Annotated in this window: 49 protein-coding genes and 1 pseudogene (1 of these 50 running past the window's edge); 18 read left to right on the plus strand and 32 right to left on the minus strand. The window is 71.5% G+C overall.

Annotated features, from left to right (window positions below):
* Nucleotides 1–68 precede the first annotated feature (68 nt).
* Nucleotides 69–1,727, minus strand: coding sequence for a bifunctional 3'-5' exonuclease/DNA polymerase (locus tag KUA19_RS19150; protein WP_308167517.1), 1,659 nt, complete (start codon nt 1,725–1,727; stop codon nt 69–71).
* A 113-nt stretch (nt 1,728–1,840) separates the two neighbouring features.
* Between KUA19_RS19150 and KUA19_RS19155 the strand changes: the two genes are divergently transcribed.
* A complete protein-coding gene (locus KUA19_RS19155; RefSeq protein WP_217397396.1) occupies nt 1,841–2,503 on the plus strand; it encodes a class I SAM-dependent DNA methyltransferase in 663 nt (220 codons plus the stop codon).
* Between the two features lie 4 nt (nt 2,504–2,507).
* On the opposite strand, the gene KUA19_RS19160 is transcribed toward KUA19_RS19155, so the two are convergent.
* The 4 genes from KUA19_RS19160 to KUA19_RS19175 all read right to left on the minus strand — a co-directional run bounded on the left by KUA19_RS19160 (nt 2,508) and on the right by KUA19_RS19175 (nt 6,941).
* Nucleotides 2,508–3,365, minus strand: a complete 858-nt coding sequence (locus KUA19_RS19160) for a carbohydrate ABC transporter permease (RefSeq protein ID WP_217397934.1) — start codon at nt 3,363–3,365, stop codon at nt 2,508–2,510.
* Nucleotides 3,366–3,385: 20 nt separating this feature from the next.
* Nucleotides 3,386–4,291 (minus strand): carbohydrate ABC transporter permease, encoded by a 906-nt coding sequence (locus tag KUA19_RS19165; RefSeq protein WP_217397398.1) that lies wholly within the window; start codon nt 4,289–4,291, stop codon nt 3,386–3,388.
* Nucleotides 4,292–4,325: 34 nt separating this feature from the next.
* Complete coding sequence (ngcE, locus tag KUA19_RS19170) at nt 4,326–5,762, minus strand: N-acetylglucosamine/diacetylchitobiose ABC transporter substrate-binding protein (protein WP_217397400.1); 1,437 nt, start codon at nt 5,760–5,762, stop codon at nt 4,326–4,328.
* 210 nt (nt 5,763–5,972) lie between these two features.
* Nucleotides 5,973–6,941, minus strand: a complete 969-nt coding sequence (locus tag KUA19_RS19175; protein ID WP_217397401.1) for a MurR/RpiR family transcriptional regulator — start codon at nt 6,939–6,941, stop codon at nt 5,973–5,975.
* Between the two features lie 374 nt (nt 6,942–7,315).
* On the opposite strand from KUA19_RS19175, the gene KUA19_RS19180 reads away from it, so the two are divergent.
* The 3 genes from KUA19_RS19180 (at nt 7,316) to KUA19_RS19190 (ending at nt 10,571) form a co-directional block, all read left to right on the plus strand.
* On the plus strand, nt 7,316–7,633 hold the full coding sequence (locus KUA19_RS19180; protein WP_217397402.1) for a DUF6300 family protein: 318 nt from the start codon (nt 7,316–7,318) through the stop codon (nt 7,631–7,633).
* Nucleotides 7,634–7,687: 54 nt separating this feature from the next.
* Nucleotides 7,688–8,902: a GNAT family N-acetyltransferase gene (locus tag KUA19_RS19185; protein ID WP_217397403.1), complete on the plus strand. Its 1,215-nt coding sequence runs from the start codon at nt 7,688–7,690 to the stop codon at nt 8,900–8,902.
* Between the two features lie 154 nt (nt 8,903–9,056).
* Entirely contained in the window at nt 9,057–10,571 is a 1,515-nt protein-coding gene (locus tag KUA19_RS19190; protein ID WP_217397404.1) for an ATP-dependent DNA ligase, read from the plus strand.
* On the opposite strand, the gene KUA19_RS19195 is transcribed toward KUA19_RS19190, so the two are convergent.
* The 8 genes and pseudogenes from KUA19_RS19195 to KUA19_RS19230 all read right to left on the minus strand — a co-directional run bounded on the left by KUA19_RS19195 (nt 10,568) and on the right by KUA19_RS19230 (nt 19,031).
* Nucleotides 10,568–11,017: an SRPBCC family protein gene (locus KUA19_RS19195; protein WP_217397405.1), complete on the minus strand. Its 450-nt coding sequence runs from the start codon at nt 11,015–11,017 to the stop codon at nt 10,568–10,570. The genes KUA19_RS19190 and KUA19_RS19195 overlap by 4 nt on opposite strands.
* Nucleotides 11,018–11,108: 91 nt before the next feature.
* A complete protein-coding gene (locus KUA19_RS19200; RefSeq protein WP_217397406.1) occupies nt 11,109–11,306 on the minus strand; it encodes a PspC domain-containing protein in 198 nt (65 codons plus the stop codon).
* Between the two features lie 204 nt (nt 11,307–11,510).
* Complete coding sequence (locus KUA19_RS19205; RefSeq protein ID WP_217397407.1) at nt 11,511–13,010, minus strand: CoA-acylating methylmalonate-semialdehyde dehydrogenase; 1,500 nt, start codon at nt 13,008–13,010, stop codon at nt 11,511–11,513.
* 11 nt (nt 13,011–13,021) lie between these two features.
* Complete coding sequence (locus KUA19_RS19210; RefSeq protein WP_217397409.1) at nt 13,022–14,314, minus strand: aspartate aminotransferase family protein; 1,293 nt, start codon at nt 14,312–14,314, stop codon at nt 13,022–13,024.
* Between the two features lie 177 nt (nt 14,315–14,491).
* A complete protein-coding gene (locus KUA19_RS19215; protein WP_308167519.1) occupies nt 14,492–16,210 on the minus strand; it encodes a PucR family transcriptional regulator in 1,719 nt (572 codons plus the stop codon).
* A 292-nt stretch (nt 16,211–16,502) separates the two neighbouring features.
* A pseudogene (locus KUA19_RS19220) lies at nt 16,503–17,297 on the minus strand (TrmH family RNA methyltransferase); the annotation flags it as partial.
* A gap of 304 nt (nt 17,298–17,601) precedes the next feature.
* The gene (locus tag KUA19_RS19225; RefSeq protein ID WP_217397412.1) at nt 17,602–18,609 is read right to left on the minus strand and encodes an SPFH domain-containing protein; all 1,008 of its coding nucleotides are present in this window, start codon (nt 18,607–18,609) and stop codon (nt 17,602–17,604) included.
* A complete protein-coding gene (locus KUA19_RS19230) occupies nt 18,609–19,031 on the minus strand; it encodes an NfeD family protein (protein ID WP_217397935.1) in 423 nt (140 codons plus the stop codon). The genes KUA19_RS19225 and KUA19_RS19230 overlap by 1 nt, the downstream gene beginning before the upstream one ends.
* Nucleotides 19,032–19,208: 177 nt before the next feature.
* Here KUA19_RS19230 and KUA19_RS19235 point away from each other — a divergent pair, with 177 nt between their 5' ends.
* A complete protein-coding gene (locus KUA19_RS19235) occupies nt 19,209–20,525 on the plus strand; it encodes a serine hydrolase domain-containing protein (protein WP_217397414.1) in 1,317 nt (438 codons plus the stop codon).
* A 129-nt stretch (nt 20,526–20,654) separates the two neighbouring features.
* Here the strand turns inward: KUA19_RS19235 and KUA19_RS19240 are convergent, their stop codons facing one another.
* Nucleotides 20,655–21,473, minus strand: a complete 819-nt coding sequence (locus KUA19_RS19240) for a DUF3097 domain-containing protein (RefSeq protein WP_217397416.1) — start codon at nt 21,471–21,473, stop codon at nt 20,655–20,657.
* Between the two features lie 90 nt (nt 21,474–21,563).
* Here KUA19_RS19240 and KUA19_RS19245 point away from each other — a divergent pair, with 90 nt between their 5' ends.
* Nucleotides 21,564–22,349 carry an Rv1486c family protein gene (locus tag KUA19_RS19245; RefSeq protein ID WP_217397418.1) on the plus strand — a complete coding sequence of 262 codons (786 nt, stop codon included), beginning with the start codon at nt 21,564–21,566 and terminating at the stop codon, nt 22,347–22,349.
* A gap of 106 nt (nt 22,350–22,455) precedes the next feature.
* On the opposite strand, the gene KUA19_RS19250 is transcribed toward KUA19_RS19245, so the two are convergent.
* From KUA19_RS19250 to KUA19_RS19280, 7 genes are all read right to left on the minus strand, one after another.
* The gene (locus tag KUA19_RS19250; RefSeq protein WP_217397420.1) at nt 22,456–23,235 is read right to left on the minus strand and encodes an HAD-IIA family hydrolase; all 780 of its coding nucleotides are present in this window, start codon (nt 23,233–23,235) and stop codon (nt 22,456–22,458) included.
* Nucleotides 23,232–24,272: a ferrochelatase gene (locus KUA19_RS19255; RefSeq protein WP_217397423.1), complete on the minus strand. Its 1,041-nt coding sequence runs from the start codon at nt 24,270–24,272 to the stop codon at nt 23,232–23,234. Before KUA19_RS19255 ends, KUA19_RS19250 begins: the two co-directional genes overlap by 4 nt.
* Nucleotides 24,273–24,478: 206 nt before the next feature.
* Nucleotides 24,479–25,240 (minus strand): enoyl-ACP reductase FabI, encoded by a 762-nt coding sequence (fabI, locus tag KUA19_RS19260; protein WP_217397424.1) that lies wholly within the window; start codon nt 25,238–25,240, stop codon nt 24,479–24,481.
* Between the two features lie 99 nt (nt 25,241–25,339).
* Entirely contained in the window at nt 25,340–26,053 is a 714-nt protein-coding gene (gene fabG / locus KUA19_RS19265; RefSeq protein ID WP_217397426.1) for a 3-oxoacyl-ACP reductase FabG, read from the minus strand.
* 674 nt (nt 26,054–26,727) lie between these two features.
* Nucleotides 26,728–27,687, minus strand: coding sequence for a VWA domain-containing protein (locus tag KUA19_RS19270; RefSeq protein WP_217397428.1), 960 nt, complete (start codon nt 27,685–27,687; stop codon nt 26,728–26,730).
* Nucleotides 27,684–28,628: a DUF58 domain-containing protein gene (locus KUA19_RS19275; RefSeq protein WP_217397430.1), complete on the minus strand. Its 945-nt coding sequence runs from the start codon at nt 28,626–28,628 to the stop codon at nt 27,684–27,686. The genes KUA19_RS19270 and KUA19_RS19275 overlap by 4 nt, the downstream gene beginning before the upstream one ends.
* Nucleotides 28,625–29,677 carry an AAA family ATPase gene (locus KUA19_RS19280; RefSeq protein WP_372451811.1) on the minus strand — a complete coding sequence of 351 codons (1,053 nt, stop codon included), beginning with the start codon at nt 29,675–29,677 and terminating at the stop codon, nt 28,625–28,627. The genes KUA19_RS19275 and KUA19_RS19280 overlap by 4 nt, the downstream gene beginning before the upstream one ends.
* Nucleotides 29,678–30,483: 806 nt before the next feature.
* Here KUA19_RS19280 and KUA19_RS19285 point away from each other — a divergent pair.
* The 6 genes from KUA19_RS19285 to KUA19_RS19310 all read left to right on the plus strand — a co-directional run bounded on the left by KUA19_RS19285 (nt 30,484) and on the right by KUA19_RS19310 (nt 34,308).
* Entirely contained in the window at nt 30,484–30,690 is a 207-nt protein-coding gene (locus tag KUA19_RS19285) for an acetone carboxylase (protein ID WP_217397434.1), read from the plus strand.
* A gap of 130 nt (nt 30,691–30,820) precedes the next feature.
* On the plus strand, nt 30,821–31,366 hold the full coding sequence (locus KUA19_RS19290; RefSeq protein WP_372451812.1) for a PH domain-containing protein: 546 nt from the start codon (nt 30,821–30,823) through the stop codon (nt 31,364–31,366).
* Nucleotides 31,363–32,841 (plus strand): PH domain-containing protein, encoded by a 1,479-nt coding sequence (locus KUA19_RS19295; RefSeq protein WP_308167520.1) that lies wholly within the window; start codon nt 31,363–31,365, stop codon nt 32,839–32,841. The genes KUA19_RS19290 and KUA19_RS19295 overlap by 4 nt, the downstream gene beginning before the upstream one ends.
* Entirely contained in the window at nt 32,838–33,002 is a 165-nt protein-coding gene (locus KUA19_RS19300; protein ID WP_217398017.1) for a hypothetical protein, read from the plus strand. The genes KUA19_RS19295 and KUA19_RS19300 overlap by 4 nt, the downstream gene beginning before the upstream one ends.
* Before the next feature lie 68 nt (nt 33,003–33,070).
* The gene (locus tag KUA19_RS19305; RefSeq protein ID WP_217397436.1) at nt 33,071–33,460 is read left to right on the plus strand and encodes a thioesterase family protein; all 390 of its coding nucleotides are present in this window, start codon (nt 33,071–33,073) and stop codon (nt 33,458–33,460) included.
* Nucleotides 33,457–34,308, plus strand: a complete 852-nt coding sequence (locus KUA19_RS19310; protein ID WP_217397438.1) for an MBL fold metallo-hydrolase — start codon at nt 33,457–33,459, stop codon at nt 34,306–34,308. Before KUA19_RS19305 ends, KUA19_RS19310 begins: the two co-directional genes overlap by 4 nt.
* Before the next feature lies 1 nt (nt 34,309).
* Here KUA19_RS19310 and KUA19_RS19315 read toward each other — a convergent pair whose 3' ends face one another.
* The 4 genes from KUA19_RS19315 to asnB are packed head-to-tail and all read right to left on the minus strand — an operon-like array spanning nt 34,310 to nt 37,890.
* Complete coding sequence (locus KUA19_RS19315; protein WP_217397440.1) at nt 34,310–34,897, minus strand: carboxymuconolactone decarboxylase family protein; 588 nt, start codon at nt 34,895–34,897, stop codon at nt 34,310–34,312.
* Nucleotides 34,884–35,294, minus strand: coding sequence for a hypothetical protein (locus KUA19_RS19320; protein WP_217397442.1), 411 nt, complete (start codon nt 35,292–35,294; stop codon nt 34,884–34,886). The genes KUA19_RS19315 and KUA19_RS19320 overlap by 14 nt, the downstream gene beginning before the upstream one ends.
* A gap of 9 nt (nt 35,295–35,303) precedes the next feature.
* Nucleotides 35,304–35,804 carry a hypothetical protein gene (locus KUA19_RS19325; RefSeq protein ID WP_217397444.1) on the minus strand — a complete coding sequence of 167 codons (501 nt, stop codon included), beginning with the start codon at nt 35,802–35,804 and terminating at the stop codon, nt 35,304–35,306.
* 55 nt (nt 35,805–35,859) lie between these two features.
* Entirely contained in the window at nt 35,860–37,890 is a 2,031-nt protein-coding gene (asnB, locus tag KUA19_RS19330) for an asparagine synthase (glutamine-hydrolyzing) (RefSeq protein ID WP_217397446.1), read from the minus strand.
* Between the two features lie 61 nt (nt 37,891–37,951).
* On the opposite strand from asnB, the gene KUA19_RS19335 reads away from it, so the two are divergent.
* Nucleotides 37,952–39,400 carry an aminopeptidase P family protein gene (locus KUA19_RS19335; protein WP_217397448.1) on the plus strand — a complete coding sequence of 483 codons (1,449 nt, stop codon included), beginning with the start codon at nt 37,952–37,954 and terminating at the stop codon, nt 39,398–39,400.
* Between the two features lie 123 nt (nt 39,401–39,523).
* Here KUA19_RS19335 and pulA read toward each other — a convergent pair whose 3' ends face one another.
* From pulA to KUA19_RS19350, 3 genes are all read right to left on the minus strand, one after another.
* Nucleotides 39,524–45,280, minus strand: a complete 5,757-nt coding sequence (pulA, locus tag KUA19_RS19340) for a pullulanase-type alpha-1,6-glucosidase (RefSeq protein WP_217397450.1) — start codon at nt 45,278–45,280, stop codon at nt 39,524–39,526.
* Between the two features lie 619 nt (nt 45,281–45,899).
* Nucleotides 45,900–46,904 (minus strand): pirin family protein, encoded by a 1,005-nt coding sequence (locus KUA19_RS19345; RefSeq protein WP_217397452.1) that lies wholly within the window; start codon nt 46,902–46,904, stop codon nt 45,900–45,902.
* A 103-nt stretch (nt 46,905–47,007) separates the two neighbouring features.
* Nucleotides 47,008–47,373, minus strand: a complete 366-nt coding sequence (locus KUA19_RS19350; protein ID WP_217397454.1) for a VOC family protein — start codon at nt 47,371–47,373, stop codon at nt 47,008–47,010.
* A gap of 214 nt (nt 47,374–47,587) precedes the next feature.
* Between KUA19_RS19350 and acnA the strand changes: the two genes are divergently transcribed.
* Together acnA and KUA19_RS19360 are read left to right on the plus strand one after the other, a co-directional pair.
* Nucleotides 47,588–50,338, plus strand: coding sequence for an aconitate hydratase AcnA (gene acnA / locus KUA19_RS19355; RefSeq protein WP_217397456.1), 2,751 nt, complete (start codon nt 47,588–47,590; stop codon nt 50,336–50,338).
* A gap of 72 nt (nt 50,339–50,410) precedes the next feature.
* The gene (locus KUA19_RS19360) at nt 50,411–51,370 is read left to right on the plus strand and encodes a pirin family protein (protein ID WP_254549766.1); all 960 of its coding nucleotides are present in this window, start codon (nt 50,411–50,413) and stop codon (nt 51,368–51,370) included.
* Nucleotide 51,371: 1 nt separating this feature from the next.
* Here KUA19_RS19360 and KUA19_RS19365 read toward each other — a convergent pair whose 3' ends face one another.
* The 4 genes from KUA19_RS19365 to KUA19_RS19380 form a co-directional block, all read right to left on the minus strand.
* A complete protein-coding gene (locus KUA19_RS19365) occupies nt 51,372–51,959 on the minus strand; it encodes a hypothetical protein (RefSeq protein WP_217397458.1) in 588 nt (195 codons plus the stop codon).
* Nucleotides 51,960–52,047: 88 nt separating this feature from the next.
* Entirely contained in the window at nt 52,048–52,974 is a 927-nt protein-coding gene (locus tag KUA19_RS19370) for a serine protein kinase RIO (protein WP_217397460.1), read from the minus strand.
* A gap of 187 nt (nt 52,975–53,161) precedes the next feature.
* Entirely contained in the window at nt 53,162–53,830 is a 669-nt protein-coding gene (locus tag KUA19_RS19375) for an HAD family hydrolase (protein ID WP_217397462.1), read from the minus strand.
* An 82-nt stretch (nt 53,831–53,912) separates the two neighbouring features.
* Complete coding sequence (locus KUA19_RS19380; RefSeq protein WP_217397464.1) at nt 53,913–55,226, minus strand: DUF2637 domain-containing protein; 1,314 nt, start codon at nt 55,224–55,226, stop codon at nt 53,913–53,915.
* 196 nt (nt 55,227–55,422) lie between these two features.
* On the opposite strand from KUA19_RS19380, the gene KUA19_RS19385 reads away from it, so the two are divergent.
* The 3 genes from KUA19_RS19385 to KUA19_RS19395 form a co-directional block, all read left to right on the plus strand.
* Nucleotides 55,423–55,995 (plus strand): TetR/AcrR family transcriptional regulator, encoded by a 573-nt coding sequence (locus KUA19_RS19385; protein WP_217397466.1) that lies wholly within the window; start codon nt 55,423–55,425, stop codon nt 55,993–55,995.
* A gap of 495 nt (nt 55,996–56,490) precedes the next feature.
* Complete coding sequence (gene ddaH / locus KUA19_RS19390) at nt 56,491–57,255, plus strand: dimethylargininase (protein ID WP_217397468.1); 765 nt, start codon at nt 56,491–56,493, stop codon at nt 57,253–57,255.
* Nucleotides 57,256–57,301: 46 nt separating this feature from the next.
* Nucleotides 57,302–57,671, plus strand: the 5' portion of a protein-coding gene (locus tag KUA19_RS19395) for a TIGR04222 domain-containing membrane protein (protein WP_217397470.1). Its footprint extends 551 nt past the window's final position; 370 of the gene's 921 nt are visible here — the first part of the coding sequence; the start codon lies at nt 57,302–57,304; its stop codon lies beyond the right edge, outside the window.

Genomic DNA, 57,671 nt, shown 5'->3' on the forward strand with positions numbered 1-57,671 from the left:
CACGGGCGCGGGGCGCGGGGCCCGGCGCGGGCGCGGGCGCGGGGCGCGGGGCCCGGCGCGGGCGCGGGTTACTTGGCCTCGGCGTAGGAGGTCGTCACCGCGATGGTCAGCGGGAAGCGCACCGGGGACTGCCCGAAAAGCATCTCCGCCGTCGCCGTGGCCGCGTCCTCCAACGCCGACACGACCTGCTCCGCCTCGGCCACCGGGCAGTGCACGATCACCTCGTCGTGCTGGAAGAACACCAGCTCGGCGGCGCTGTCCCACAGCCGGGTCCGCAGGGTCGCGAGCAGCGTCGCCGCCCATTCGGCGGCCGTGGCCTGGATGACGAAGTTGCGGGTGAACCGCCCCCGCGACCGCCCCGACGCCCCCTCGTCGGCCCACGACGACTCCAGCGCCGACGGCGGGCAGGTCCGGCCGAGCCACGACCGCACCAGCCCACCGGTCTCCCCCGCCCGCGCGGCGGCCTCGACGTACGCCCAGGCGCGGGGGTAGCTGCCGCGCAGCACCGCGATGGCGGGGGCGGCGGCGCCGCCGGTCTGGCCGTACATGGCGCCGAGCAGCGCGAGTTTGGCGGCGGCACGGTCGCCCTTGAACGAGTCGGCGGCCAGGGCGGCGTAGAGGTCGCCGGTGCCCGCGGCGCGGGCGAGCCGGGTGTCGGCGGAGACAGCGGCCAGGATCCGTGGTTCGAGCTGGCCCGCGTCGGCGACGACCAGGCGCCAGCCCGGTGCGGCGCGCACCGCGCCGCGGACGGCCTTGGGGATCTGCAGCGCCCCGCCGCCCCGGGTGGCCCAGCGGCCGGAGACGACACCGGCGGGCACGTACGCGGGCCGGAAGCGGCCCTGCTGCACCCATTGTTCGCGCCAGCTCCAGCCGTGCGCGGTCCAGATCCGGTACAGCTCCTTGTACTCCAGCAGCACCGGGATGACCGGGTGGTCGACCTGTTTGAGCACCCAGGAACGGGTGTTGGGCACGTCGTGCCCGGCCCGGCGCAGCGCCTTGCGCACCTCGGCGGGCGAGTCGGGGTGCAGTCCGGGCGCGTCCAGCAGCTCGGCGATGCGGGCTGACAGTTCGGCCAGGCGCCGGGGCGGGGTGAGTCCGGTGCGCGAGCGGACGGCTGAGGGCTCGCCGAGCAGGCTGGTAAGAATTTCGTCGTGCGCGGCGGCGTCCCAGGGCAGCCCGGTGTGGCCCATCTCGGCGGCGATGAGCGCGCTGGCGGACTCGGCCGCGATCAGCAGGCGCATGCGCGCCGGGTGCTCGCCTGCGGCCAGGCGGGTGCGCTGGTCCCGGTAGACCGCGGCGAGCAGGTCGAGCTGGGGGATGTCGGCGACGATCGGGGCGGGGCCGTCGCCGAACAGGGTGCCCTGCCGGTCGCCGGGCGGCTGGGCCTGGCGGGCGGCCTGGTCGGCGGGGACGGGGGTGCCGGTGAGCCGGGCGTACGCGGCGGCGGCGGAGCGGGGTTCGCCGTAGCGGCCGTCGTACGCCAGGAGCAGGGCTTCGGCGAGTTCGAGGTCGTGGCAGCGGTGCACCCGTACGCCCGCCTCCAGCAGGCGTGGGTAGACCTGGTCGACGGCCGCCCAGAGCCAGCGCGGCCGGGTCGCGTCGCGGGCGGCCATCGCCGCGGCGAGGTCGGCGACGTGCTCGTCGGGCCCGCTGGGGTGCCCGGTCTCGTCCAGCGGCCGCAGCACGCCGCCGCCGGAGGAGTCCGCCACCACCGCGATCACCGACACCCGCCCATTCTGCGGCCACCCTCCGACACCGGCACCGACACCGGCGCAAACTCTCTTGACCAACGTGGGCAAGGCCCGGCGGCGCGGGCCGCCGCCCGCCGACAATGGGGGGTATGACCGAATCGCGCGCCGTGTTCGATCGGATCGGGGCGACCTACAGCGAGGCGTTCGCAGACAAGCCGGGCCAGCTCGCGGCCGGGCAGTGGCTGCTCGACCGGCTGGCCGGGCGGCACTATCCGCTGGTGCTGGACGTGGGCTGCGGCACCGGCTCGCCGACCGCCCGCCAGCTGGTCGACGCGGGCTGCCACGTCGTCGGCATCGACACCTCGCCGGTGATGCTGGAGCTGGCGCGGCACACCGTGCCAGAGGCGATTTTCGTGGAGCGGGACCTGTTCGACCTGGACGGCCTGCACCCGACCCAGCAGCGCTTCGACGGCGTGGTCGCCTTCTTCTCGCTGCTGATGCTGCCTCGGGTCGACGTCGAGCGGGCGCTGGACGACGTCAGGCATGTGCTGGCCACCGACGGGGCGTTCGCGCTGGGGATGGTCGAGGGCGACAGCGACCACCTGGAACGCGACTTCCTGGGGGCGAAGGTGCCGCTGACGGCGTACTCGCGCGACGCGCTGCGCGAGCTGCTGCAGCGGCACGGGTTCCGGGTGGAGGACCTGCGGGTGGAGGACTGGCAGCCGAACGCCGAGGCGACGTCGCGCCTCGGCGGTCAGCTGGGCGGTGTGCAGGCGCAGACCCATCTCTACGCCTGCTGCACCGTCGTCTGAGTCCCTACTTCACCGCACCGGCGGTGAGGCCGCTCTGGATCTGCCGCTGGAAGATCGTGTACACGATGATCATCGGGATGATCGCGATGCTCAGCGCCGCGAACAGCGCCGGCCAGTCGGCCTGGTAGCCCGCCGACGTCGAGATGGCGGCGATGCCCTGGGTGAGCAGCCACTTCTTCTCGCCCTCCTCGCCGCCCGGCAGCAGCGACACCGGCAGCACGTACTGGTTCCACTGGCCGATGATGTTGAAGATCGTGATGCTCACCAGACCCGGCTTGGCCATCGGCATCATGACCCGGAAGAACAGCCGGGTGTGCGAGGCACCGTCGATCATCGCGGCCTCGGCCACGGCGTTCGGCAGCGTCTTGAAGAACGCGGTCAGGAAGAACACCGTGAACGGCAGGGAGTACGCGATGTAGACCAGGATCAGGCCGAAGTGGGTACCCAGCAGGCCCAGCTGATCCACCACGAGGTAGAGCGGGGTGAGGGTGAGGAACACCGGGAACGCCAGCCCCGCGATGAACAGGAAATAGATGACCCGGTTGCCGACGAACTCATACCGGGCCAGCACGTACGCCGCCATCGCGCCGAACAGCATCGTGCCGGCGGTGGAGAAGACCACCACGATGACACTGTTCAGGAAGTAGCGACCGATGTGCGCCTCGTTCCACGCCCGCGCGAACGAGTCCCAATCCCAGTTGCTCGGAAACGCGAACGGGTTGCCGACGAAGATCTCGGTGTTGCTCTTGAACGCCGCGAGGAACGTGAAGATCAGCGGGTAGATGATCAGGATCGCCCACACGACCAGCGCGACGTGCGAGAGCTTGTTGAGGATGCCGAAGCTGCGCTGCTTCTCGGTAATGGTTGCCACGCCTGCCCCGCTCAGTGCTCGATCGCGTCGCGCTTGCCGCCCCGCAGGGACAGCACGGCGAAGATGATGGTGAAGACCGCCAGCGCCACACCCAGCGCCGACGCGTAGCCGTACTGGGACTTGAGGATGCCGGCCTGGTAGATCTGGACCGGCAGCACCGAGGTGGCGCCGTCCGGACCGCCCTGGTCGATGGTGAGCACCATGACCAGCGCGAACGCGTCCATGGCGAGGATGCCGAGATAGACCCAGGCGACCTTGACCGTCTCCTTGAGCATCGGGATGGTGACCCGGAAGAAGATGGTGACCCGGCTCGCGCCGTCCATCACCGCCGCCTCGTAGATCTCACCCGGGATGCTGGACATGCCCGCGGCGAACAGTACGACGTAGAAGCCGACCGCCTGCCACACCAGCACGCCGAGGATCGCCCACATGCCGTAGTCGGCCATCCAGTACACGTCCGTCACCCCGAAGAGGTGCAGGAACCGGTTCAGGATGCCGGAGCCGTCCGGCGCGTACACCCGACCGAAGATGACACCGACGATGACCACGGCCAGGACCTGGGGGAGGAAGAACACCACGCGGTAGAACTTCGACCCCCAGACCCCGGTCATGACGCCACCCCGGGTGCCCCCGCCCATGTTCAGCAGGAACGCGAAGAACAGGGCGAGGGCGATCGTGATCACCGGCAGGGTGACCAGCAGGAAGATGTGGTGCTTCGCCGCCAGCCATACCTTGTCGTCCGCCAGCAGCTTGCTGAAGTTGTCCAGCCCGACGAAGTCGCGCTTGGGGGACAGACCGCTCCAGTTCATGGTGGACACCTGGGCCGCCCCGAAGATCGGCCACAGCACGAACACGCTGTACAGCAGTACTGGAGCGAGCAGGAACCCAATGACGAACGGGTACTTACCTTGCCGCATGATCGTATGACTCCCGGTCTAACGGAGGCTCAGGTCAGCGCGAGAACTTCGGGATCGAAGAGTCGGCCTTGATCTTGTCAGCCGCGGCCTGGATGCGGGTGACGAACTTGTCCGCGTCGCCGCCCTGGAACATCAGCTCGTTGGTCGCGGAGCGGGCCTCGAGGTCGAGGTCCTTGTACCAGGCGTCGAAGCGGAAGTTGAAGTTGTTCGCACCGGCCGCGGTCAGCACCGCGTTGGCCGACGACAGACCGGGCGAGAGGGTCAGACCCTCAGCCGCGCCCTGCACGACGGTCAGCGACTTGGTCAGCTCGGTGAAGCCCTTCGCGCCCGCCTTCGACAGCATGTGACGCAGGTACTCCTTGCCCGCCTGCGGGTGCTTGCCCTTGCTGGCGGCGAAGTACATCTCACCCGCGGCGGCGTACAGGCCGGTGGCCGGCAGCTTGTCCGCGGCGGTGACCGACGGCAGCGCCGCGACCTGGTACTTGAAGTCGGCCGGGGTGTCCTTGGCCTGCTCGTTCTCCAGCCACGAACCCGACGGGTAGAAGCCGACCTTGTACTGGTCCTGCAGCAGCTGGACCTCGGTGTGCTTCAGGCCCAGGTGCGCCTTGTCGCCGTACTTGGCGGAGAACTCGCCCCACGCCTTGGCGGCCTGCTTGACGGCGTCGTTGGTCCACGCGCCGGGCTCGAGGTTGTCGATCGCCTTGAGCACGTCCGGGCCGCCGATCTTGGCGGCGCTGGTCAGGATGACCGTGTACATGTAGTAGGCCGCGTTGGCACCCGCGTACGAGAACGGGGTGATGCCCTTGGCCTTCATCTTGTCGGCCAGCGCGGTGAACTCGGCCCAGGTGGTCGGGGCGGTCCAGCCGTTGTCCTGGAACAGCTTGCCGGAGTACCACAGACCGAACACGGTGTAGGCGTAGTTCAGCACGTACGGCTTGCCGTTGTAGGTGCCCGCCTCGACCGTGCCGGGGACCAGGGTGTCCTTGACGGTCTTGCCCGCGATGTCCACCGACGGGGCGGCGAACAGGTCGGACAGGTCGGCCACCTGGCCGGCGCCGACGAGCGCGCCCATGTCCATCAGCTTCGAACCGGCGTTGTTGACCATGTCCGGCGGGGTGTTGCTGGCGAAACGCGGCTGCAGTGTGGTCGAGACCTCCTGCGTCGAAGAGAACGTGATCTTCGAGTTCGGCCACTTCGCCGTGTACGACGGCATGTGCACGTCGGTGGCGTACTTGGTGCCCAGACCGCCGTCGAAGATCACGATCTCGACCGGCTTGTCGGTGGCGATACCCAGCGGGTTCTCCGCGGACACCGTACCCGAGTACTGGGTGGGGGCCTCCGGCTCGTCGCTGCTGCCGACGCAGGCCGAGAGCAGGCCGGCGGCCGGGAGGGCGAGCAGACCAGCGGCGGCCGTCCGGCGCAGCAGCGTACGCCGGGTGAGGTCCGACGGGCTGTCGGTGTGGTTGGACATCATTGTCTCCTCAGAATCGGATCGCGGTCTGCGACACGAAGGTGTGGTGAGGCGGAGAGGCGGTGACGGGGGCGAGGCCTCCGCCGGCCGTTGCGGACCCGACCGCACTGGGAGGCAGTGCGGCACCACACCGGGCGGCACTGCCCGATGTGGTGTCGGCCCAGTGCTCGATCGAGTCGAGCACAGTCTTCGAGGTCAAGGCCTGGGCGATCACGAGTCGCCCTCCCGGCCCTGGCCGTTGCTGAACCGGTGCGCGTCGACGGCACGCGCGGTGCGCTGAAACGCCGTGTGCGACCGGTCGTGGGTGCGCTGGGCGACCGCGATGTACAGCAGGTCCAGCACCACCAGCTGCGGGTGCCGGGCCGACAGCGCGTCGGGCCGGAACGAGGTGGCCTGGCTGGCGGTCAGCAGCACGATGTCGGCGAGCTCGGCCAGCGGCGAGCGCGGGAATCCGGTCAGCGCGATGGTGGTCGCGCCGTGCGAGCCCGCCTCGGCCAGCATCTCGACCGTCTCGCGGGTCTGGCCGGTGTGCGAGATGCCCAGCGCGACGTCACCGGAGCGCAGCAGGGCGGCGCTGGCCAGGCCGTTGTGCACGTCGGGCCAGGTCCACGCGGCGATGCCGATGCGGTGCAGCGAGAACTGCATCTCGGCGCCGACCAGGGCCGAGCCGGAGGCGCCGTAGATGTCGACGCGGTTGGCGGCGGCGATGGCCTCCGCGGCGCGCTCCACCTCGCGGAGGTCGAGCATGGCGGCGGTGTCGCGCATGGCCTGGGTGTCGGCGGCCATGATCTGCCCGAGCACCCGCTCCAGCGGGTCGCCGGGCTCGATGGCCCGGCCGATGTCCTCGGCCCAGCCTGCCGAGCGGGCGGCCCGGCCGGTCTCCCCGGCGATGGCCAGCCGCAGGTCCGCATAGCCCTCGAAGCCCAGCGCGCGGCAGAAGCGGGTGATGGTGGCCGGCGAGGTGCTGGAGCGCTCGGCGAGTTCCACGATGGTGGCGCGGGCGGCGCCGGCCGGGTCGGTGAGGACCTGGTCGGCCACGCGCTGCAGGGCGCCGGTGAACTCGGGCAGCTGCGCGCGCACGCGCACCAGGACGCTGTCGGGGCGGTCGAGGCTGAGCCAGGACGGCGCAGGCTCCAGCGTCGCGGCGTCGGCCGCGGCCGGTTCCCGGCGGTCACCCATTGACTCGCTCCTACAGCTCAGGATCTGAACAGTTAGCCGAAAGGTAGTTAACTGTTAGTGGTAAAAGTTCTTACTGATGACCCCTGGTTGTCAAGTCTGCGGGCGAATTTTTTAAGTTCGTTACCGCACCGGAACATTGCCGAAGGTGCCACGGTGACTCAGCCCACCGCCACTGAGCAGGCAAAATGGCCGCGTAGACCACACCCGGGGAGGCCGTCAGATGACGGGAATGCATTTAACTCCTGAAAAGGACAATCGCCGCGAGGGAGGCGCCGCCGCATCCCGGCCCGATTGGTCCGTATAACCTCGTCGAGTGCGCCGCCGGGCAGGCCGGGCGCGCCCCAGCCGCCGCGACGACGAGGGAGAACGCTGCGATGAACGCGGTCGAGGTCCGCGCCGCCGGAGACGCCCGCTGCGGCAGCTGCACCGAGCGGCTGTACCTCACGGCCAGCATCCCGGTGCCCCAGTCGCGCCGTAGCCGCGTCGTGCAGCTGTGCCCAGGGTGCGACGCCGGGCGACCCGAGGCGCAGGGGCTGCTGGCGTACTTCGCGGAGCACCAGCAGGTGCGACCCGAGGACATGCAGCGGGTCTCCGATCTGGTGGGGCGCTGGCTGGAGGCGGCGACCAGGCCCGATCCGCAGGAGAACTCGCTGGCCGCCGACGTCGCGGCGTGGTGGTCCGGCCGCGGCTGAACGCATTCGGGTAAACGTGTTGCCGACCGGCGACCCGGCCGATAGGAACCACCTATGGTGACTTTCCGCAACGCCGCGCCGCAGGACTGGGCCGCGATCCTGCATACCGTCCGACGGACCTTCCTCAACGAGGACGACCAGGGCACCCCGGTCGACGAGGCGCTGTTCGAGCCCGCGCGCGCCGTCGTGGCGATCGACGGTGCGGACATCGTCGCCCATGCGGGCACTTACACCCGCGACCTCAGCGTGCCCGGTGGCACTGTCGCGGCCGGCTTCGTCACCGCGGTCGTCGTCGCGGGCACGCACCGGCGCCGTGGCATCGCCTCGACGATGCTGACCCGCCAATTGGAGGAGATCCGCGACCGCGGTGAGGCGCTGGCGGTGCTGTGGGCCAGCGAGGCGAGCATCTACCGCCGCTTCGGCTACGGCCAGGCCAGCCATCGCATCGGCTTCACCATCGACCGTCGCGAGGTGCGCGTGGTCGGCGCGGACAAGCACGCGCTGTCCCTGCGCGTCGACACCCCCGGGCAGCTGCGGGCCGAACTCGGTGCCGTGTACGAGCGCGTCCGGCCCGCCCGGCCGGGCTACGCCACACGGGACGACCGCTGGTGGACCTGGCGGCTGCACGACGACCCGGGCCACCGCGCCGGTGCCGGGCCGCTGCTGGCGCTGGTGTGCCGCGACGGTGACGCCGTGCTCGGGTACGCCCTCTACCGCACCCGCAGCGAGTGGGAGAACGTCGGCCCCAAGGGCGAGGTCAACATCCTGGAGGTCGTCACCGACTCGCCGGCCGCGTACGCGGCGATGTGGGACCACCTGCTCAACGTCGACCTGACCCGGCAGGTCTCCTACTGGCTCGCCGCCGTCGACGAGCCGCTGCTGCACATCGTCACCGACACCCGGCGCCTCGGCGGCCGGTACGGCGACGGCCTGTGGGCCCGGCTGCTGGACATCCCGGCCGCCCTGTCGTCCCGCCGCTACGCCGCCCCCGTTGATGTCGTCCTCGAGGTCGAGGACCCGGTCCTGCCCGGCACCGGCGGCCGGTTCCGCCTGGCCGGATCACTCGACGGCGCCACCTGCGTACGCACCGACGACGCCCCCGACCTGCGCCTGGACGTCGCCACCCTGAGCACCGTCTACCTCGGCGGCAACAGCCTCGGCTCCCTGGCCGCCGCGGGCCGGGTGACGGAACTGACCTCCGGCGCCCTGGCCGCCGCCGACCCCGCGTTCGGCTGGCTCCGCGCCCCGGCCGCCATCGAGATCTTCTGACCAGGGCCCAAGACCACTCAAGTTGCCGGGCAATCGGGGGTATTCCGAGCCCGAAAACCCCGATTGCCCGGCAACTTGAATGACCTTGACGCGCGGTGCGCGGGACGGGGCGGACGGGCGGGTGGTGTCGGGGGGCGCTGGGAGGATGGGGGGCATGCGATTCGCTGAGCTGGCCGCCACGTCCGCCGCTGTCACCGCCGTGTCGGGGCGCAAGGCGAAGATCGAGCTGTTGGCCGGGGCATTGCGGACGTTGGCGGCGGGCGGGGATCCGGTCGAGCTGGCGGCGGGGGCGGCGTACCTGAGCGGGGAGCTGCGGCAGCGGCAGATCGGGGTGGGGTACGCGGCGCTGCGCGAGCTGCCCGCACCCGCCTCGACCGCCACGCTCAGCGTGCGTGCGGTCGACCGGGCGCTGGCCGCGATGGGCGACATCAGCGGGCAGGGCTCGCAGACGCGGCGGCGCGACGCGGTCGCCGCACTGTACGGCGCGGCCACCGCCGACGAGCAGCGGCTGCTGACCGGCCTGATCGGCGGCGAGCTGCGCCAGGGCGCGCAGGCCGGGCTGCTGGCCGACGCGGTGGCGCGGGCGGCCGACGTGCCGGTGGCCTCGGTGCGGCGCGCGCTGCTGCTCACCGGGGATCTGAAAGCGGTGGCGGTCACCGCGCTGACCGGTGGCGAGGCGGCGCTCGGTGAGCTGCGGCTGGCGGTCGGACGGGGGCTGGCGCCGATGCTGGCCCAGTCGGCCCCGGATCCCGCGCAGGCCCTGGTCGCGACCGGGGTGCCCGCCGCGGTCGACGCCAAGCTCGACGGGGTGCGGGTGCAGGCCCACCGCGACGGTGACGACGTGGTGCTGTTCAGCCGCAGCCTGGACGACCTGACCGGGCGGATGCCGGAGATCGTGGCGGCGGTGCGGGCGCTGCCGGTGCGCTCGGCGGTGCTCGACGGCGAGGTGATCGCGGTGGACGACACCGGGCGGCCGCGGCCTTTCCAGGAGACGTCGGGGCGGGCCGCGCAGCGGGCTTCGGGGCTGCTGACGCCGTACTTCTTCGACCTGCTGCACCTGGACGGCACGGACCTGATCGACGAGCCGGGGACCGTGCGGTGGGCGGCGCTGGACGAGCTGCTGCCCGACGCGATGCGGGTGGACCGGGTGCTGGTGGACGGGCCGGAGGTGGCGCAGGAGGCGTTCGCGGCGGCGCTGGCGGCCGGGCACGAGGGCGTGGTGGTGAAGGCCGCGGGTGCGCCGTACGAGGTGGGGCGGCGCGGGGCGGGGTGGGTGAAGGTGAAGCCCCGGCACACGCTGGACCTGGTGATCCTGGGGGCCGAGTGGGGCCACGGGCGGCGGCGCGGCTGGCTGTCCAACCTGCACCTGGGCGCCCGCGACCCCGACGGCGGCTTCGTGATGCTGGGCAAGACGTTCAAGGGCCTGACGGACTCGATGCTGGCCTGGCAGACCGAGCGCCTGCTGGGTCTGGCCGTCAGCCGCGACGACTTCATGGTGACGGTGCGCCCCGAACTGGTGGTCGAGATCGCGTTCGACGGGGTGCAGCGCAGCACCCGCTACCCCGGCGGGGTGGCGCTGCGCTTCGCGCGGGTGCTGGGCTACCGCGAGGACAAGTCCGCCGCCGAGGCGGACACCATCGACGCGGTGCGGGCCCTGGGCACGCCCTAGTCCTCGGTATGGCTGTCCAGCAGCCGCTTGAGGTTGGCGTGACTGAGCGGGGCACCCTTGGCCGCCGCCTTGCGCACCAGCGGCAGCAGGGCGACGCCGAGGCCGCTGCCGCGAAACGTCAGGGTGAGGGTGAGCCGGGTGCGCGCCCCGCCGTCCAGCGAGGTGACGGTGACCGTGGCGTCGGGCCGGATCGGACCGTCGACGCCCCGGGCGGCCCAGCTCACGCCCGGGACAAGATCGGTGATCTCCTGGGTGGTCGCCCGGTCGGCGGAGCCGATGCGGCGCACGGTGGTGAAGCGGGAACCCAGGCCGATGGGGCCGGGCACGGCCGGGGTGACGCTGACGACGTCGAGCTGCCAGCGCGGGAACCGCAGCGGGTCGGTGACGTAGGCGTACACCTCGGCGGGCGGGCGGTCGATCTCCAGGACGGCACTGCTGTCGCTCACGGCTGCTCCTCGGCGGTCGGGGGTGCGGGTCGCACCGGTACCGGTGCGACCCGCCGCGAGCGGCGTCTGTGACGGGCTCAGCGTGACCGGCTCAGTACGCGTCCTCCGGGATCATGATCCACAGGACGAGGTAGATGATGAACTGCGGGCCCGGGAGCAGGCACGACAGCACGAACAGGAAGCGGACGAGCCAGGCGGGCAGGCCGAAGCGCACCCCGAGACCGGCGCAGACACCGGCGATCCAGCGGCCGTGGCGCGGGCGGGTCAGTCGGTGCGGCTGGCTGGCCATGCGATCAACTCCTCGGTACGGGCGGCGAACTGGTCCGCCGCGGCTGTCTTCGACGGTAGGAGCGGCGCGCACGCCCTCCCTCGATCGCGGGGACGATTCGCGCCCGCGGCCGCCCTACGGGCATCCCCGATGGCGCGGCTGTGCTAACGCGAGGAGGACCCGGTGAGAATTTTCACCGGATCCTCCGAAAGTACTATCGCTGCGTCAGTGCTGGGTCGGGAAGCCCAGGTTGACGCCGCCGTGGCGCGGGTCGAGCCAGCGGCTGGTGACCACCTTGCCCCGGGTGAAGAAGTGCACGCCCTCGGCGCCGTGGGCGTGGGTGTCGCCGAACAGCGACGCCTTCCAGCCGCCGAAGGAGAAGTACGCCATCGGCACCGGGATGGGCACGTTCACGCCGATCATCCCGACCTCGACCTCGTGCTGGAAGCGCCGGGCGGCCCCGCCGTCGTTGGTGAAGATCGCCGTGCCGTTGCCGTACGGGTTGCCGTTGACCAGCGCCAGCGCCTCGTCGTAGGACTCGGCCCGGACCACGCTGAGCACCGGCCCGAAGATCTCGTCCGTGTAGATCGACATCTGCGGGGTGACCCGGTCGAACAGCGTCGGCCCGAGCCAGAAGCCGTCCCGCTCGCCGTCGGCGTCCACGGCCCGCCCGTCGACCACGAGCTTGGCCCCGGCCCGCTCCCCCGCGTCCACGTACGACGACACCTTGTCCCGGTGCACCTTGGTGACCAGCGGGCCCATGTCGCAGTCGCGACGGCCGTCACCGGTGCGGATCTTCGCGACCCGTTCAGTGATCTTGTCGACCAGCTCGTCGCCGACCGGGTCCACCGCCACCACGACCGAGATCGCCATGCAGCGCTCGCCCGCCGAGCCGAAGCCCGCACTCACGGCCGCGTCAGCGGCCAGCTCGAGGTCAGCATCGGGCAGCACCACCATGTGGTTCTTCGCCCCACCCAGCGCCTGCACCCGCTTGCCGTGCGCGGTGCCGGTCTCGTAGACGTACCGGGCGATCGGGGTGGAGCCGACGAACGACACCGCCTTGACCAGCGGATGCGTCAGCAGGCCGTCGACGGCCTCCTTGTCGCCGTGCACCACGTTGAACACGCCGTCGGGCAGGCCCGCCTCGGCGAACCACTGCGCCAGCAGCACCGCCGCGCTGGGGTCCTTCTCGCTGGGCTTGAGCACCACCGCGTTGCCGCAGGCGATCGCGATCGGCACGAACCACAGCGGCACCATCGCCGGGAAGTTGAACGGCGAGATCACCGCCACCACGCCCAGCGGCTGCCGGATCGAGTACGAGTCCACCTCGGTCGACACGTTCTCGCTGAAGAAGCCGCGCTGGGAGCTGGGGATGCCGCAGGCGAACTCGACCACCTCCAGGCCGCGCTGCACCTCCCCGGCCGCGTCGGACAGCACCTTGCCGTGCTCGGCGGTGATCGCCGCGGCCAGCTCCGCCCGCCGCTCGTGGATCAGCTGCCGCACGGCGAACATGACCGCGGTGCGCTTGGCCAGCGACGCGTCCCGCCAGGCCCGCGCGGCCCGGTCGGCGGCGCGCACCACGGCGTCCACGTCGGCGGACGAGGCGAAGTCGACCAGGGCGCTGACGCGGCCGGTGGCCGGGTCGAAGACCTCGCCCTGCCGGGTCGCGCCGTGCTCCCACGGCTTGCCGTCGACGAAATGGGTGATGTATCCGAGCTCGCTCATGTCGTACCCCCTCAGGCCTGGCGCTGCGCGGCGGCGATGGCGCCGGTCAGGATGTCCAGGCCCTCCTTGGCCTCGGCCTCGGTCAGTGTCAGCGGCGGGCCCATCCGGATCACGTTGCCGTAGAGGCCGCCCTTGCCGACCAGCAGCCCGTTGGCCTTGGTCTCCTCCAGCACCCGCAGGGCCAGCTCCGGCGCCGGGTCCAGGGTGCCGGGCCGGACGAACTCCAGCGCCAGCATCAGGCCCTTGCCGCGCACCTCGGCCACGATCGGGCTGTGCAGCCCGCGCAGGCCCGAGTGCAGCAGGTCGCCCAGCCGGGCGGCGTTGGCCTGCAGATCGTGGTCGAGCACGTAGTCCAGCACGGCCGACCCGGCCGAGGCGCTGATCGGGTTGCCGCCGAAGGTGTTGAACGAGATGGCGCCCAGGCAGTCCATCACCTCGGCGCGGGCGACCACGCCGCCCAGCGTGAAGCCGTTGCCGACGCCCTTGGCGAAGGTCAGCATGTCCGGCACGGCGTCGTGCGCCTGGTAGCCCCAGAAGTGCTCGCCGGTGCGGCCCCAGCCGGTCTGCACCTCGTCGGAGACCCAGAGGATGCCGTACTCGTCGAGGACCTCCTTGACGGCGGCGAAGTAGCCGTCGGGCGGGGCGACGAAGCCGCCGACGCCCTGGATCGGCTCGGCGATCAGGCAGGCCACGTCCCCGGCGGTGGTGGTGGCCAGCACCTCGCGCAGGTCGGCCACGGCGAGGCGGATGTACTCGGCGTCGGACAGGCCCGCGAACACCCCGCGCAGCCGGTCGCCGGAGTGCAGGTAGCTGACGTTCACCGGCGACAGCGACGTCGCCGACCAGCTGCGCTGCCCGGTCACGGCCAGCGCGGCGAAGCTGCGGCCGTGGTAGCTGTTGCGCATGGCCAGGATCTGGTTGCTGCGCCGGAACTGGGTCGCCAGCAGCAGCGCCGTGTCGTTGGCCTCGGTGCCGGAGTTGGCCAGGAACACCTTCGGGTTCGGGATGCCCGACACCTTGGCGATCTTCTCGGCCAGCTCGACCTGCTTGCGGATCAGGTACAGCGTCGAGGAGTGCGCGATCCCCTTGTCGAGCTGCCGCCGCACCGCGTCGGAGATCTCCGGGATGTCGTAGCCGATCATCGTGGTGAGCACGCCGCCGAAGAAATCAAGGTACGTGCGTCCCTCGCCGTCCGTGACCCGGCAGCCGGTGCCGGAGACCAGCTCGATCGGTTCGGCGTAGAGCGGGTTGATCCAGTTCGGGAGCACCGCGCGGTGCCGCGCGAGCAGGTCTTCGGTGGTCATCTGGAGACACGTCCTTCAACGATGATTCGCGGCTGTGTGTCAGGTCACCATGACGCTCTCAGTACGCCGGTGGCCGGGCAAGCTACATCCTGCCAGGTGCCGCCGTGTCGACCTGACAGGTCGTCAACCCGCCGGCCACCGTACCCACCAGTTGACCTACGAATCGAAGGTGCGGGGTCAGTCCCGCAAGGCATCCCTCGCCAGCAGCGCCACATGCAGTGACAGGCACGACTGCACCGAATCCAGGTCTACTCCGAGAATCCGCTCGATGCGAGCCAGCCGCTCATAGAACGCCGGGCGGGACAGGTGCGCCGCGCTCGCCGCGATCGACTTGTTGCGACCGCACTCCAGGAACACCCGCAGCGTCGGCAGCAGCACGTCCTTCGGGTGCGCGTCGTCGTGCGCCAGCAGCGCCCCGAGCTGGCGCTCCACGAACGTCTGCAGCCGCGGCTCGTCGCGCAGCAGGTGCAGCAGCCCGGCCAGGCCGAGATTGGGCAGCCGGTGCACCAACGCCCCGCCCAGGTCGTGCCGGGCCGCCTCGGCCACCTGCCGCGCCTCCACCAGCGACCGCCGCGCGTCACGCGGGCTGTCCACGCCGGTGCCCGCCGCGACCAGCACCTCCGGCCGCCCCCGGTGCAGCGCCGTCGCGAACGTCTCCAGCGCCTGCTGCTCCTCGCCCCGGATCGCCAGCAGCGCGCCGACCGCGCGGTCGTCGATGGTGCTGGTCAGAGCGGTCAGCTTCGCGTCGCGTACCGCCTGGGAGACGGCGTCGGCCAGGTCGCGCAGCTGCGTCTGCGCCGCCTCGGTGCCCGCCGGGAACTGCTCCCCCCGCTGGCGCACCACCACCCCGACCAGGCGGCGCCGCTCCAGGGTCACCCCCAGCGCGCCCGCGCGCAGCGCCACCTCCGACACCGGCAGGCTGTGGTCCAGCAGCGCCGACAGCAGGGTCGCGTGCAGCTGCCGCTCCAGCCCCTCGGCGTCGCGCCGGATCAGGCGACCCAGCGCCAGCGTCGAGGCGGCGCGCTCCAGCAGGATCACCAGGCGCGTCGGCGGCTGGAGCGCAGCGGTCGGGGCTTCGCCGGGTATGGCGTCAGGGGCGCCGGCGTCGTCGCGTACCCCCGCGTCGTCCACGGCCCGGTCCCCCTCGCTGCCGGAGGCGGGCCAGCGCAGCATGAGCCGCCCCCAGTCCTGCCCCCGCGCGCCCACGGTCGTCACCAGCCACCCGGTGTCCGGGTCGTAGCCGGTGCGGCCCGCACCCGCCTGCTGCGGGCGGACCCGGCGCGAATGCTGCTCCCAGCTCTCCAGCAGCAGCTCCGCCCGGTCCCCGGCCGCGTCGTAGGCCAGCACCTGCCGGGCGAGGTTCTCCAGCACCACCGGGCAGCCCGCCAACTGCGCCGCCTGGTGCACCACCTCGGCGGGCTCGGCGCCCTCCACGCTCAGCTCGGTGAACCGCTGATGGATCTCCTCGGTGGCGCGCAGCTCGGCCAGCTGCGCGTCCACGATCAGCGCGTGCACCGCTTCGGTGATCCGCACGAACGGGGTCGGGCGGCGCAGCTCGATCAGCGGCAGGCCCGCCTTCTGCGCGGCCGCCGCCATCACCCGGGGCACGCTGGCCGTGTAGCGCCGCCCCAGCTCCACCACCAGGCCGGAGACGCCCACCTCGGCCAGGTCGTTGACGAAGGCGCGCACCCCGGCGTCGTCGGCGGGCAGGCCGATGCCGGTGGTCAGCACGAGTTCACCGCCGCGCAGCAGGGTCGCGATGTCGGGCACCTCGGCCGAGTGCACCCAGCGCACCGGGCGGTCCAGCCCCGCCTCCCCCGCCACCAGGCGCGGGGCACCCACCCGGACCGGATCCAGCGCGATCACCTCGCGCACGGTCGGGAAGACAGCGGTCACGTCAGCCCCGGTCCTCGCCGCCGAGCAGCAGCTCCCGCTCGCGCCCTGGCCCTGGCTCAGAGTCGGCCCGCCACCTCGTCGCGAGCAGGCGCTCGGCATCGGCCGCCGCGATCCGCCCCGCCCGGTCCTCGTCCGGCACGCTCCAGGCCGCCCGTGCGGCGGCGGCCCGCGCGTCCTCGACGGTCTCCTCCGCCGAGACCCCGTGCCGACCGACCATCTCCTCGGCGCCAGCCTCATGACGGCCCTCGTAGGTATCAGCCGACATCGCGTGCGCTCCAGCCGCACCGGGATCGAGGTCGTCCTCGCGGCTCAGCTCCCAGCAGGCCACCGCCGTCGCGGCCGCGACGTTGAGCGAGTCCACGCCCCGGCGCATGGGCAGCTTCACCCGCAGGTCGCTGGCGGCCAGCGCCTGGCGGGACAGGCCGGGGCCCTCCGCGCCCATCAGCAGGGCGGGACGCAGGCGCTGGTCGGCGGTCAGCCGCTGCATCGCCACCGCGTCAGCGGCCGGAGTCATCGCCAGGACGGTGTAGCCCGCGTCGCGGACCTGCGACAACGCCTCCGGCCACGGCTCCAGCTTCGCGTACGGGATCGCGAAGACCTCGCCCATGCTGACCCGGACACTGCGGCGGTAGAGCGGGTCGGCGCAGGTCGGCGAGAGCAGGACGGCGTCGACGCCGAGCGCGGCCACGCCCCTGAAAATCGCGCCGAGATTGGTGTGGTTGTTGATGTCCTCGAGGATCACCACGCGGCGGGCCTGTGCCAGCACCTCCGAGGCCGGTGGCAGCGGGCGGCGGTGGAAGCTCGCCAGCACGCCCCGGTGCACGTGGAAGCCGGTCACCTGCTCCAGCACGTCGGGGTCGGCGCCGTACAGCGGGGCGCCGACGAGGTCGGCGATCTGGTCGGCGCGCTTGGCCTCGACCAGGAACGAACGCGGCTGGTATCCGGCGCGCAGCGCCCGCCGCAGGACCAGCTCACCCTCGGCGATGAACAGCCCGTGCGGCGGCTCCCACCTGGTCCGCAGCTCGACGTCGGTCAGCGCACGGTAGTCGGCGATGCGCTCGTCGCCCGGATCGGTGATCAGCTCCACGTCCTGATTCTGCCGGACCACCCCACCCACCCGTCACCGGACGCGTCCGCCGGTCGACTCTCAAGATCATCGGAGTTGCCGGGCAATCGTGCGTATCTTGGGCTCGAATTCCCCCGATTGCCCGGCAACTCGAACGATCAACGTCCACGTTGTGGGATCGGGGCGGAAAAGAGTGCGGGCCGGGGCGCTTCGCGACCCCGGCCCCAAAGGTAGAAAACGGCCGACAGAGAGTGGGGGGGGGGGGGCGAACCGGGTGGGGGCCGGGGCCGCGGCCCCCCCCGCCCCGCACTGGTCGACCCGGCCGTCACTCCTTGGGGAGGCGGCTGGTCTCCATCTCGATCTCCTTGACCGCCTGGGCGGCCTGCTGGGCCACCCGCTGCGCCTCGGCCTCGACCTCGGCGCCCGAGTCACGCGCCGCGGCGGCCGCGGCCGGGTCGGGCACGAGCCCGCCGAACGTGGACGCGATGCCGTCCAGCGCCCGGGTCAGCTCGGCCGGGACGATCCACAGCTTGTTCGACGCGCCCGCGGCGATCTGCGGCAGCGCCTGCAGGTACTGCCACGCCATCACCTTGTTGTCGGGGGCGGACACGTGGATGGCGTCGACGACCAGCTTGATCGCCTTGGCCTGGCCCTCGGCCTGCAGGATGCGGGCCTGGCGCTCACCGTCGGCGCGCAGCACCGCCGCCTGCTTCTCACCCTCGGCGGTGAGAATCTGCGACTGCTTGTGGCCTTCGGCGGTGAGGATCGCGGCGCGGCGGTCACGCTCGGCGCGCATCTGCTTCTCCATCGAGTCGCGGATGCTCGGCGGCGGCTCGATCGCCTTGATCTCGACGCGGGTCACCTTGACGCCCCAGCGGCCGGTGTTCTCGTCGAGCACCGCCGACAGCTGCCGGTTGACCTCCTCGCGGCTGGTCAGCGACCGCTCCAGGTCCATCGAACCGATCACGTTGCGCAGAGTGGTGACGGTCAGCTGCTCGATCGCCTGCAGGAAGTTGGCGATCTCGTAGGTGGCCCGTACCGGGTCGGTGACCTTGAAGTAGAGCACGGTGTCGATCGACACGACCAGGTTGTCCGAGGTGATCACCGGCTGCGGCGGGAAGCTCACCACCTGCTCACGCAGGTCCACCTTGGTACGGATGGCGTCGATGAACGGCACCAGGATGTTCAGACCGGGCGTCAGCGTACGGTTGTACTTGCCCAGTCGCTCGACCACGTCGTTGCGCTGCTGCGGCACGATCTTGACCATCTTGATCAGGGTGATCAGGACGATCAGCGCCACGATGGCGACGAAAGCCGTGATGATTGGTTCCATCAATCCCTCCAGACCAGCGCCGTGGCGCCGTCCACTTTCACTACTCGGACCCGGTCGCCCGGGACATAGGACTTGGTCGCGTCGTAAGGCCGGGCGCGCCACAGCTCGCCACCGATCTTCACGAGACCGTTCTCGCTGTCGACCCGCTCGACCACCAACGCGTCGGCGCCTTCGACGGCGGACAGCCCCATCGTGACGTTGTCGGCGTCACCCCTGAACCAGCGGGTCTTCAGCCAAGGGCGCACCACGACCAGCGACAGCGTGGAGACGACGATGAAAACGATCCCCTGGACCCAGCCCGGAAACCCGACCAGGCCCGTCAGTGAGGCCGCGAACGCTCCGGCTGCGATCATCAGCAGCACGAAGGTCATCGTGAACAACTCTGCGATCACGAGCGCGGCGGCGAGGAGGAGCCACCACATCCAATCTTCCACGTGCTGATCGTGTCACGTCCGCGCCAGTGGTGGGGGGTGTGGATCAGGTCGTACGTTCGGACAGATCGAGCGGTCCGTAGAGCCGACGGCGGTAACGGACACAACGGGACGGCGTTGTCCGGTTAGGTTGGCGAGCACCACTGACCGCCGGAGGTTTAGCACGTCATGACACTGCTGGCACACACCGCGGCCCACGTCGACGACCTGGTGGCCCGGACACAGGCGCAGGGTCGTACCCCCTGTCTGGCCGCGGCCGTGCTGCGCGACGGCCGGTCACTGCACCTGGCCGCCGCCGGGACCGACCCGGCGACCGGCGCCATGCCCGGCCCCGACACCCACTTCCGGATCGGGTCCATCACCAAGACCATGACCGCGGTGCTGCTGCTGCAGCTGCGCGACGAGGGCCATCTGTCCCTGGACGACCTGCTCTACCGGCACCTGCCCGGCACGCCCGTGGGCAGCGCGATCACGCTGCGGCAGCTACTCGGGCACGTGTCGGGTCTGCAGCGGGAGCCGGACGGCCCGTGGTGGGAGCGGCACGACGGCGGCGACCTGGACAGCCTGCTCACCGCACTGACCCCGGACAAGATCGCCTACCCGCCGCACCGGAGCTACCACTACTCCAACCTCGCCTACGGGCTGCTCGGCGGCGTCGCGCAGCGCATCACCGGGCTGAACTGGCCCGAGCTGGTCACCAAGCGGCTGCTGGAGCCGCTGGGCATGCGGCGCACCGGCTACACCGCGACCGAGCCGTTCGTACGCGGCTACGTGGTGCATCCGTGGACCGGGGTGCTGCGCGAGGAGCCGCGCACCGACACCGGGGCGATGGCCCCGGCCGGGCAGCTCTGGTCGACCGTCGAGGACCTGGCGGTGTGGGCGGCGTTCCTGGCCGACCCGGACCCGGACGTGCTCGCCCCGGCGACGCTGGCCGAGATGTGCGCCCCGGTGGTCATCAGCGACCTGGACGCCTGGACCACCGGCCACGGGCTGGGCCTGGAGCTGATGCGGCACGGCGAGCGGGTGTACGTCGGCCACGGCGGCTCGATGCCCGGCTACCAGGCGCACCTGATCGTGCACCGGCCCAGCCGCACCGGCAGCGTCGTCTTCGGTAACGCGTACACCCTGTACGGCACCAAGACTTCGGAGCTGAACCAGCGCCTGCTCACCAGCGTGCTGGACGCCGAGCCGGTCCGCCCCTCACCCTGGCGGGCGGCGGTGCTCGCCGAGCCGCACGAGCTCGAGGGCGCGTGGTGGTGGATGGGCCGGGAGTTCGCCGCCCGCTACGACGCGGTCGCCGGTGAACTGGTCGTCAGCCCGGTGACCGTGCCCGCGACGCCGTGGCGATTCACCACCCACGGCGCCGACGTGTGGCGCTGTCACAGCGGCAGCAACGACGGTGAGCTGCTGCGGGTTCGCCGCGACGCCGACGGCGCCCCGGTGGAACTCGACATCGCCACGTTCGTACACACCCGACGCCCCTAGCTCCCGCGAGTTGCCGGGCAGTCGGGCGTATCTTGACCGCCGACGTGCCCGATTGCCCGGCAACTTGAACGATCTTGCGGCCGGGCGGGCGGAACGATCCGGGCGGGCGGAACGATCCGGGCGGGCGGGTCAGTCCGCCGCGGGGGTGGTGACGAAGTCGATGAGGCGTTCCACCGAGTTGACCAGCGGGGTCTCCAGGTCGTGGTACGTGCTCACCCGCCCCAGCAGGCGGCGCCAGAACCGGGCCGGGTGGTCCACGCCCAGCGCGGCGCACACACCCTCCTTCCACGGCTGGCCGTACGGCACCACCGGCCACTCCTCGATGCCCAGCCGGGACGGCTTCACCGCCTGCCACACGTCCACGTACGGGTGCCCCGCCACCAGCGCGTACCGGCTGTCCACCGCCGCCGCGATCCGCGCCTCCTTGGTGCCGGAGACCAGGTGGTCCACCAGCACGCCCAGCCGCCGCTCCGGCCCGGGGGCGAACCGGCGCACCAGCGCCGCCAGGTCGTCCACGCCGTGCAGCGGCTCCACCACCACCGCCTCGGCCCGCAGGTCGTCGCCCCAGATCCGCTCCACCAGCTCGGCGTCGTGCACGCCCTCGACCCAGATCCGGCTCGCGCGGGCCACCTGGGCGCGCGTCGGCGCCGCCGCGACCGAACCCGAGGCGGTCCGCCGGGGCGCGACCGGCCCGGCGGCGGGCTTCGGACGGCGCAGCGTCACCACGGCGCCCTCCAGCAGGAAGGCGGCCGGTTCCAGCGGGAACAGGCGGCGGCGGCCGTGCCGGTCCTCCAGCACCACCAGGCCGTGCTCGAAGCCCACGATCTCGCCGCAGAAGCCGCTGTCGACGTCTTCCACCACCAGTCCCGGCTCGGCGTCGTGCTCGGGCACGACCCGGCGCGGGGAGTTGCGGTGGAATCCGGACAGCACATCGTCGCCGTAGCGCATGGGTCGGCACCTTAGCCGCAGCGCAGCTGCCGCGCGGCATGACGCGCCGGTTCGGGACAAACCTGCGGTATGGCACGTACGCTGGTCGGCATGTCCCCCGCAGCGCAAGCGGTGACCCTGACCGCGCGCCGGTCCGCCCGGTTGGTGACCTGGGCCCGCGCGTGGCGCGCCGGCCTGGTCTCCTTTGACGAGATCGTTGACGACCTCACCGCCGAGGAAGAGCAACACGTACGCGACCTGCCCGGCACCTGGCGGGAAGAGGTCGAACTGCGCGAGGCGCTGCCCGTGCTCGCCAAGCTGCACCCCGACGAGATCCGGCTGGTCCTGCCCGCCCCCGGCGACCCGCGCGGACTGCCCGGCCCCGGCCCGTTCACCAGCCACGCGCTACTGGCCGGGGAAGGGGTGATCGCCAGTCGGCTCGGGCTGGTGCCCGAGGCCCGCCAGCACGTGTCCGGCTCCGGCGTCAGCTTCACCACCGTGGTGTGGCGGGCCTTCGAGCTGCCGGAGGCGCCGTCGGGATACCAGGTCGGGGTGCGCGAGGCCGACGGGGCGCTGACGATCGCGCTGACCGAGACCACCACCCGCCTGGTCCGGCTCGACGTGGCGCAGTGGCGCCCGGAGCTGGCCGGGGCGCTGGCCGCGCTGCGCAAGCCCGACTCGGAGACCGACCTGCCGCCCGGCTACGACCCGCGCGCCCGGCGCCTGTACGCCCGCGCCTGCGTCGTCGACCGGGTGCTGTCGCTGGCCGGGCAGGCCGCCCCCGGCGGGGCGCTGAACAGCCACGAGGCGCAGCAGCGGGACGAGGCGCTCCGGCCGCTGGCCGTGGCCTGCCGCAACGCTCTGGTCGCCGCCTGCAACGCCCCCTTCGAGGGCTGAGGCCGACCCGCCCGTTAAACATTGACGCCAGCCTATCCGGCGGGCAGCTTTCGACTGTCCGTACGCTGGATGGGCTGGCGTGTGTGCGAAGCGGGGTGGCGGGGGGTCAGATCTCGTCGGTCAGGTCCGCGACGGAGTTGACCACGCGGGACGGGAGGTACGGGTAGCGCTCCAGGTCGGCCTTGCTGGAGATGCCGGTCAGCACCAGGATGGTGTGCAGCCCGGCCTCCAGCCCGCACAGCACGTCGGTGTCCATCCGGTCGCCGATCATCGCGGTCGACTCCGAGTGCGCCCCGATCCGGTTCAGCGCCGAGCGCATCATCATCGGGTTCGGCTTGCCCACGAAGTACGGCTCGATCCCGGTCGCCTTGGTGATCAGCGCCGCCACCGACCCCGCCGCGGGAAGCGCGCCCTCATTGGACGGTCCGGTCGCGTCCGGGTTGGTGCAGATGAACCGCGCACCCTTGTTGATCAGGCGGATCGCGGTGGTGATCGCCTCGAAGCTGTAGTTGCGGGTCTCGCCCAGCACCACGTAGTCGGGGTCGTAGTCGGTCATGATGTAGCCCGCCGCGTGCATCGCCGTGGTCAGGCCCGCCTCGCCGATGACGTACGCGCTGCCGCCGGGCCGCTGGTCGGCCAGGAACTGCGCGGTGGCCAGCGCCGAGGTCCAGATGGCGCTCTCGGGCAGCTCGAAGCCGAGCCGGGTCAGCCGCGCGTGCAGGTCACGCGGGGTGTAGATCGAGTTGTTCGTCAGCACCAGGAACGGCACCCCGGCCGCGCCCAGCCGCCCGATGAACTCCGGCGCGCCGGGCACCGGCTCGCCTTCGTGCACCAGTACGCCGTCCATATCGGTGAGCCAGGCGGCGATCGGCTTACGCTCGGTCATCGGGTTACCTCTCTCGAGCCGCGCACGGGCGGCGGGCAGCAGTGGCTTGGGCAGACATCCCAGTGACCGAGCGTACCGAGCGCGGCGCGCCGGTGCGTGCCGGGCTCCATCCGCTCCCGTACCAGGTCGCGCACCATCGCAACGAAGCGCGGGTCGGCGCCGGGGGTGCCCGCGCGGGCGAACCCGAGGCCGAGCTGGCGCGCGGTCGCCGCCGCCTCCTCATCCAGGTCCCACAGCACCTCCAGGTGGTCGGAGACGAACCCGATCGGGCTCACCACCACCTGGGTGACGCCCTCCTTCGCCAGCACCTTCAGGTGCTCGTTGACATCGGGCTCCAGCCAGGGGATGTGCGGGGCACCGGACCGGCTCTGCCACACCAGGTCCCAGGCCAGCCCCGGGGCGCCCCGCTCGGCGACCAGGCCGGCGGTCTCGCGCAGCTGCGCCTCGTATCGGCCGCCGGTCGGGCCGCTGGACTCGGCCATCGACACCGGGATCGAGTGCGCCGTGAAGACCAGCCGGGTGGTGTCGTGCGCGGAGACGTCCAGGCTCGCCAACGCGCTCGCGACCGCGTCGGCGAACGGCTCCACGTACCCGGGGTGGTCGTGGAAGTGCCGCAGCTTGTCCACCATCGGCGCCCGGGGACCCACCGCCGCCCGCGCCGCCGCGATGTCCTGCAGATACTGCCGACACGACGAGTACGACCCGTACCCGCTGGTCGCCAGCGCGATCGCCCGCTGGATCCCGTGGTCGCGCATCTGCGCCAGGGTGTCGGCCAGCATCGGCCGCCAGTTCCGGTTCCCCCAGTACACCGGCAGGTCGACCCCGTTGGCCGCGAAGTCCCCCCGGACCGCGGCGACCAGCTCCCGACACTGCGCGTTGATCGGTGACACCCCACCGAACCGCTGATAGTGCTCGGCCACCTCAGCGAGCCGCTCCGGCGGCACCCCCCGCCCCCGCGTCACGTTGTGCAGGAACGGCAGCACCTCATCCGGGTGCTCCGGCCCCCCAAACGACAGCAGCAAAAAGCCGTCATACATGCGAAAAGCCTAGATCCCACCCCCGCCCACCCGCACCCGCCCCCATGCCCCTGTGGACAACCCCACCCCCCTCCTAGTTGATCATGAACTTGTGGCACGGCTCGACGGCGTGTCCCGTGCACAGCTTCCTGATCGACGCGAAGACAGAAGCCCGGCCGTCCCTCGTGGGACGGCCGGGCTCCGCTGGACCGAGTGGGCTGGGCCCGTCAGGCGCCGGTGGCGTGGTAGCCGCCGTCGACGTGGATGATCTCGCCGGTGGTGGCGGGGAACCAGTCGGACAGCAGGGCGAGCACGGCCTTGGCGGTCGGCTCGGTGTCGGTGAGGTCCCAGCCCAGCGGGGCGCGGTCGGACCAGGACTCCTCGAACGCCTTGAAGCCGGGGATCGACTTGGCGGCCATGGTACGCAGCGGGCCGGCCGACACCAGGTTGGTGCGGATGCCCTGCTCACCGAGGTAGCGGGCCAGGTAGCGGGAGGTGGACTCGAGACCGGCCTTGGCCACGCCCATCCAGTCGTACACCGGCCAGGAGACGGTGGCGTCGAAGGTCAGGCCGACCACCGAGCCGCCCCGCTGCATCAGCGGCAGCGTCGCCATCGCCAGCGCCTTGTACGAGTACGTCGACACGTGCACCGCCGTGGCCACGTCCTCCCACGGCGTCTCCAGGAACGTGCCCCCCAGCGCGGTCGGCGGGGCGAAGCCGATCGAGTGGACCACGCCGTCGAGGCCGTCGACGTGCTCGCGCACCTTGTCGGCCAGACCGGCCAGGTGCTCGGTGTTGGTCACGTCGAGTTCGATCACCGGGGCCGCCTGCGGCAGCCGCTTGGCGATCCGCTCGACCAGCGACAGCCGGCCGAACCCGGTGAGCACGACCGTGGCCCCCTGCTCCTGGGCCAGCTTCGCGACGTTGAACGCGATCGACTGCTCCGTGATCACACCGGTGACCAGGATGCGCTTGCCTTCCAGCAGCACGTCTCTACTCCTCTACGAACTATTTGTTGATCACGGTGCCAGGACCACGACACGCCGTCGAGCCGTGCCATAAGTTCATGATCGACGAGAAAGAACGGGTCAGTGGCCCATGCCGAGGCCGCCGTCGACGGGGATGACGGCGCCGGTGATGTAGCCGGCGGTGTCGCCGGCCAGCCAGGTGACCACGCCCGCGACCTCGTCGACCGCGGCGATGCGGCCCGCCGGGATGGCCTTGCGGATCTCGGCCTTGCGGTCGTCGGTCAGCTTGTCGGTCATGTCGGTCTCGATGAAGCCGGGCGCGACCACGTTGGCGGTGATGTTGCGGGAGCCCAGCTCACGGGTGATCGAGCGGGCCACCCCGACCAGCCCGGCCTTGCTCGCGGCGTAGTTGACCTGACCCGCGCCGCCGTACAGGCCGACGACCGAGGAGATGAAGATCATGCGACCCCAGCGGCCGCGCACCATCTTGGTGCTCGCGCGGCGGGCGCAGCGCCAGGCGCCGGTGAGGTTGGTGTCCAGCACCCGCGTGAACTGCTCCTCCGACATGCGCATCAGCAGCGTGTCGTCGGTGATGCCCGCGTTGGCGACCAGCACCTCGACCGGGCCGAGTTCGTTCTCGACCGTCGTGAAAGCCGCGTCGACCGCCGCCGAGTCGGTGACGTCGCAGGTGACGCCGAGGATCTCCGGCGCGAGCGCGGGGTCGAAGCTGCCCCGGTGCGTGATCGCCACCCGGTCGCCCTGCTTGACGAAAGCCTGCGCGATCGCCAGGCCGATACCCCGGTTGCCGCCGGTGACCAGGACGGTGCGTGCCACGGTTACTCCTTCGCGCGTCAGTGTGTCCGGCCTGAGCCTAGGACGCCGGTCAGGGCCTGCCGGGTACGGCCCCAGCACCAAATCCGACTAACATCTTTGGAGGAACCCTCCAAACCACGACGGCACACCCCGACCGGGTGGACACCACCGGCATGGCGGGTCGGCCGATGCGGGGCGCCGGTGACGGTGCTGTACGATCACTGCGGTTGCGGACTGAGATCCGCCTGTCGGACCCCGGCTTAAGGAGGTGATCGCTATGCGAGATAGCGATCCTCCGAGTCATGCCCGGGTTCTGCGAAGCGCAACCATCTGACACGCGCTTGCCTGATTCTGCCGTGCGGTCCAGCTGACCGCGGCGGTGGGCGCCCCGCGTGCCTCATGCCTTCGCCAGCACATTTCCCGGTCATGACTCTGAACCCGCGTGCCCCTCTGTTGCCCCGAAACGACAGCAGCCACCGGAGATCGTCATGAGCCGTTACCTCGCTCCCCTGGGCTTCACCCTTGCCGCGACCTGGGTCGGTGCCCTGTTCATCCTGCTCAGCAAGTGAGCCGCTGAGCCCCGCCGCGGCAGTGCCGCCGCGGCCCGCACGCGCGGAGTTGCCTGGCAATCGGGCGTATCACCCACCCGGGTACGCCCGATTGCCAGGCAAACCGTCGACCGCACCGGCGACGCTTCAGGGCAGACGCGAAGTCCACAGCAGACTCAGCGTGCCCGCGCCGAGGCAACACAGCAGCGCCGCGGCCGCGAACCACTGTCCGATCTCGCGCGGCACGGTCCGATACCCGATGGACGAGCCCATGTCCTGGTACACCTGGGTCAGCTCGGCCGCCGACGCCGCCTCGTAGAAGAAGCCGCCGGTCGTCTCGGCCAGCCCGGCCAGCGCCTGCCGATCCACCGGCACCCGCTGCAGCTGACCCGCGATGTCGACCACCCCGGCGTCGGTGCCGAAGGCGATCGTGGTGACCGGCACGTTCGCCTCCACCGCGGCCGCCGCCGCCTCGTCGATCGAGCGGCCGTATGTCCGGTACCCGTCCGACAGCAGCACGATCCGGGCCGGCGGCGGCTCGTCGGCCCCGTTGTCGGGCACCGACCGGATCGCGTCGAGCGCGGTGAACACCGCCTCCCCGGTCGCGGTCGCCTCGGCCAACTGCAGCCCGTCGATCGCCTCCCGCACCGCGGCCCGGTCCTTGGTCGGCGCCACCAACACGTTGGCCGACTTCGCGAACGACACCAGACCCAGGTTGTACGAGCCCGGCAGCTCGTCCACGAACGACTTGGCCGAATCCTGCGCCGCCTCGATCCGGGTCGGCGTCACGTCGTCGGCCTGCATGGACAGCGACACGTCGATCGCCAGGATCACGGTGGCCCGCTCCAGCGGCTCCTCCGTCTGCACCGACGGCCGCGCCAGCGCGGTGACCAGCGCGAACAGCCCGGCCAGGAACAGCCCGGCGGCCACGTGGCGGCGCCAGCCCAGCCCGCGCGGCACCAGCGAGCGCAGCAGCTCCAGGTTGCTGAACGGCACCGCGGTGTCGCGGCGCCACCGCCGCAGCAGGTGCCGCCCCAGGTACGCCGCGGTCAGCCCGAGCACCGGCAGCAGCCCCACCAGCCACCACGGCGACAGGAACGTGATCATCGGCTGCCTCCCCCGGCCCGGCGGTGCCGCTGCGCGGCAACGAAGCGCACCAGGTCCAGCAGCCAGTCCGAGTCGGTGCGCAGCCGCAGCTGCCGGGCCCCGGCCGCCCGGATCGCGGCGGCGACCCGCTCGCGCTGGGCGGCGGCCGCCGCGCGGTAACGCTCTCGCAGTCGGGCGTCGCCGGTCTGCACCTCGTGCCGCGCACCGGTCTCGGGGTCGACCAGTTCCAGCACACCCGCGTCGGGCAGCTCCAGCTCGTACGGGTCCAGCACCTCCACCGCGAGCACCTCGTGGCGTACCGCGAGCTTGCGCAGCGGCCAGCCCCAGCGCTCCGGCGGATCGAGGAAGTCCGAGACCACCACGGCCAGGCCGCGCCGCCGGGGCGGGGCGTTCAGCGCGTCGATCAGCCCGGCCAGGCTGTCCGGCGCCCCGCCCGCCCATTCGCCGCTCTCCGCCTCGATCAGGCGCGCCACCGTACGCAGCAGCCCCTGCGCCTCCCGGCGTCCGGGCAGCGCGGGACGGCGGACCAGGTCCCCGGCGCGGGTGGCGATGACGGCGCCGACGCGGTTGCCGCCGCGTACCGTCAGGTGGGTCATCGCGGCGGTCGCCGCCAGCACCAGGTCGCGCTTGAGCAGGCGGGCGGTGCCGAAGTCGAGGCTGCCCGACAGGTCCAGCGCCAGCCAGGTCTCCAGCTCGCGGTCGGCGACGGTCAGCCGCACGTGCGGCACGGTGGTGCGCGCGGTCACCGGCCAGTCCATCCGGCGTACGTCGTCGCCGGTGCGGTACTCGCGCGACTCGCCCGCCTCGCTGCCGGGGCCGGGCAGCAGCCCCAGATAGTCACCCTGCAGCAGCCCGTCCAGACGCCGGTTGACCAGCAGCTGCAACCGGCTGAGCGCCGCCGAGCCGGTGTCGCCCGCGGTCGGGGCGGCCGCGCCGGTCATGTCGCCTGCTGGCGCGGGGCGACTGCGGGCAGCGGCACCGCCGCCAGCACCCGGCCCACCACGTAGTCGGCGGGCACCTCATCGGCCAGCGCGTCGTAGGACAGCACCAGCCGGTGGCGCAGGATGTCCGGCGCGATGTCCTGCACGTCCTGCGGCAGCGCGTAGTCACGCCCGCGCAGCAGCGCCAGCGCACGGGTGGCGCGCACCAGGCCCAGCGAGGCACGCGGGCTGGCGCCGTACTGGATGAGCTGGGCGACGTCGGGCATGCCGTGCTCGCCGGGGTCCCGGGTGGCCAGCACGAGCCGTACCGCGTAGTCGACCAGCGCGTTGTGCACGAACACCTGGTCGGCCCGTTGCTGCAGGCCGATCAGGTCGGTGGTGGTCAGGATGGGCGCCGCGCGCGGCGGGGTCACCCCCATCCGGTACACGATCTCGCGCTCCTCGACGTCGGTCGGGTAGCCCACCAGCACCTTGAGCAGGAAGCGGTCCCGCTGCGCCTCCGGCAGCGGATAGACGCCCTCCTGCTCGATCGGGTTCTGCGTCGCCATCACCAGGAACGGATCCGGTACGGCATGGGTGCGGCCGCCCAGCGACACGTGCCGCTCGGCCATCACCTCCAGCAGCGCCGACTGTACCTTGGCCGGTGCCCGGTTGATCTCGTCGGCGAGCAGGAAGTTGACGAACACCGGGCCCAGTTCGACGTCGAACGTCTCGCTGCTGGCCCGGTAGATGCGGGTGCCGACGATGTCGGCGGGCACCAGGTCCGGGGTGAACTGGACCCGGGCGAACGAGCCGCCGACCACGGTCGCCAACGTCTCCACGGCCAGGGTCTTGGCCACCCCGGGTACGCCCTCCAGCAGGCAGTGCCCGCGCGCCAGCAGGGCCACGAACATGCGCTCGACCAGCCGGTCCTGACCGACGATCACCTTCTTGACCTCGAACAGGGCACGTTCGAGGAGGGTGGCGTCCTGGGCGGGACTGACCGGCGGCGCCTGCGCGGGCGGCGGCGGAGTGTCGACGGGGTCGTCGTAGGTGGTCGGGTGCACCACGGCTCCTCTACGTGCTGTCCGGACGCGGTCCAGCCGCCCGCCGAGCCGTGCCGTACCCGCGGCTGGACCCCAGCCTCGCACGACAAGCCCGACGTATGCGGCAAACCTGTGTGAAAACCGCTTATGACAGCATCACAGACAACGATCTTTCGGGTCCGTGATTTCATCCGAATGGATGCGCTCCGCACTCTTCCCTCGGCGCCCGGCGCGTGGTTAATATTTCGGCGTTGCCGGGCGGCTTCCCCCGTGGCCGCCCGGCACGCCAAACATCTCGGCCGAGCCCTCGCTCGGCCGTTGCGCTTTTCCAGGCCGATTCCGGCGGCGCCCGCATCCGCCGCGGCTGGCGGCTGGCGGCTGGCGGCTGGCGGCTGGCGGCTGGCGGCTGGCGGCTGGCGGCTGGCGGCTGGCGGCTGGCGGCTGGCGGCTGGCGGCTGGCGCGCAACGATGATCGCCGTCTTCGGTCACTATCTCGGCTGCACAGCGCCCTTTTGACCGACGACAGCGATCATCGACCGAAACAGGCCCGAAGATCGCCACTACCGGTCAAAACACTGCACGGCGCCAAAGCCGAAACCCACTTTCCGACCGCAAACGCCGATCATCCACCACTGCGAACGCCGAAGATCACGACCTCCGGTCACAACACTGCAACCGCCACCCCCGAAACCCGGCATCCGGCATCCGGCCGAAAAGGGCCGTCACCTCAGGAAGATCGCATCCCGGCTCGACTCCGCACCGGTAGACAAGGCCCCGCCCGCAGCGGGTGATCTTCGCGGGACAACCCCGGCTCCGGTACGCTGCCAGCCGTGACCGAGGACGCGGCCCCGCTGACCTGCTCGCGCAAGGGCTGCCGTGCCCTGGCCACGTGGGAGCTGCGCTGGAACAACCCGAAGCTGCACACGCCCGACCGGCGCAAGTCCTGGCTGGCCTGCGACGAGCACCGCGAGGTCCTGTCCGACTTCCTGACCGCACGCGGTTTCCTCCGCGAGACCCTGCCGCTGCCGCGCCCCTGACCGTCACCGCGCCCGCCGACCAGGGGCAGTCACCGCGCCTGGCACCCTCGATCTCGCTGGCACCGTGCGCGGCGGGCGGTGATCGCTTCAGGAGGCGCTGGCGGTGCCCTGATCGTCTATCGTCGAACGCGTGAGCGAGCCGTCAGCCGCACTGCCCGTCGGTGATCCGGTCCCGTCCGGCGGGCCGGTGACCAGTGCCCTGGATCCGGGGCCCCAGCGCGGCTGGCACCCGGTCTCGCCCCGGCTGGCCTGGCTGGAGTTGACCCGCATCGCCATCGACACCGCGCTGCTGGTCGGCGCGTGCGGGGTGGCCTGGTCGTTTCTCGGTTACCGCTGGCTGCCGGTGGCGGCGGTGGCGCTGCTGGTCGTCAACACCTTCCGGACCGTCGTCGCGGTGCGGGCCGCCCGGTCGTACGGCTATGCCGAGCGCGAGCGCGACCTGCTCGTACGCCATGGCCGAATGGTGCGCCACCTGTCGATCGTCCCGTATGCCCGGATGCAGTTCGTCGACGTCACCGCCGGTCCGCTGGAGCGGATGTTCGGCCTGGCCACGGTGCAGTTGCACACCGCCGCGGCGGGCAGCGACGCCACCGTGCCGGGGCTGGCGCCGCCGGAGGCGATCCGGCTGCGCGACCGCCTGGCCGCGCTCGGTGAGAACGCCGGTGAGGGCCTGTGACCGAGCCCGGCCCGTCGGGCACCACCCCGGCCCTGCCCGACGACCCGGCCGATGGAGCAGGCGTCGACGGGCCGAACGGTGGGCCGGGTGGCGCTGCGGCGGGTGCGCAGGTGCTGCCGCGTACGCGGCTGCATCCGCTGACCCCGGTGCTCAAGAGTGTGCGGACGCTGGCGCTGATCGTGGCGGCGGTGTCCTGGCGCGGCCTGCAGAATCTCGGCCTCGCGCACTACGCCGAGGCGCTGCTGGCGCTGCTGGTGCTGGTGTTGCTCTATTCGGCGCTGGCCTGGCGTTTCACCGGGTACGAGGTGGTGGGGCGGGAGCTGCGGGTGCACGAGGGGGTGCTGTCGCGGCGGGTGCGCGCGGTGCCGCTGGAGCGCCTGCAGTCGATCGAGGTGGTACAGCCGCTGCTGGCCCGCCTGGCGGGCCTGGCCGAGCTGCGGCTGGACATGGCCGGGGGCGCCAAGTCGGAGGCGCCGCTGGCGTTCCTGCCGCTGGCGGAGGCGACCTCGCTGCGCACCAGGTTGCTCGCGATGACCGCGGTCGGGCACCCCGCGGCCACATCAGTGCAGGCCGGGGAGGTGCAGGCCGGGGAGGTGCGGGCCGGGGAGATGCCCGCCGGGCAGGTCGAACCCGCGGCGGTCCGGCCCGAGGCCGAGCCCGCCGACGTGTACCGGGTGGACAACACCGACGTGCTGCGCAGCCAGCTGCTCACCCCACCGGTGATGTTCACGCCGCTGGCGGTGCTGTTCATCCTCGGGCAGCTGATGTTCAACCGCGACTTCGGCCTGTTCGCGCTGGCCAGCATGGTGACCGCGGTGGCGGGCACCATCGGCGCGCCCGCGATGCGGGTGCTGAACTTCTGGAACTTCCGACTCGGCCGCACCGCCGACGGGCGGCTGCGGATCCGGCACGGGCTGCTGGAGACACGCAGCCAATCGGTGGCGCCGCACCGGGTCCAGTCGTTGTCAGTGACCTGGCCGCTGCTGTGGCGGGCCAAGGGCTGGCTGCGGGTGACGCTGGCGGTGGCGGGGCAGCGCGGGCGCGAGCCGGGCCAGGAGAACCGGGCTGAGACCGACCGGCTGCTGCCGGTGGGCACCGTCGACACCGCCCGCGAGCTGATCCCCTTGGCGGTGCCGGGCGTGGATCTGCTGGCGCTGACGCTGGAGCCGGTACCGGCCGCGGCCGGGTGGCTGGCGCCGCTGCGGCAGCAGGTGCTGCGGGCGGGGCTGCTCGACGGGGCGTTCGCCTCGGTGGACGGGCTGATGACGCGGGTGCTGACCGTGGTGCCGTACGCCCGGATCCAGAGCGTGCGGCTGCGCCAGGGCCCGCTGCAGCGCCGGCTGGGCCTGGCCACGGTGCTGGTGGACGTGGCGGGCGGGTCACCGGCCGTGGCCGCGCACCGTGGCCTGGCGCAGGCGCTGGCCTGGGCCGACGAGCTGACCGCCCGCGCCCGAGCCGCCCGGGAGGCGGCGTGACCGGCCGGGACACCCCGACGCCGTGGATCGTCTGGCGGCAGGACGACAACGGCAACCGGTACGTGGTGCGCCGCTGCGCCACCCGGGCCGAGGCCGACGAGCTGGCCGAGACCATGCAGGCCCGAGGCCACAAGCAGGTCTACTGGGTCGCCGAGGCCTGACCCGAGTCCGGAAAGGATCATGGCCGCGCGGAGCGCGGGCGGGCGGGCCAGGCCTTAGGCTTGGGCACATGGCTGCGCAGCTCACGGCGGGACTCACGGCGAAGGTGCAGTTGACGGTCGGCGACGCCGACACGGCACAGGCGCTGGGCTCCGGCGATGTGCCGGTGCTGGCCACGCCGCGGGTGGTCGCGCTGGTCGAGGCGGCCACGGTCGCGGCGACGGCGCGGGCGCTGGAGTCGGGCCAGACCACCGTGGGGGTACGGGTGGAGCTCGAGCACCGGTCGGCCACCCCGATCGGACGCCAGGTGACCGCCGAGGCCCTGCTCGCGAAGGTCGACGGCCGCCGCCTGTTCTTCGAGGTGACCGTGCGCGACGGCGAGACGGTCGCCGCCGAGGGGAAAGTGGAGCGGGTGCTGGTCGACCGGCACCGCTTCCTGGAGAAGGCGATGCAGCCATGACCGACTTCACCGAGGTGGCCGACGGCGTCTTCGTGCTGGTGTATCCGACGCTGCGGGTCAACTGCACCCTCATCGTCGGCGGCACGGGCGCGCTGCTGGTGGACACGCTGTCGACCGGTGCGCAGGCGCGCGAGCTGGCCGACGCCGCCGCACGGATCACCGCCAAGCCGCTGGGCCTGGTCAACACGCACTTCCACTTCGACCACTGCCTGGGCAACGCCACCCTGGCGGGTCCGGCGACCCCGATCTGGGGCCACACCGAGTGTGTGCGGGAGCTGCGCGACCACGGTGCCGCCTGGCAGCGCGCATGGGAGCAGGAGCTGCTCACCGAGGACGAGACGCTGGCCCGCGAGGTGGGACGTACGCCGATCGTGCCGCCGAACCGGCCCGTGCCGCGCCGCGACGTGGTGGACGTGGGCGGGCGGACCGCGACGCTGGAGTGGCACGGGCGCGGGCACACCGCGGGTGACCTGGTGGTCACCACCGGGTCCGTGGTGGTCGCGGGCGACCTGGTCGAGGAGGGGGCGCCGCCCGCGTTCGGCGACGCGTTCCCGCTGGACTGGCCCGAGACGCTGGCGGCCCTGGCGCGGGCCGTGCCCCCGGACGCGATGATCGTGCCGGGCCACGGCGAGCTGGTCGACGTGGAGTTCCTGGGCATCGCGCACGAGGAGCTGGCCGCGCTGGACTGGCTGATCCGCGAGGCGCACGGCGACGGGGCCGACGTGGCGAAGGTGGCCGCGGCGAGTTCGCTGGCCCGCTGGGGCGGGCCGGGCCTGCGCGAGGCCGAGCTGGCGGTCCGCCGTGGTTACGCCCAGTTGGACGCCACCACGGCGAACACGCTCGGCTGACTCACTTGATGGCGTAGCCCCGCTTCAGCAGTTGGTAGGCGTCGCCCTTGAGGCCCTTGTCGTCGGGCACGGCGAAGTCGACCGCGTCGGCGACGCGGTTGATGGTGCAGAAGATGCCGCAGATGTGGATCACGTCGCGCACGCCGCGCTCGGTGACGCCCGCCTGGTACGCCGCCTCGATCAGCTCCGGCCCCACCTCGCCCGGCTTGAGCGTGAGCACCTCCAGCAGCGCGAACGCGGCCCGCAGCCCGGGACGCAGCGGGGCGGTGCGCCAGTCGGCGAGCACCGCCTCGGTCAGCTCCGGCCCCAGCGTCACCTCGACGATGGCGGCGTGGCTGCCCTCGCAGAACCGGCACTGGTTGAGGTGCGACACGAATGAGGCCATCAGCTCCCGCTCGCCGATGCTCCACTCCGACGGCCCGCGCAGCACCTGGTGCACCCACTCGGTGAACGGCTCACCGAAGAACTCGCGCCGGTAGTGCAGGATCTTGAGGATGTCCGCCGGGGGGCGACCGCTGGCGATCCGGATGAGCTTCAGCTTCACCCGGTCGCTGAAGCGCCAGGAGCGGGACAGGCTAGGCAGCCGCACTGGTCACCGCCCCGGTGACGGTCGGGCGGGCCTGCGGCGGCACCGTGGGCGGCGAACCGGCGGCCAGCCGCGCCTCGGCGCGGGCCAGCGCGGCCAGTCCGGCGTCGACGCGGCGCTGCCCGGCGCCCACCGCCACGGCGATGGTCAGCTCGTACACCTGGTCCTCGGACCAGCCCGCGGCGAGCAGCTCCCGCACCTGCTCGTCGGTGCTGCGCCAGGCGTGCTCGCGCAGAGTGGAGACGTATTCGCGCAGCTCCTGCGAGATCTCGTCGAGTTTGGCGGCGGCGACCGCCTGACGCACCCGCGCCGGGGTGGAGCCGGGACCGTCGAGGACCGCGTGCCGCAGCGCGGCGAAGAGGTCCTCGGGTCGGGAAGAATCATCGTTTTGCAGGGGCACGAAGGCACCTTAGGTCGCGTTCGCCTTGTCCGCCAGATCCAGCCACCCGGTCGCGTCCAACGGCACACCTTCGCGGGTCAACGCCGCTTGAAGCTGGGATGTCGAGGGTGTGACGGCGAGTCCGAACAGGATGTCGGAGGGTCCGTCGGCCCGGATGCGGCCGGACGGATCCTCGCAGATGAGCACCGAGACGACGCCGCCGGAGGGGACCGGGCAGCGCAGCAGGACCGCACCGCTGCCGCTGGCGCGCAGCCGGCGGGCCAGCCGCAGTGGTGGAATCGTCGGTCCGTACAGGACGGCGAGGTCCGGACTGCCGATCACGAGCAGGTCGGCTCGCCAGGCGAACTCCTCGACCAGGTCGCGCAGGTACGGCAGCGCCGCGACCGAGGCCGCGCTGACGTCGGCGTCGAACAGCCGCGGCGGCCCCGGCACCTGCCAGGACCCTCGGGCGGTGACGAGCAGATCCGGTCTGAGCAGCGACGACACTCCACACAGGATCGCCTGCGTCATCGCGCCTCCCCGGCCGGTATCGGTACCGAGGCTCAGCATGGCACGCTGTTCACACTTACGAAACCATCGAGCCGACCACCGGCTTGGTCAGCAGCGCCGAGGCGTTGCGACCGACGCCCGGGTCGAGTGTGCGCGCGACGAAGATCGCGTGCCACACGCAGAACACCAGCACGGTCCAGATCTTGCGGGAGTTGTCGGCGGCCCCCGCCCGGTGCGCCTTGAGCAGCCCGTCCACGTAGGTGAGGTCGAGCAGGTCGTCGGCGCCGGAGGTGTGCAGGATCTCGCGGGCCCAGTCGTACATCTCCCCGGCCAGCCAGACCCGGGTCGGGGTGGGGAAGCCGAGCTTCGGGCGGTGCACGATGGCGGGCGGGACGATCCCGGCCAGGGCCTGGCGCAGCGCGTACTTGGTGGTGTGCGAGCGCGGCGGCACCTTCAGCTCGCGCGGGATCTTCGCGGCGACGTCGAACACCGCCCGGTCCAGGAACGGCACCCGCAGCTCCAGCGAGTGCGCCATCGACATGCGGTCGGCCTTGACCAGGATGTCGCCGCGCAGCCAGGTGTGGATGTCGACGTACTGCATGGTGGCGACGTCGTCGAGGCCGTCGGCGCGGGCCTGGGCGAAGTAGGGCGCGGTCACGTCGGTGTACTTGGCGGCGGCCTCGGCCGCCTCGGGGCGGCGCAGCAGGCGGCGGATCTCGGCCTCGTCGGTGAAGATGCGCGAGTTGCCGCAGAACCGCTCGGTGAGCGGGGTGGTGCCGCGTTCGAGATAGCTCTTGCCGCGTACGCCCTGCGGGATGGCCTTGGAGATGGCGCGCAGCCCGCGGCGCATCCCGGCGGGCAGCCGGGTCACCGGGGCCAGCGACAGCGGCTCGCGGTAGATGCCGTACCCGCCGAAGAACTCGTCGGCGCCCTCGCCCGACAGCACTACCGTGACGTGCTCGGCGGCGGTCTGGGCCACGTGGTAGAGCGGCACCAGCGACGGGTCGGCCACCGGGTCGTCCAGGTGCCACACGATGCGCGGCAGCGCCCGCATCATGTCCTGCGCGGTGATCTTCGTCGGGATGGTGGTGACGTCCAGGGCCCGCGCCGAGTCCTGGGCCACCTCGATCTCGGAGTAGCCGGGCACGTCGAAGCCGACGGTGAAGGTCAGGATCTCCGGGTTCCACTCCCGGGCCATCGCGACCACGGCGGTGGAGTCGATGCCGCTGGACAGGAACGCGCCGACGGGCACGTCGGAGCGCATGTGCAGCCGTACGCTCTCGCGCAGCGTCTCGCGGATCTCCTCGAACAGCCGCTGCTCGTCGCTGACCGGCCGCGGCCGCAGCACCGGCCGGAACCACCGCCGCACGGTCAGCTCCCCGCCGGTACGCGCCCCCGGATCGGCCCCGGGCCGCCAGGTCAGGCACTCCCCCGACCCGATGCGCTCGATCCCCCGGTGCAGGGTGTGCGGCTCCGGGACGTACTGGAAGGTGAGCAGGTGGGACAGCTCGACCGGGCCGATGCCCGCGTTGCCCGCGGTGGCGCTGGCCGCGAACGGCAGCAGCGACTTCTTCTCGCTGGCCAGGTAAAGCCCGTCGACGGTCTGCAGGTAGTGCATGGGCTTGATGCCGAACGGGTCGCGGGCGCCGAACGCGACCCGCTCCTGCCGGTCCCAGATGACGAAGGCGAACATGCCGCGCAGGCGGTCCAGCACCGCCTCGCCCCAGTAGTGGTATCCCGCCACGACCGTCTCGCCGTCGCCCAGGGTCGCGAACGGGGCGCCGAACTCGGCCGCCAGCTCCTCGCGCAGCTCGACGTAGTTGTAGATCTCGCCGTTGAAGGTCAGCACGTACCGGCCGGGCTGTGCCCCGTCGACCACTGCGCCGTCGACGTTCGATTCAGCCGGGGGCCAGGGCAGCGGCTCCTTGGAGAACTCGACGTCGATGATGGCGAGCCGCTTGTGGGCGAAGATCGCATCGCGGTCGACGACCTCCAGGCCGGTGTCGTCGGGGCCGCGGTGGTGCATCCTTTCCAGCGCCTCGGCGAGCGGTCTGGCGAAGGCATCAACCGTGGCATGGCTACTGAAAAAGGCTAAAAGTCCACACACGTGGGCAATCATGCCACCCCCGAGCGGGCGATAGGCTTCAAACACACAAGGAGGCAGTCAGATGAACGACCAAGAGAAGAAGGGCACCGAGTCGCACGACCCCGCGTACCCGGAGAAGTTCCTTCAGTTCATGCGGGCCGGGTGGAGCGACACCGAGCTTCCGGTGACGCTGAGTGACGGCGCGCCCAACCACGCCAAGCGGCGGGCCGCGCTGTCGGCGGCGTTCACCGGCGAGACGCTGGTCATCCCGTCGGGCCATGAGATGGTGCGCGCCAACGACACGGACTTCCCGTTCCGTCCCGGCAGCGACTTCGTCTACCTGACCGGTGAGCACGACCCCGAGAGCGTGCTGGTGCTGCGCCCCAACGGCTCCGGCCACGACGCCGTGCTGTACGTGCGCCCCCGCTCCCCGCGCGACACCGACGAGTTCTTCAAGGACCGCCGCTACGGCGAGCTGTGGATCGGCCGCCGCCACACGCTGCGTGAGAAGGCCACCGAGCTGGGCATCGAGACCGCGCACCTGGACACCCTGCCGGGCGTGCTGGACGAGCTGGCCCCCTCCCGCACCCGGGTGCTGCGCAACCTGGACCCGAGCGTGGACACGGCCGTCCGGCAGACCAGCCCCGACCGCGACCGCGAGCTGGCGTACGTCATCTCGGAGATGAAGCTCGTCAAGGACGAGTGGGAGATCGCGCAGCTGCAGGACGCCATCGACGCCACCATCCGCGGCTTCGAGGACGTCGCCCGGATCATCCCGGCCGACCGGCCGGTCTCCGAGCGCCTCATCGACGGCGTGTTCGGCCTACGGGCCCGCCACGACGGCAACACGGTCGGCTACAGCTCGATCGTGGGCAACGGCGCGCACGCGGCGATCCTGCACTGGATCCGCAACGACGGCCGCACCAAGCCCGGCGAGCTGCTGCTGATGGACATGGGCGTGGAGAACCGCCACCTCTACACCGCCGACGTCACCCGCACCATCCCGGTCAACGGCGCGTTCACGCCGCTGCAGCGCCAGGTCTACGACGTGGTGTACAAGTCGCAGCAGGCGGGCATGGACTTCATCAAGCCCGGCGTCAAGTTCCACGACGTGCACCTGACCTGCATGCGCGTGCTCGCCGAGGGCCTGCACGACCTCGGCATCCTGCCCGGCAGCGTGGACGAGGCGATGGACAAGGACTCCGGCGTCTACCGCCGCTGGACCCTGCACGGCTTCGGCCACATGCTCGGCATCGACGTGCACGACTGCGCGCACGCCCGCAACGAGAAGTACCGCGACGGCGAGCTCGGCGAGGGCTACGTCCTCACCGTCGAGCCGGGCCTGTACTTCCAGCCCGAGGACGAGATGGTCCCGGCCGAGCTGCGCGGCATCGGCATCCGCATCGAGGACGACGTCCAGGTCACCGCCACCGGCTGCCGCAACCTGTCGGCAGGCCTGCCCCGCACCAGCGCCGAGGTCGAATCCTGGCTCGCCACCCAACGCGAGGCAGGCCCCCGCCTCCCCGGCTGACCCAAACCCCGTTGATCATGAACTTATGGCACGGCTCGACGGCGTGTTCACGGCACAGCTTCCTGATCGACAAAGCGAAAGGGGCGGCCCGCATCGAGCGGGCCGCCCCTTTCGCCATACCGCCTACCGGGTGGTGAAGACCGCCACGGTGCGGGCGGGCACGGTGAACGTGCCGGTGGCGGTGGTGAAGGCGGACTGACGGACCACCGGGTCCGCCGAGGACGCGAGCACCGGGTGCAGGGCCAGGTGGGCGCCGCGCAGGGCGGCGACCGTCTGGGTGGCCGACGCCGGGGTCGCGTTGAACACGACCACGATCGTCTCGCCGCCCCGCTTGAGCTGCATGGTGATCACGCCGGGGGTCTCGGTCGCGCCGGACAGCGGGAACGACACGACCCGCTGCACCTCTTCGGCCGTACCCAGGCTGAACAGGCCACTGGACGCGCGGACCCGCAGCAGCTCGGCGAACCGCGCCCCCGCCAGGTCGATCGCCTGGCACGTCGGCACCAGCGACGTGTCGGCCAGCAGCGGCTTGGCGTACGGCCACTTGCTCGAGTTGTCCGCCGCCGGAGGCAGACCCCGCCCGAACCCGTTGCCGTCCGCGCAGTCCCACTGGATCGCGTTGAACCAGTCCCCGGAGTTGAACGAGTTGCGGTCCAGCGACTTCGACCGCAGCCGGTCCGACCCGGCCGTGACGAACCCGGTGCCCTGGCTGAACACCACCGTCGACAGAGCCAGCACCTGCATCCGCGCCCGGTCCACTGCCCCGGTGGCAGCGGGCAGCTTGTACGCCAGCGCGTCGAACAGGATCTCGTTGTCGTGCGCGTCGACGTATGTCACCGCCTCACCCGGCGCCTTGGTGTATCCGGCGGGCGAACCGTTGTAATCCACCTCGGCGCCGGTCACCTTCGTGCCCGACGAGTCGGTGAACGAGAACCCGGCCAGGTTGCCGGCCAGCCCGACCTTGATCTGGTCCTGCTGGTGCAGCAGCCGCGCCCGCTGCGCCGCGCTGGTGCCGTTGACGGCGTCGCCGTTGGGGTCGGTGTACAGCCCCGAGGCGAAGCCCTGGATACGCGGGTTGTCGTCGAACGGGCCGCCGCCGCGGACCGCGTCGCGCAGCCGGTCGTTGAAGGTGCCGATGCCGGTGCCCGCCATCTGGGCCTGGGTGGCCTGGGTGAACCGGGCGTTGTTCGCGACCTCGCCGAAGTTCCAGCCCTCGCCGTAGAGCAGCACCGCCTTGCCGTCGACACCGTCGCGGGACACGGTCAGCTTGTCCAGCGCGGCGCGTACGTCCAGCAGGTTCTGCTTCGGGTGGTGGCCCATCAGGTCGAACCGGAACCCGTCCACCTTGTACTGCTTGGCCCAGGTGACGACCGAGTCGACGACGAGCTTGCCCATCATCGTGTGCTCCGGCGCGGTGTTGGCGCAGCAGGTGGAGTTGGCGACCGTACCGTCGTCGAGCAGCCGCTGGTAGTAGCCGGGCACGATCTGGTCCAGCACCGAGTGCGGGTCGACGCCCGCGGCCGAGGTGTGGTTGTAGACCACGTCCAGGACCACCCGCAGGCCCGCCTGGTGGATGCCGTCCACCATGGACCGGAACTCGGCGTTGCGGGCCGTGCCGGTCGGCTCGGTGGCGTAGCCGCCCTCGGGCACCGTGTAGTGCAGCGGGTCGTACCCCCAGTTGTAGCCGTCGGTGGCCGCGACCGCGCCGACGCACTCCTGCTGGGTCTGCGCGTCCCGGGCCATCGACGGCAGGTCGCAGGCGGGCTGCTGCTGGTCGGCGCGCAGCTCGGGGATGGTGGCGAAGTCGAACACCGGCAGCAGGTGCAGGTGGGTGACTCCGGCCTGTGCCAGCTCCTTGAGGTGCTTCATCCCGGCGGTGTTCGGGTCGGTGAACGCGGCGTACGTGCCGCGCTTGGCCGCCGCCACCGTGTCGTCGGCGACGGAGAAGTCCCGCACCGACAACTCCTGGATCTGCGCCCGGCCCGTGTAGGACGGGCTGCGCACCGCCCCGGCGGGCAGGGTCGCGCCGAGATCCACCAGCAGGCTGTGCGTCGAGTTCGCCGACAGCGCCACCGAGTACGGATCGGTCACCGACGCCGTCACGACCTGCTTCGTGGCGGGCTGCCACGCGGTCACCTTGAACCGGTAGTACTTGCCGGTCCAGCTAGCCGGGCCGGATGCCTGCCACACGCCGGTGGCGTCGTCGCGGTCCATCGCGACGGTCTGCGCGGTCGCCGACGGGTTGTCGAACAGCTCCAACGCGACCTCGGTGGCGGTCGGCGCCCACACCGACACGCTCGCCTTGCCCTTGCCGAGCACCGGGCCGAGGGTGGCCTTGGCCGCACCGGAGTACACGTCGTCGAGCGCGCCCGGGATCTGCACCCCGGTCGCCGAGATCAGCTTGCCGGTGTGGTCGCTCTCGGTCACCACGAGCTGCCCGCGCAGCGCCGCCTTGACCGTGGCCAGGTCGGCCCCGGTCAGCCCGAACGCGCCGTACGCCCACAGGTGCGGGAACGCCTGGCGCTGCGGCTCGGTCAGCCCGCCGCGCGCGGCCAGCCGGATCCGGGTGAAGTCACCGGCGATCGCCCCGTCCACCACGGACAGCCCGCCGTGCGGGGCCACCAGCAGCTCGTAGACGCGCCCGTCGGTGTCCTTCTTGTTCCACGCGACGGTGCCCCGGTCCAGCCACTGCGCGTACGACTTCGTCAGATCGATGTCGAGCGCCGCCGCCTTCTCCCCCGGCCGCAGGTACTTCTGCTGGCCGGACAGCATCCACACCTCGTGCCCCGACTTGGCGAAGTCGAGCCGCTGGTCGTTGGGCAGGTCCTTCTCGTCGCCCCGGTGCACGATGTAGTTCAGCCCGGTCGCCCCGTCGACCAGCGGCACCCGCCAGTACGCGCCGAAGGCGTCGGTGCCGGTCGGCGGCATCGGGCTACCCCAGTCCACCGGGTTCGCGTTGCCGTCCCACAGGTGCAGGCCCCAGCCGGTGTAGTCGCCGTCCGCACGGCGCAGGTGCAGCACCGCGGTGTGCTCGGCGGCGGCCCGGGTCGGGTGCACGGTCGCGTCACCGGACGCGATCCACGCCTCGCCGATACCCATGTCCACAGCCTGGTCCGCCCCGGGATCCTTGGCGTCCCCGTTGTGGATGATGAAGTTCACCGACTTCGTCGGGTCACCGACAGGCACGTTCCAGTATGCGCCGAACGCGTCGGTGCCGTCCGGCTGTCGCGGGCTGCCCCAGTCGGTGCCCGCTCCGGCGCCCAGGCCGTCGCCCCACAGGTGCAGGCCCCAGCCCGCGTACGCCCCGTCGGTGCGCCTGTAGTGGATGCTGACGTGCCCGGTGGCCGCCGCGTACGACGGATACACCGCCGCGTCGCCGGACTTGAGCCAGATCTCACCGACCCGGCTCGGGTCGAAACTGCGGTCGGCCTCGACATCCTTGCCGCCGGAGCCGTTGACGACCAGGAAACCGACGTTGGTCGCGCCCGGCTTGACCTTCACCCAGGCGAAGCGGCCGTAGGCGTCCTCGCCCGCGAAGGGCTGGCCCTGCGGCCACGGGTGCTGGCTGTCGCTGTCGCCCCAGGTGTAGACGCCCCAGGGGGCGTAGTCGCCGTCGCCGCGCTGGTAGTGCACCAGCACGTACTCGCGCTGCGCGGCCTGCTGCGGCGACGCGACCGTGATCGCCGAGGTGGCGGCCGCGGTGCGGTCCTCGCCGTCGCGGACCACGGCCTTGTAGTGCACCGCGGTGCCACCGGCCAGCCCGGTCAGGTCGTGCTGCACCGTGTACGGCGCGTGCGTCGCGGTGCCGAGCACCTTCCACGGGCCGGTGCCGACCTGCGCCGCGAACGTGACCGTCGCGGTCGGGTCGCCGCTGACCTGCGCGGTGACCGTGGCCAGCGTCGCCACGGCGGCGCCGTCGGCCGGGGCCGCGATCGATACCTGCGGCGCGTCGGCGGCGGGCAGCGGCCGGTCGGCGCGCAGCACCACACTGGACAGCGCCGGGACCTCGACGGTCAGCTTGCCGTCGGCTCCGGCCGCCGGACCGGCGCCGATGGCCGGGTAGATCCGGCCGAAGGTCGCGCCCGGGGTCGCCGTGTCGACGGTGACGGTGCGGGCCTCGGTCGCGGAGTTGGTGGCCACCACGTACTCGACGCGCTGGCTGGGCAGGATGCGGGAGAAGGCGAAGACGCCGTCCCCGGCGTGCCGGGTGAGCTGGATGCCCTCGCGCAGCGCCGGGTGCGCCTGGCGCAGCGCGCCGAGGTTCGCGATCGCGCGGTAGAGCGGGTGGGTGGTGTCGTACTGGTCCACCGCGTGGGTGCGGTCGGTGCCGAGCAGGTCGTCGTCGAGGTAGTCGGCGACCTGGCTGGCGAACATGTCCTGGCGGGCGTCCTTGTCCCCGCCCGCGCCGGTGAAGCCCTGCTCGTCACCGGAGTAGACGACCGGCTGGCCCCGGGTGAGGAACATCAGCTCGTGCGCGAGCCGGTCGCGCTGCAGTGCCGCGTCCGGGTCGGCGCCGCTGTTGCGGATGAACGTGCCGATGCGGCCCATGTCGTGGTTGCCCAGGAACGTGGGCAGGCTGCTCGCGTCGGTGCCGCGGCTGGTGTACGCGCCGTCGGCGGCGTACAGGTCGGCCAGGCCCTGGCCCGAGCCGCCGGTGACGAAGCCCTGCGCGGCGGCCTGGAAGCCGAAGTCCAGCGTGGCGGGCAGCCGGCCCTGGCGCACGTAGCTGGACGTGATGGCCGGGTCGGCCGAGTAGACCTCGCCGAACATGAAGAACTCCGGCTTGCCCGCCTTCGCCGCCGCCTGGGCGATGCCCTGGCTGAACTGCGGCCAGAAGTCCATGTCGACGTGCTTGACGGTGTCGAGCCGGTAGCCGTCGATGCCGGTCTGCGCGATCCAGTCGCTGTAGATCTTCGTCATGCCGCGGACGACCTCGGGCCGCTCGGTCCACAGGTCGTCCAGGCCGGAGAAGTCGCCGTAGGTGCTGTTCTCGCCGGAGAAGGTGGAGTTGCCCCGGTTGTGGTACATGGTCAGGTCGTTGAGCCAGGCGGGCACCTTCAGCTTCGCGTCGGCCGAGCTCCCGAACACCGGGGTGTACGGGAACGACGTCTGATCCACCGCCGGGAAGCCCTTGCCGCCCGCGGCGTAGTTCGCGTCCTCGAAGCTTCGCCCCTGCGCGTCGGCGTACGGGCTGGTCTTCTTGTCCACGTACCCGTACTGGTTCTCCTCGTACTTGATCACGTCGGCCGTGTGGTTGACGATCACGTCGAGGTAGATCTTGATGCCGCGCTGGTGCGCCAGCTTGACCAGCTTCTTCAGGTCGGCGTTCGTGCCGAAGTGCGGATCGACCTGGGTGAAGTCGGTGATCCAGTAGCCGTGGTATCCGGCCGAGGCGTCCGCGCCCGCGCCCTGCACCGGCCGGTTCTTGAACACCGGCGCCAGCCAGATCGCCGTGGTGCCCAGGCCCTGGATGTAGTCGAGCCGATCCATCACGCCGGCGAGGTCGCCGCCGTGGTAGAAGCCCTTGTCCGTCTTGTCCAGGCCGGTACTGAGCCGGTCGCCGGTCAGCCCGCCCTTGTCGTTGCGCGGGTCGCCGTTGGCGAACCGGTCGGGCAGCACGAAGTAGAACTGCTCGGCCTTGCGCCCGGCGGCGGTGCCCGCCGCGGCGGCCAGGGCGGCGTCGGTGGGTTCGTCGCTGAACCAGGTCTCACCGGCCTCGGTCCACTGCCGGGCCGGGTCGGTCAGCGCGCGAATCACCACGATCGGGGCCGCGGCGACCAGCAGCGCGAGCAGTCCTATCAGGAGGTAGCGGCCATGCGGTGAGGTGCGGCGGTGCAGCGACGCCACGGCACGCGCACCGAAGGTGCGAAGGGCTGTCATGGGGGCTTCTTCCGTGTGGATGTGAGGGGTCACACGAGCATCAGCCGCAACATACGGGTAACTGAAATGTTTCCGCAAGAGCTTGCAAGATCTGACAGCACCGAGCATCACCCCGCAACGACATCCAGCTCCCCCGAGCAAAGGAAGGGCCCCTTCTTATCGCTTTGCGAGGTAGAAGGGTCCCTTCTCAACCCTTTGGCGGGTCGCCTGAACGTAGGGCTGGTCTTGCCCTTGGCCGACAATTCGCCTGCAATGGACATATGGGTCGTTGCCGCGGCGACCTTGTTAGGGGGTGGGATTTGGATATCGTCGGAGGCCTGCTGGGCAGCCTGGGCGATGTGCTGAACGGCCTGCTGTCCATCCTGCTGGGGGGCGGTGTCGCTCCCCCCGCGCTACCGCCTCTGCCACCCGTTCCACCGGTATAGGCGAACGGGGTGGGGCACCCGCGGGTGCCCCACCCCGTTCCGTTTCCCCACCCTCACCTCACGCCGCTCACTGCGACCGTGTGACCGTGTGACCGCGCGACGGTGTAGCCGCGCAGTCTCGGGGAAACTGCAGGAATCATGGCCGAGATTGGTGCAGTTTCCCCGAAACTGCACCAATCTCGGCGAGGTCGTCCTCAGAGGACGTCGTGGCCCGGGTGATCGGCGTCGCCGACATCCACCCGGCGCGGCTCGCTCGGGATCACACCGAGCTTGCCCGCCTGGTAGTCCTCGAAGGCCTGGATCAGCTCGGCCTTGTTGTTCATGACGAACGGCCCGTACGCCGCGACCGGCTCGCGGATCGGCTGACCGCCCAGGATCAGCACATCCATCCCGGCCGCGTTGCGGCTGTCCTGGGTCGGATCGGCCGCCACGGTGAGCACGTCACCGGGGCCGAACACGGCCAGATCGCCGAGCTTGACCGGCCGCTTCTCCTCACCCACGGTGCCCGCACCCGCCAGGGTGTAGACGAGGGCGTTGAAGTCGGGCCGCCAGGGCAGCCGCAGCTGGGCGCCCGGTGCAAGCGTGGCGTGCACCAGCGCGATCGGCGTATGGGTGATGCCCGGCCCCGGGTGGCCGCCCACCTCACCGGCGATGACGCGCAGCAGCACGCCGCCGTCCGGGGAGCTGAGCAGGGACACCTGCCCGGCCCGGATGTCCTGGTAGCGCGGCGGCGACATCTTCTGCCGCGCGGGCAGGTTCACCCACAGCTGGAAGCCGTGGAACAGGCCGCCGGAGACGACCAGCTCCTCCGGCGGGGCTTCGATGTGCAGAAGTCCGCTGCCGGCGGTCATCCATTGAGTGTCGCCGTCGCTGATCAGGCCGCCGCCGCCGTGCGAATCCTGGTGGCGGAAGGTGCCGTCGAGCAGGTACGTGACGGTTTCGAAGCCGCGGTGCGGGTGCCACGGCGTGCCCTTGGGCTCGCCGGGGGCGTACTCGACCTCGCCCATCTGGTCCATGTGGATGAACGGGTCAAGGGCGCGCAGGTCCACGCCCGCGAAGGCGCGGCGCACCGGGAAGCCCTCGCCCTCGAAGCCGGACGGGGCGCTGGTGACGGAAGTGACCTTGCGGGGCACGGCCGCCTCACCGGGCTCGGGGACCCGGGGCAGCACTAGCAGGTCATCCACGGTGACGGCGGGCATCTCTTGCCTCCTGTAGTCGTTGACGTCTTACACAATAGTTGAACAGTCAACGACTTTCCATCATTCCCGGCCCGGAGTAGTCGTCACCACATCCACCGCCCGGTCAGGGGGTGGGCGGGTTGAGGAATTCGAGGCGGTTGCCGTTGGGATCCTCGGTATGGAAACGGGGTGTGCCGGGGATCTCGGTGGGGTCGGCCCAGGTGACGGGGTGACCGGCGGCGGTCAGTCGCTCGGCCAGGGCGTCGAGGTCGGGGCGAACCAGGGCGGGGTGCGCCTTGCGGGCGGGGCGGAAGTCGGCCTCGACGCCCAGGTGCAGCTCGGCACCGTACGGGTCGACGAACCAGCACCCGCCACGGACCGCGAGCTTGGGCGGCTTGGGTTTCTCGGTCATGCCGAGGACTCCGACGTAGAAGGCCCGCAGCGCGTCCTCGCTGCCCTCGGGGCAGGCAATCTGCACGTGGTGAAGCATGCCCCGCAGTCTGACACGCGCCCGCGCACATAACAAGACGTACGTACGGTTTCCAAAACGCCACCCGGTCGCATGGCTGCCCACAATCCGGGTGCGGCTTGCGCGAGAAACAAGACGGACGTACGGTTTAGTGGCGGGCCGCCAGGAGTAAGTCTTGCCTTACCTGCGCGTGCTCGGACCTCTGCGAAAGACTTCAGCTTGTAACAGACCTGCTGTGAAGGAGTACGACGTGGCGAGCCTCGACACGTTCGGTGCCAAGAGCCAGCTGGCCGTCGGCGACGCCAGCTACGAGATCTTCACGATCGACAAGGTGAAGGGGCACGAGCGTCTGCCCTTCAGCCTGAAGATCCTGCTGGAGAACCTGCTCCGCACCGAGGACGGCGCGAACATCACCGCCGACCACATCAACGCCCTCGGCGGCTGGGACCCCACCGCCGAGCCCAGCGTGGAGATCCAGTTCACGCCCGCCCGCGTCCTGATGCAGGACTTCACCGGCGTGCCGTGCGTCGTCGACCTCGCCACCATGCGCGAGGCCGTACGCGACCTGGGCGGCGACGCCTCCAAGGTCAACCCGCTGGCCCCCGCCGAGCTGGTCATCGACCACTCGGTGATCGCCGACGTGTTCGGGCGCCCCGACGCCTTCGAGCGCAACGTCGAGATCGAGTACGGCCGCAACCAGGAGCGCTACCAGTTCCTGCGCTGGGGCCAGACCGCGTTCAACGAGTTCAAGGTGGTGCCCCCGGGCACCGGCATCGTGCACCAGGTGAACATCGAGCACCTGGCCCGCGTGGTCATGCCGCGCAACGGCCAGGCCTACCCCGACACCGTGGTGGGCACCGACTCGCACACCACCATGGTCAACGGCCTGGGTGTGCTGGGCTGGGGCGTCGGCGGCATCGAGGCCGAGGCCGCGATGCTCGGCCAGCCGGTCAGCATGCTGATCCCGAAGGTCGTCGGCTTCAAGCTGCACGGCGAGCTGCCCTCGGGCGCCACCGCCACCGACCTGGTGCTGACCATCACCCAGCAGCTGCGCAAGCACGGCGTGGTCGGCAAGTTCGTCGAGTTCTACGGCCCCGGCGTCACCTCGGTGCCGCTGGCCAACCGCGCCACCATCGGCAACATGAGCCCCGAGTTCGGCTCCACCTGCGCGATCTTCCCGATCGACGCGGAGACGATCGCGTACCTGACCCTCACCGGCCGCTCGCAGGCGCAGATCGACCTGGTCGAGGCGTACGCCAAGGCGCAGGGTCTGTGGCACGACCCGTCGGTCGAGCCGGTCTACTCCGAGTACCTGGAACTGGACCTGTCGACGGTGGTGCCGAGCATCGCCGGGCCGAAGCGTCCGCAGGACCGGGTCGAGCTGACCAACGCCAAGACCGCGTTCCGTTCGGCGCTGCCCGACTACGTCAAGGACGACGAGACCGACGAGGAGGGCGAGGAGAGCTTCCCCGCCTCCGACGCCCCGGCCTCCAACTCCCGCACCGGCCTGGGCCGCCCGAGCAACCCGACGATGGTCAAGGCCGCCGACGGCAGCGAGTACCAGCTCGACCACGGTGCCGTGGTGATCGCCTCGATCACCTCCTGCACCAATACGTCGAACCCGCAGGTGATGCTGGGCGCGGCGCTGCTGGCCAAGAAGGCCGTCGAGCGCGGGCTGGCCGCCAAGCCGTGGGTGAAGACCACGCTGGCGCCGGGCTCCAAGGTGGTCATGGACTACTACGCCAAGGCCGGGCTGGTGCCGTACCTGGAGAAGCTGGGCTTCCACCTGGTCGGCTACGGCTGCGTGACCTGCATCGGCAACTCCGGCCCGCTGCCGGAGGAGATCAGCGCCGCGGTCAACCACAGCGACCTGGCCGTGGTGTCGGTGCTGTCGGGCAACCGCAACTTCGAGGGCCGGATCAACCCGGACGTCAAGATGAACTACCTGGCGTCGCCGCCGCTGGTGGTCGCGTACGCGATCGCGGGCACCATGGACATCGACCTGGCCCGCGACCCGCTGGGCGTGGACGCCGACGGCAACCCGGTGTTCCTCGGCGACATCTGGCCGACCCCGGCCGAGGTGCAGGACACGATCAACAGGTCCATCTCCGCCGAGATGTTCACCAAGGACTACGCCGACGTGTTCGCCGGTGACGAGCGCTGGCAGGGCCTGCCGACGCCGACCGGTGACACGTTCGCCTGGGCCGGTGAGTCGACGTACGTGCGCAAGCCCCCGTACTTCGAGGGCATGGCGGCGCAGCCGGGCCCGGTGAGCGACATCGCCGGGGCGCGGGTGCTGGCCAAGCTGGGCGACTCGGTCACCACCGACCACATCTCCCCGGCCGGTTCCATCAAGGCCGACTCGCCCGCGGGCAAGTACCTGGCCGAGCACGGCGTGGACCGCAAGGACTTCAACTCGTACGGCTCGCGCCGGGGCAACCACGAGGTGATGATCCGCGGCACGTTCGCCAACATCCGCCTGCGCAACCAGGTCGCGCCGGGCACCGAGGGCGGCTTCACCCGCGACTTCACCGTCGACGGCGCCCCGGTCGTGGCGATCTACGACGCCAGCGTGAACTACCAGGCCGCGGGCATCCCGCTGGTGATCCTGTCAGGCAAGGAGTACGGTTCCGGCTCCTCGCGCGACTGGGCCGCCAAGGGCACGGCGCTGCTGGGCGTCAAGGCCGTCATCGCCGAGTCGTACGAGCGCATCCACCGCTCGAACCTGATCGGCATGGGCGTCCTCCCGCTGCAGTACCCGGCGGGCCAGAACGCCGCCTCGCTCGGCCTGACCGGCGAGGAGACCTTCACCATCACCGGCGTGGAGGCCCTGAACGAGGGCACCACCCCGAAGACGGTCAAGGTCGTCACCGACAGCGGTGTCAGCTTCGACGCGGTCGTGCGCATCGACACCCCCGGTGAGGCGGACTACTACCGCCACGGCGGCATCCTGCAGTACGTCCTGCGCAAGATGCTGGAGAGCTGAGCACACGCAACATCACCCGGGGCCGGTCACATGGTGACCGGCCCCGTGCCGTGTCCGGCGTAGTGTCGCTGCATGAGCAACGTGGAGGCGGCGCCGGTCGAGATCGAGTGCGGGCGCGAACAGCAGCCCGAGGGCGCGGTGCACGAACTGCTGCCCGGCCGCGAGGTGGTGCTCGGCGGGACACGGGGCATGGCGGTCAGCCGTACGCTGCCGCACCGCGACCGACGGATGGTCGGCGCGTGGTGCTTCGTCGACCAGTACGGCCCCGCCGACCACGACATGCGCGTGCCGCCCCACCCGCACACCGGCCTGCAGACGGTCACCTGGCTGCTGGCGGGCGACGTGCTGCACCGCGACAGCCTGGGCAGCCAGGCCCTGATCCGCCCCGGCCAGCTGAACCTGATGACGGCCGGGCACGGCATCGCGCACTCCGAGGAGTCCCCCGCCGACCGCAGCGGCCCACTGCACGGGGTGCAGCTGTGGGTGGCCCTGCCCGAGCACGCCCGCCAGACCGCGCCGCACTTCGAGAGTCACCGCGAGCTGCCGGTGCTGTCGCTGCCCGGTGCGACGGTGACGGTGCTGATGGGCGAGCTGGGCGGGGCGATCTCGCCCGCGAAGGCGTACACCCCGATCGTGGGCGCCGAGGCCTCGGTCTTCGCCGACACCACCGCGGTCCTGCCGCTGCGCCCCGACTTCGAGTACGCCGCTCTGATCCTCGACGGCGCCGCCGCCGTCGACGGCGTCGCCCTGACCTGCGGCACGCTGCTCTACCTGGGCCACGGCCGCGACTGCCTGGAGATCACCACCGGCGCGCCGACGCGGGTGCTGCTGCTGGGCGGCGAGCCGTTCGCCGAGGAGATCGTGATGTGGTGGAACTTCGTCGGGCGCAGCCACGACGATGTCGCCGCCGCCCGCGCTCAGTGGATGGCCGCCGACGCCCGCTTCGGCGAGGTCACCGGCTACGACGGCGACCCGCTGCCCGCCCCGATCCTCCCGGTGACCCCGCTCAAGCCGCGCGGGCGGGTGCGCTGACTCAGTCCGCGCGGGGCGCACCCAGCGGCGCCTGGCCGACGGCGACGCCGGTCACGTCGATCACTGCCACGTCGGGGGCGTAGGCGGCCACCGCCGCGGTGAATGCCGCGCGGTCCAGCCGGTAGCCGTAGGTCGGGCGGCTGGCCCGCACCACCTCCAGCGGGACGTGCCAGAACGTGCGCGCCACGCTCTCGGGCAGCACCGAGCGAAGCGGCGCGGGCTGCCCGTCCCGGCCCGTCAGACCGATGTAGGTGGTCACCACGAGCAGGTGGTGGGTTCGGAACAGATAGATCTCGCCGATACCCGACCAGGGAACGAACGCCGAGGTGCGGGCCTGGATGGGCGGACGGCCGCCGAACAGGATGCCGGTCTCGTCGACCCGCAGCGCCGGACGGCGCAGCAGGATCAGCGGGCCGTACAGCGCGAGCAGGGTGAGCGGCACGGTGATCCCGACCACGATCAGCAGCATGGTCGGGTCTTCGGGCAGGTCGAGCAGCATGCCTGCGGCGGCGGCGAGCACACTGAGCGCCATGACGGTCAGCGTGATCAGTCCGAACCGGTACCGGGCGAGATAGGGCGTCGAAGGCACCGCGAGATCATGACGGCTCGCCCGACATCGCACAAGACCCGGTCCGCCGGCGCCGCCCGGTGCTCGGGCGGCGCCGCCGGGCCACGGGTCAGCGCAGGCCTGCCTCGGCGAGCAGTTCGGCGGTCAGGGCCGCCTCGTCGAGGCCGGTCAGGCCGCGGGCGGTGAACCAGGTCGCGACGTTGTGCACGTCCCGGGCCAGGAACCGCTTGCCCTGCGGGTTGGCGACCATGTCCACGATCTGCGGTAGATCGATGATGACCAGCCGCCCCTCGTGCACCAGGATGTTGTACGGCGACAGGTCGCCGTGGGCATACCCGGCGCGGGCCAGCACGGTCAGGCCCAGCACGAGTTGCCGCCACAGATCGGCCAGCTCCTTCTCGTCGGCGCGCACCTGCGCCAGCCGGGGCGCCGCCGTGCCGTCGGGACTGCCGATGAACTCCTGCAGCACCTCGGTGCCCAGGATCTGCACCGGGTACGGCGTGAACGCGGGCACGTCCAGCTGCTTGGCGATCTCCCACAGCCGGACCAGGGCGTTGAACTCCGCCCCGGCCCAGGTGCCGGCGATCGCCTCCTTGCCGAACGAGCTGCGGCTGGCCATGGCCCGGTTGACCCGGGACTCCTTGACCCGCCGCCCCTCCAGGTAGCCCGCGTCGCGGTGGAACATCCGGTGGTCGTGGCTGCGGTAACGCTTGGCGGCCAGCAGGCAGCCGCGCTCGGTGTGCGGGATGTGTCGGTGCAGGAGGAAGACGTCGGCTTCCTTGCCGGTCTTCAGCACTCCGCGCTCGACGTCGACCGCGGCCAGCTCGGTGACGAGCCAGTCCGGGTGCGGTTCAGGACCGCGTTCGAGCGGGGTGGACAGGTCCCAGGTGGACCAGCGATCGCCGAACTCCGGTTTGTCGGGAGTCTCGTCCCACTCGGGTTCCGCGTCGAGGTACTTCTCGTAGGTCAGTTCGTCGTCGTCGAAACGGTTCCGGCTCTTGCCACGGCCGGTACGCGGGAAGTCGTGCTCTCGCACTGGAAGGGCTCCTTGACGGATACGAAGTCAATGAAGAAGGGAGAAGACGGGCAGCACACAGCGACGGCAACCATCACGACTCGACCTCCTTCTGACTCCGCCCGGCATCCAGCCGGGCCCTGCGGCACAACGCGACCGATTCTGCCAGCCACGCCCCGGCCGGTGTCAACTCTTTTTCCGCCCGAGGTCAACCCCGCATGCGGTGGGGCGGGTCGGCGGCCAGCACGGCGGCGACCGCCTGGATGGCGCCGTCGGCGATGCGGGTGGGGCCGAAGCGGCGCTCGGTCCACTTGCGGCCGCGGTGGATCCACACGCTGGGGATGCCGATGGTGGTGGCGCCGCCGATGTCGGCCTCGGGGCTGTCGCCGATCATCCACGCGCCGCGCAGGCGCATCCGGGCCCGTTCGGCCGCGATCTCGAAGATGCGTGGGTTGGGCTTGCGACAGTCGACCTCCTGGGACACCACCCAGTCGGCGACGAACCGGTCCAGCCCGGTACGGCGGATCTTGCCCTCCTGCTGGCGGGTCTCGCCGTTGGTGACGATCACGGGAATCCAGCCGGCGTCGGCGGCGATCCGCAGCGCCGCGCCGACCATCGGATCGAGCCGGGTGGCCTCGATCTGCCCCTCGTGCAGCTCGTCCACCAGGTCCACGACCGAGTTGCGCAGCCGGTAGCGGTCCCGGATGGCATCGGCCAGATCCCACCGGGAGGTCAGGCCGTCGGCGTCGGCGTCGACCAGCCAGTCGATGTCGTACGGCGGGGCGGCTATCTCGGACAGGAACCGAGTACCCCAGGTCCGGAAAGCGCCCGCGCGGTCGACCAAGGTGTTGTCGAGGTCCAACAGCAACAGAGGCACGCGGGCACCTTACGTGACGGGGGACACGCTGGTGAAGCCCCCTGCGGTCCGGGAAACCTGCCAGAAACGAAATCTACTCGTATCACACCAAGTCTGCGTCGACGCCGAACGTGTCCCGCGACCGCGCCGCCTTTATCTGCTGGCGGGCCCAGTTCTCGCTGGGCGTGCGGCCGTACTCCCGGGTGGCCCACTCACGTACGCCGCCCACGGTGACCTCCTCGCCGCGCGACAGCGCGGCGGCGATCATCTGCTGCACCGGCTCCTGGATGTGGTTGAGCATGCCGCGCGCGGTGATTTCGGAGGTGTCCGACAGCGGGCGGTGGCCCATCGGCTCCCGGCCGGACGGGGCGCTCCACACCGACTCCAGCGTGGCGCGCAGCTCCGGGTCGAGGAACGAGCCGCGCTCGTCGCGCTCCGGCACCAGCTCCTGCGACATCGGCTGCGGCTCCGGCTGCGGCGCGGGCGGCGGGGGCGGCGGCGCGACCGGAGCGGGGTGGTGCTGGACCGGCTGGTGATGGTGCTGCACCGGGACGCCGTTGCGGGGCGGCTCGCCGCCGCGCCAGGCGGCGCTGCGGGCCCGGCGCACCTCGGCACGCGCCTGTACCTCGACCAGCTTGGCCTGCTGCTCCTCGCGCACCAGCAGCGCGCCGTGCAGGCGGCGCTGGCGCTTGGCCTCACGGACCTCCTCCAGGTGCGCCAGCGCGTTGCGCACGCTGGGGCGGATTCCCTCCAGCGGCGGGTACACCACCCAGGCGCGGCGGGCGGCGAACGTCGACAGCGGCGCGTAGAGCCAGCGCTGGCCGAAGCGCGGGTAGCGGGTCTTGAGCGCCACCTCGTCGTCGTACGCGGCCATGAACTGGTCCAGCAGCTCGTGGAACATCGCCATCCCCGCGAAGGAGAGGAAGGCCAGGTAGAGGCCTGCCCACAGGGACCACTCGTCGCGCCCGTGCACGAAGTTCAGCGTCGCCGACACCGTCGCGGCGGCGAGCACGATCTTGTACGCCCGGCCTGGGTGCCGACCGCGCTTGACCGCCACGAACGCCCAGGCGCCGAACGAGATGCTGATGCCGTCCAGGCTGAGCGGCACCAGGATGTTGGTCCAGTGGTCCCACGACATCACGTCCCGGGCGAAGCCGGTCAGACCGATGAAGGACACCCCCATCACCGACAGCCAGACCAGCACCGTCGGGATCAGCGCGGCCAGGAAGGTCGCGGTGTCCTTGGCCTTCTCCCGGCGCGTGGTGAACGCGCCCGGGTGGGCCAGCCGGTGCCCCCGGCGGCGCCCCGCGGCCCGCGCCAGCGGCAGTCCCGCGAACAGCGAGATTGTCAGCACCGACACGACGAGCACCATGACCCAGGTCGGCACCCAGGTCGTCGTCAACAGGTTGAGATCCACAGCGCGCACCCTCCCCGGTGAACCGGGCACGCGGCGTCCGCCGACCCACCCGACCGCTTCCGTCGCGCGACGCGACGGCAGCCGCGAGGATTCTTCCATGCCGAGGTGTCAAGCGCGACGCGTCGCAGCCACGTCACCCATGGTCAAGCCGTACGTACGGATTGCATGTGGCCGGGCGACCTGCGAAGATCGCCTTGTGCCCAGGGTGAGTCAGGACCAGCTAGATGCCCGCCGCCACGAGATCCTCGCGGCGGCCCGCGCCTGCTTCGCCCGCTACGGCTACGAGGGCGCCACGGTGCGCCGCCTGGAGCAGGCCACCGGGCTGTCCCGGGGCGCGATCTTCCACCACTTCCGCGACAAGGACTCGCTGTTCCTGGCCGTGGCCGAGGACGACGCGGTGGAGATGGCCGCGACCGTGGCCGCCAACGGTCTGGTGCAGGTGATGCGCGACCTGCTGGCCCACGCCGGGGACCCCGACGCGGCAGGCTGGCTGGGCACCCAGTTGGAGGTGGCCCGACGGCTGCGTACCGATCCGGCCTTCGCCAAGCGATGGGCGCAGCACTCCGACGCGATCGACCGCGCCACCCGCGAGCGTCTGCAGCGCCAGGCCGGGGCGGGCGTGCTGCGCGAGGACGTGCCGCTGGACGTGCTCACGCACTTCCTGGAGCTGGCGTACGACGGGCTGGTCAAGCGGCTGGCGATGGGCGGCTCGGCCGACGACTTCGGCCCGGTGCTGGACCTGATCGAGGAAACGGTCCGCCGGCGCTGACGCCGGGGCGGCGTCCCGAGGAACGGGACCGAGCGTGGCGGGGCCGAACATGTGGCGGGGCCGGACATGACGAACCCCGGGGTTTCGCGCGGGTGCGCGAGCCGGTCGGACAAAACCGGACATCCCCCGGGGCTCGGGTGGCTACCTGGAATTCGCCGGGCCGCTGACACACGGCCTCGACCATTCCATCGAGCCTGATGGTCTCGACGAAGATCAGTCGATGACAGCCGCCTAGCGGGCAGCCACCTCACGTGTCCTGTAGCTACTCAAAGCTGGACCACCTCCTTTCCCGTGTACCGCGAATCTATCCACGCGATCGGGGCATCGGCAAGAGCATTTTCCTGGGTGGCGAGCCGCGACTACCGTACGGCCCCATGACAACATCCTTGCGTCCCTGGCACGTGCTGCTGCTCGGCTGCGTCTGCGCGGTCATCGTGATCGTCGCCGTGGTCGTCACGCTCGTGGTCGTCAACGTCAACAAGAAGAAGTGATCGCTTGACCGGCACCGCACTGCTGCGCCGCCCCGGCCACCGCCTGGCCGAGGGCATCGTCACCCACATCGACCGCTCCCCCGTCGACCTCGACCTGGCCCTGGCCCAGCACGAGGCGTACGGGCGAGCGCTGGCCGAACACGGCTGGGCCCCGCGCTACGCGCCGGAGGCCGACGACTGCCCCGACGCCGTGTTCATCGAGGACCAGGTCATCGTCGTCGACGACCTCGCGGTGCTCGCCCACTCCGGGGCGGTGACGCGGCGGGCGGAGGCGGCCGGGGCCGAGGCGGCCGTGCGGGAGCTCGGCCTGCGCGTGGCGCGCATCGCCGAACCGGGCACCCTCGACGGCGGTGACGTGCTGCAGGTCGGCTCGACCGTCTACGTCGGACGCGGCGGGCGTACCAACGGCGAGGCGATCCGGCAGCTGCGCGAGCTGCTGGCACCGCTGGGCCGCACCGTGGTCGCGGTGCCGCTGGGCGAGGTGCTGCACCTGAAGTCGGCGGTGACCGCGCTGCCCGACGGCACCTTCCTGGCCCTGCCGCACCTGGTGCCGACCGGGCTGTTCCCGGCCGTACGCCCGGTGGCCGAAGAGGGCGGCTGCCACGTGGTGCCGCTGGGCGGCGACCGGATCCTGCTGGCCTCCTCCGCCCCGCGTACCGCCGAACTGCTGGTGGACCTGGGTTTCCGGCCGGTGGTCGTCGACATCGGCGAGTTCGAGAAGCTCGAAGGCTGCGTGACCTGCCTGTCGGTCCTGGTTCCCGGTAGGTAGCACGCAGGGCGCATCATGAAGGCCCCTCTCGACGAAGGAGACCTTCATGGACGACGGTGCCACCTGGGGCATCCCCGGGCCCACGTTCCTGTGGCTCTACCTCGGCCTGATCGCGGTGGTGCTGGTCGGCACGCTGGTCCGCCGGCGGCGGCTGTTCGCCGGACCGGACTCGGTGCGCGTCGACCAACTCACGCCGCAGCAGGCCGCGTACCTCAGCGGCGGGCCGCGCATGGCCATCTACGCGTCGCTGGCGTTCCTGCGCCAGTCCCACGTGATCGAGACGACCCAGGACGGTCGCCTGCAGCGGCGCGGCGGCCTGCCCGCGGGGTCGACCTCGCTGGACGCCGCGGTGCTGCATGCGACGAGCAACAGCGCTCGGACCAGCCAACTGAGCGCCGACCGGGCCGTGGCCGCGG

It is taken from the genome of Catellatospora tritici (genome assembly GCF_019083965.1).
In the GTDB taxonomy this organism is placed as follows: Bacteria; Actinomycetota; Actinomycetes; order Mycobacteriales; family Micromonosporaceae; genus Catellatospora; species Catellatospora tritici.

Coding starts and splice junctions, on each gene's coding strand:
- KUA19_RS19155 (WP_217397396.1), top strand. CDS start 1,841: ATGACCGAATCGCGCGCCGTGTTCGATCGGATCGGGGCGACCTACAGC.
- KUA19_RS19165 (WP_217397398.1), bottom strand. CDS start 4,291: ATGCGGCAAGGTAAGTACCCGTTCGTCATTGGGTTCCTGCTCGCTCCA.
- ngcE (WP_217397400.1), bottom strand. CDS start 5,762: ATGTCCAACCACACCGACAGCCCGTCGGACCTCACCCGGCGTACGCTG.
- KUA19_RS19175 (WP_217397401.1), bottom strand. CDS start 6,941: ATGGGTGACCGCCGGGAACCGGCCGCGGCCGACGCCGCGACGCTGGAG.
- KUA19_RS19180 (WP_217397402.1), top strand. CDS start 7,316: ATGAACGCGGTCGAGGTCCGCGCCGCCGGAGACGCCCGCTGCGGCAGC.
- KUA19_RS19185 (WP_217397403.1), top strand. CDS start 7,688: ATGGTGACTTTCCGCAACGCCGCGCCGCAGGACTGGGCCGCGATCCTG.
- KUA19_RS19190 (WP_217397404.1), top strand. CDS start 9,057: ATGCGATTCGCTGAGCTGGCCGCCACGTCCGCCGCTGTCACCGCCGTG.
- KUA19_RS19200 (WP_217397406.1), bottom strand. CDS start 11,306: ATGGCCAGCCAGCCGCACCGACTGACCCGCCCGCGCCACGGCCGCTGG.
- KUA19_RS19205 (WP_217397407.1), bottom strand. CDS start 13,010: ATGAGCGAGCTCGGATACATCACCCATTTCGTCGACGGCAAGCCGTGG.
- KUA19_RS19210 (WP_217397409.1), bottom strand. CDS start 14,314: ATGACCACCGAAGACCTGCTCGCGCGGCACCGCGCGGTGCTCCCGAAC.
- KUA19_RS19225 (WP_217397412.1), bottom strand. CDS start 18,609: ATGGAACCAATCATCACGGCTTTCGTCGCCATCGTGGCGCTGATCGTC.
- KUA19_RS19230 (WP_217397935.1), bottom strand. CDS start 19,031: ATGTGGTGGCTCCTCCTCGCCGCCGCGCTCGTGATCGCAGAGTTGTTC.
- KUA19_RS19235 (WP_217397414.1), top strand. CDS start 19,209: ATGACACTGCTGGCACACACCGCGGCCCACGTCGACGACCTGGTGGCC.
- KUA19_RS19240 (WP_217397416.1), bottom strand. CDS start 21,473: ATGCGCTACGGCGACGATGTGCTGTCCGGATTCCACCGCAACTCCCCG.
- KUA19_RS19245 (WP_217397418.1), top strand. CDS start 21,564: ATGTCCCCCGCAGCGCAAGCGGTGACCCTGACCGCGCGCCGGTCCGCC.
- KUA19_RS19250 (WP_217397420.1), bottom strand. CDS start 23,235: ATGACCGAGCGTAAGCCGATCGCCGCCTGGCTCACCGATATGGACGGC.
- KUA19_RS19255 (WP_217397423.1), bottom strand. CDS start 24,272: ATGTATGACGGCTTTTTGCTGCTGTCGTTTGGGGGGCCGGAGCACCCG.
- KUA19_RS19270 (WP_217397428.1), bottom strand. CDS start 27,687: ATGATCACGTTCCTGTCGCCGTGGTGGCTGGTGGGGCTGCTGCCGGTG.
- KUA19_RS19275 (WP_217397430.1), bottom strand. CDS start 28,628: ATGACCGGCGCGGCCGCCCCGACCGCGGGCGACACCGGCTCGGCGGCG.
- KUA19_RS19305 (WP_217397436.1), top strand. CDS start 33,071: ATGGCTGCGCAGCTCACGGCGGGACTCACGGCGAAGGTGCAGTTGACG.
- KUA19_RS19310 (WP_217397438.1), top strand. CDS start 33,457: ATGACCGACTTCACCGAGGTGGCCGACGGCGTCTTCGTGCTGGTGTAT.
- KUA19_RS19325 (WP_217397444.1), bottom strand. CDS start 35,804: ATGACGCAGGCGATCCTGTGTGGAGTGTCGTCGCTGCTCAGACCGGAT.
- KUA19_RS19335 (WP_217397448.1), top strand. CDS start 37,952: ATGAACGACCAAGAGAAGAAGGGCACCGAGTCGCACGACCCCGCGTAC.
- pulA (WP_217397450.1), bottom strand. CDS start 45,280: ATGACAGCCCTTCGCACCTTCGGTGCGCGTGCCGTGGCGTCGCTGCAC.
- KUA19_RS19345 (WP_217397452.1), bottom strand. CDS start 46,904: ATGCCCGCCGTCACCGTGGATGACCTGCTAGTGCTGCCCCGGGTCCCC.
- KUA19_RS19350 (WP_217397454.1), bottom strand. CDS start 47,373: ATGCTTCACCACGTGCAGATTGCCTGCCCCGAGGGCAGCGAGGACGCG.
- KUA19_RS19360 (WP_254549766.1), top strand. CDS start 50,411: ATGAGCAACGTGGAGGCGGCGCCGGTCGAGATCGAGTGCGGGCGCGAA.